At 46.4% G+C, this 57,671-nt stretch carries 45 protein-coding genes, 2 pseudogenes and 1 riboswitch (1 of these 48 running past the window's edge); of the genes and pseudogenes, 27 read left to right on the forward strand and 20 right to left on the reverse strand.

Translation table 11 applies throughout. The features are described 5' to 3' along the window. The 4 genes and pseudogenes from IQ263_RS09710 to IQ263_RS09725 all read right to left on the reverse strand — a co-directional run. Positions 1 to 832: pseudogene (locus IQ263_RS09710) on the reverse strand (hypothetical protein); the annotation flags it as partial. Between the two features lie 270 nt (positions 833 to 1,102). Next, positions 1,103 to 3,844 carry a DEAD/DEAH box helicase gene (locus tag IQ263_RS09715; RefSeq protein ID WP_194067239.1) on the reverse strand — a complete coding sequence of 914 codons (2,742 nt, stop codon included), beginning with the start codon at positions 3,842 to 3,844 and terminating at the stop codon, positions 1,103 to 1,105. Positions 3,845 to 4,306: 462 nt separating this feature from the next. Then, entirely contained in the window at positions 4,307 to 6,373 is a 2,067-nt protein-coding gene (locus tag IQ263_RS09720; protein ID WP_194067240.1) for a phosphodiester glycosidase family protein, read from the reverse strand. 318 nt (positions 6,374 to 6,691) lie between these two features. Continuing rightward, a complete protein-coding gene (locus IQ263_RS09725; protein WP_194067241.1) occupies positions 6,692 to 12,166 on the reverse strand; it encodes a trifunctional serine/threonine-protein kinase/ATP-binding protein/sensor histidine kinase in 5,475 nt (1,824 codons plus the stop codon). A 673-nt stretch (positions 12,167 to 12,839) separates the two neighbouring features. On the opposite strand from IQ263_RS09725, the gene IQ263_RS09730 reads away from it, so the two are divergent. Both IQ263_RS09730 and IQ263_RS28390 read left to right on the forward strand, forming a co-directional pair. Further along, the gene (locus IQ263_RS09730) at positions 12,840 to 13,106 is read left to right on the forward strand and encodes a hypothetical protein (RefSeq protein ID WP_194067242.1); all 267 of its coding nucleotides are present in this window, start codon (positions 12,840 to 12,842) and stop codon (positions 13,104 to 13,106) included. A 181-nt stretch (positions 13,107 to 13,287) separates the two neighbouring features. Then, positions 13,288 to 18,363, forward strand: coding sequence for a glutamate synthase-related protein (locus tag IQ263_RS28390; protein ID WP_228049929.1), 5,076 nt, complete (start codon positions 13,288 to 13,290; stop codon positions 18,361 to 18,363). Between the two features lie 675 nt (positions 18,364 to 19,038). Here the strand turns inward: IQ263_RS28390 and IQ263_RS09745 are convergent. Continuing rightward, positions 19,039 to 19,542 carry a helix-turn-helix domain-containing protein gene (locus tag IQ263_RS09745; protein ID WP_339384829.1) on the reverse strand — a complete coding sequence of 168 codons (504 nt, stop codon included), beginning with the start codon at positions 19,540 to 19,542 and terminating at the stop codon, positions 19,039 to 19,041. 561 nt (positions 19,543 to 20,103) lie between these two features. Between IQ263_RS09745 and IQ263_RS09750 the strand changes: the two genes are divergently transcribed. Further along, positions 20,104 to 20,565, forward strand: a complete 462-nt coding sequence (locus IQ263_RS09750; RefSeq protein WP_194067243.1) for a VOC family protein — start codon at positions 20,104 to 20,106, stop codon at positions 20,563 to 20,565. A gap of 26 nt (positions 20,566 to 20,591) precedes the next feature. On the opposite strand, the gene IQ263_RS09755 is transcribed toward IQ263_RS09750, so the two are convergent. Then, the gene (locus IQ263_RS09755; RefSeq protein WP_194067244.1) at positions 20,592 to 23,213 is read right to left on the reverse strand and encodes a PAS domain S-box protein; all 2,622 of its coding nucleotides are present in this window, start codon (positions 23,211 to 23,213) and stop codon (positions 20,592 to 20,594) included. A gap of 144 nt (positions 23,214 to 23,357) precedes the next feature. On the opposite strand from IQ263_RS09755, the gene IQ263_RS09760 reads away from it, so the two are divergent. Beyond that, positions 23,358 to 23,573, forward strand: a complete 216-nt coding sequence (locus IQ263_RS09760; protein ID WP_194067245.1) for a hypothetical protein — start codon at positions 23,358 to 23,360, stop codon at positions 23,571 to 23,573. Between the two features lie 870 nt (positions 23,574 to 24,443). Here the strand turns inward: IQ263_RS09760 and IQ263_RS09765 are convergent. Both IQ263_RS09765 and IQ263_RS28395 read right to left on the reverse strand, forming a co-directional pair. After that, positions 24,444 to 26,594 (reverse strand): sensor histidine kinase, encoded by a 2,151-nt coding sequence (locus tag IQ263_RS09765; RefSeq protein ID WP_194067246.1) that lies wholly within the window; start codon positions 26,592 to 26,594, stop codon positions 24,444 to 24,446. A gap of 145 nt (positions 26,595 to 26,739) precedes the next feature. After that, a pseudogene (locus tag IQ263_RS28395) lies at positions 26,740 to 27,088 on the reverse strand (slr1659 superfamily regulator). A gap of 15 nt (positions 27,089 to 27,103) precedes the next feature. Here IQ263_RS28395 and IQ263_RS28400 point away from each other — a divergent pair. The 3 genes from IQ263_RS28400 to clpX all read left to right on the forward strand — a co-directional run bounded on the left by IQ263_RS28400 (position 27,104) and on the right by clpX (position 29,628). Continuing rightward, the gene (locus IQ263_RS28400) at positions 27,104 to 27,316 is read left to right on the forward strand and encodes a hypothetical protein (RefSeq protein ID WP_228042206.1); all 213 of its coding nucleotides are present in this window, start codon (positions 27,104 to 27,106) and stop codon (positions 27,314 to 27,316) included. A gap of 108 nt (positions 27,317 to 27,424) precedes the next feature. Then, complete coding sequence (gene cynS / locus IQ263_RS09775; protein ID WP_194009919.1) at positions 27,425 to 27,868, forward strand: cyanase; 444 nt, start codon at positions 27,425 to 27,427, stop codon at positions 27,866 to 27,868. A gap of 380 nt (positions 27,869 to 28,248) precedes the next feature. Then, positions 28,249 to 29,628: an ATP-dependent protease ATP-binding subunit ClpX gene (clpX, locus tag IQ263_RS09780; RefSeq protein WP_194067248.1), complete on the forward strand. Its 1,380-nt coding sequence runs from the start codon at positions 28,249 to 28,251 to the stop codon at positions 29,626 to 29,628. Positions 29,629 to 29,805: 177 nt separating this feature from the next. Here the strand turns inward: clpX and IQ263_RS09785 are convergent, their stop codons facing one another. Beyond that, positions 29,806 to 30,582, reverse strand: a complete 777-nt coding sequence (locus IQ263_RS09785; protein WP_194067249.1) for a pentapeptide repeat-containing protein — start codon at positions 30,580 to 30,582, stop codon at positions 29,806 to 29,808. Positions 30,583 to 30,741: 159 nt separating this feature from the next. Here IQ263_RS09785 and IQ263_RS09790 point away from each other — a divergent pair, with 159 nt between their 5' ends. Together IQ263_RS09790 and IQ263_RS09795 are read left to right on the forward strand one after the other, a co-directional pair. Further along, positions 30,742 to 31,179 (forward strand): hypothetical protein, encoded by a 438-nt coding sequence (locus IQ263_RS09790; RefSeq protein WP_194067250.1) that lies wholly within the window; start codon positions 30,742 to 30,744, stop codon positions 31,177 to 31,179. 51 nt (positions 31,180 to 31,230) lie between these two features. Then, positions 31,231 to 32,166, forward strand: coding sequence for a hypothetical protein (locus IQ263_RS09795; protein WP_194067251.1), 936 nt, complete (start codon positions 31,231 to 31,233; stop codon positions 32,164 to 32,166). Positions 32,167 to 32,342: 176 nt separating this feature from the next. On the opposite strand, the gene IQ263_RS09800 is transcribed toward IQ263_RS09795, so the two are convergent. Beyond that, on the reverse strand, positions 32,343 to 32,969 hold the full coding sequence (locus IQ263_RS09800; protein ID WP_194067252.1) for a Uma2 family endonuclease: 627 nt from the start codon (positions 32,967 to 32,969) through the stop codon (positions 32,343 to 32,345). Positions 32,970 to 33,138: 169 nt separating this feature from the next. Continuing rightward, positions 33,139 to 33,285: riboswitch (cobalamin riboswitch) on the forward strand. A gap of 22 nt (positions 33,286 to 33,307) precedes the next feature. On the opposite strand from IQ263_RS09800, the gene IQ263_RS09805 reads away from it, so the two are divergent. The 3 genes from IQ263_RS09805 (at position 33,308) to IQ263_RS09815 (ending at position 35,929) form a co-directional block, all read left to right on the forward strand. Then, positions 33,308 to 33,718 carry a DUF1636 domain-containing protein gene (locus tag IQ263_RS09805; protein ID WP_333195296.1) on the forward strand — a complete coding sequence of 137 codons (411 nt, stop codon included), beginning with the start codon at positions 33,308 to 33,310 and terminating at the stop codon, positions 33,716 to 33,718. A gap of 188 nt (positions 33,719 to 33,906) precedes the next feature. Then, positions 33,907 to 34,941, forward strand: coding sequence for a cobalamin biosynthesis protein CobW (gene cobW / locus IQ263_RS09810; RefSeq protein WP_194067253.1), 1,035 nt, complete (start codon positions 33,907 to 33,909; stop codon positions 34,939 to 34,941). Positions 34,942 to 35,248: 307 nt separating this feature from the next. Further along, a complete protein-coding gene (locus IQ263_RS09815) occupies positions 35,249 to 35,929 on the forward strand; it encodes a CADD family putative folate metabolism protein (RefSeq protein ID WP_194067254.1) in 681 nt (226 codons plus the stop codon). 324 nt (positions 35,930 to 36,253) lie between these two features. Here the strand turns inward: IQ263_RS09815 and IQ263_RS09820 are convergent, their stop codons facing one another. Together IQ263_RS09820 and IQ263_RS09825 are read right to left on the reverse strand one after the other, a co-directional pair. After that, positions 36,254 to 37,090, reverse strand: a complete 837-nt coding sequence (locus tag IQ263_RS09820) for a metal ABC transporter permease (protein WP_194067255.1) — start codon at positions 37,088 to 37,090, stop codon at positions 36,254 to 36,256. Positions 37,091 to 37,217: 127 nt separating this feature from the next. Beyond that, positions 37,218 to 37,937, reverse strand: coding sequence for a metal ABC transporter ATP-binding protein (locus IQ263_RS09825; RefSeq protein WP_194067256.1), 720 nt, complete (start codon positions 37,935 to 37,937; stop codon positions 37,218 to 37,220). An 89-nt stretch (positions 37,938 to 38,026) separates the two neighbouring features. Between IQ263_RS09825 and IQ263_RS09830 the strand changes: the two genes are divergently transcribed. Continuing rightward, entirely contained in the window at positions 38,027 to 39,049 is a 1,023-nt protein-coding gene (locus IQ263_RS09830; RefSeq protein ID WP_194067257.1) for a metal ABC transporter solute-binding protein, Zn/Mn family, read from the forward strand. Between the two features lie 336 nt (positions 39,050 to 39,385). On the opposite strand, the gene IQ263_RS09835 is transcribed toward IQ263_RS09830, so the two are convergent. Both IQ263_RS09835 and IQ263_RS09840 read right to left on the reverse strand, forming a co-directional pair. Next, entirely contained in the window at positions 39,386 to 39,649 is a 264-nt protein-coding gene (locus tag IQ263_RS09835) for a DUF7219 family protein (protein ID WP_194067258.1), read from the reverse strand. Between the two features lie 272 nt (positions 39,650 to 39,921). Then, positions 39,922 to 40,089 carry a metallothionein gene (locus tag IQ263_RS09840; RefSeq protein WP_194067259.1) on the reverse strand — a complete coding sequence of 56 codons (168 nt, stop codon included), beginning with the start codon at positions 40,087 to 40,089 and terminating at the stop codon, positions 39,922 to 39,924. Between the two features lie 146 nt (positions 40,090 to 40,235). Here IQ263_RS09840 and IQ263_RS09845 point away from each other — a divergent pair, with 146 nt between their 5' ends. Beyond that, on the forward strand, positions 40,236 to 40,646 hold the full coding sequence (locus IQ263_RS09845; RefSeq protein ID WP_194011987.1) for an ArsR/SmtB family transcription factor: 411 nt from the start codon (positions 40,236 to 40,238) through the stop codon (positions 40,644 to 40,646). 487 nt (positions 40,647 to 41,133) lie between these two features. Here the strand turns inward: IQ263_RS09845 and IQ263_RS09850 are convergent, their stop codons facing one another. From IQ263_RS09850 to IQ263_RS09865, 4 genes are all read right to left on the reverse strand, one after another. Beyond that, positions 41,134 to 41,334 (reverse strand): heavy-metal-associated domain-containing protein, encoded by a 201-nt coding sequence (locus tag IQ263_RS09850; protein ID WP_194067260.1) that lies wholly within the window; start codon positions 41,332 to 41,334, stop codon positions 41,134 to 41,136. 190 nt (positions 41,335 to 41,524) lie between these two features. After that, the gene (locus tag IQ263_RS09855) at positions 41,525 to 42,289 is read right to left on the reverse strand and encodes a sulfotransferase domain-containing protein (RefSeq protein ID WP_194067261.1); all 765 of its coding nucleotides are present in this window, start codon (positions 42,287 to 42,289) and stop codon (positions 41,525 to 41,527) included. A 22-nt stretch (positions 42,290 to 42,311) separates the two neighbouring features. After that, the gene (locus IQ263_RS09860) at positions 42,312 to 42,569 is read right to left on the reverse strand and encodes a hypothetical protein (protein ID WP_194067262.1); all 258 of its coding nucleotides are present in this window, start codon (positions 42,567 to 42,569) and stop codon (positions 42,312 to 42,314) included. A gap of 52 nt (positions 42,570 to 42,621) precedes the next feature. Beyond that, complete coding sequence (locus IQ263_RS09865) at positions 42,622 to 42,828, reverse strand: hypothetical protein (protein WP_194067263.1); 207 nt, start codon at positions 42,826 to 42,828, stop codon at positions 42,622 to 42,624. 32 nt (positions 42,829 to 42,860) lie between these two features. Here IQ263_RS09865 and hpsA point away from each other — a divergent pair, with 32 nt between their 5' ends. The 12 genes from hpsA (at position 42,861) to IQ263_RS09925 (ending at position 54,143) form a co-directional block, all read left to right on the forward strand. Continuing rightward, entirely contained in the window at positions 42,861 to 47,771 is a 4,911-nt protein-coding gene (hpsA, locus tag IQ263_RS09870; RefSeq protein WP_194067264.1) for a hormogonium polysaccharide biosynthesis protein HpsA, read from the forward strand. 32 nt (positions 47,772 to 47,803) lie between these two features. Continuing rightward, entirely contained in the window at positions 47,804 to 48,415 is a 612-nt protein-coding gene (hpsB, locus tag IQ263_RS09875) for a hormogonium polysaccharide secretion pseudopilin HpsB (RefSeq protein WP_194067265.1), read from the forward strand. 65 nt (positions 48,416 to 48,480) lie between these two features. Next, on the forward strand, positions 48,481 to 49,578 hold the full coding sequence (hpsC, locus tag IQ263_RS09880) for a hormogonium polysaccharide secretion pseudopilin HpsC (RefSeq protein ID WP_194067266.1): 1,098 nt from the start codon (positions 48,481 to 48,483) through the stop codon (positions 49,576 to 49,578). A gap of 3 nt (positions 49,579 to 49,581) precedes the next feature. Beyond that, complete coding sequence (locus IQ263_RS09885; protein ID WP_228049930.1) at positions 49,582 to 50,253, forward strand: pilus assembly FimT family protein; 672 nt, start codon at positions 49,582 to 49,584, stop codon at positions 50,251 to 50,253. 59 nt (positions 50,254 to 50,312) lie between these two features. Next, positions 50,313 to 51,380, forward strand: a complete 1,068-nt coding sequence (locus IQ263_RS09890) for an SGNH/GDSL hydrolase family protein (protein ID WP_194067267.1) — start codon at positions 50,313 to 50,315, stop codon at positions 51,378 to 51,380. A gap of 365 nt (positions 51,381 to 51,745) precedes the next feature. After that, positions 51,746 to 52,387: a prepilin-type N-terminal cleavage/methylation domain-containing protein gene (locus tag IQ263_RS09895; RefSeq protein WP_194067268.1), complete on the forward strand. Its 642-nt coding sequence runs from the start codon at positions 51,746 to 51,748 to the stop codon at positions 52,385 to 52,387. Positions 52,388 to 52,655: 268 nt separating this feature from the next. Beyond that, a complete protein-coding gene (locus IQ263_RS09900; protein WP_194067269.1) occupies positions 52,656 to 52,961 on the forward strand; it encodes a hypothetical protein in 306 nt (101 codons plus the stop codon). Beyond that, positions 52,933 to 53,124 carry a hypothetical protein gene (locus IQ263_RS09905; RefSeq protein WP_194067270.1) on the forward strand — a complete coding sequence of 64 codons (192 nt, stop codon included), beginning with the start codon at positions 52,933 to 52,935 and terminating at the stop codon, positions 53,122 to 53,124. Before IQ263_RS09900 ends, IQ263_RS09905 begins: the two co-directional genes overlap by 29 nt. Next, positions 53,096 to 53,284, forward strand: coding sequence for a hypothetical protein (locus IQ263_RS09910; protein ID WP_194067271.1), 189 nt, complete (start codon positions 53,096 to 53,098; stop codon positions 53,282 to 53,284). The genes IQ263_RS09905 and IQ263_RS09910 overlap by 29 nt, the downstream gene beginning before the upstream one ends. Before the next feature lie 49 nt (positions 53,285 to 53,333). Further along, on the forward strand, positions 53,334 to 53,654 hold the full coding sequence (locus tag IQ263_RS09915) for a hypothetical protein (RefSeq protein WP_194067272.1): 321 nt from the start codon (positions 53,334 to 53,336) through the stop codon (positions 53,652 to 53,654). Beyond that, positions 53,651 to 53,980, forward strand: a complete 330-nt coding sequence (locus IQ263_RS09920) for a hypothetical protein (RefSeq protein WP_194067273.1) — start codon at positions 53,651 to 53,653, stop codon at positions 53,978 to 53,980. The genes IQ263_RS09915 and IQ263_RS09920 overlap by 4 nt, the downstream gene beginning before the upstream one ends. Further along, positions 53,955 to 54,143, forward strand: coding sequence for a hypothetical protein (locus tag IQ263_RS09925; protein WP_194067274.1), 189 nt, complete (start codon positions 53,955 to 53,957; stop codon positions 54,141 to 54,143). Before IQ263_RS09920 ends, IQ263_RS09925 begins: the two co-directional genes overlap by 26 nt. 152 nt (positions 54,144 to 54,295) lie before the next feature. On the opposite strand, the gene IQ263_RS09930 is transcribed toward IQ263_RS09925, so the two are convergent. Beyond that, positions 54,296 to 56,173 (reverse strand): peptidoglycan D,D-transpeptidase FtsI family protein, encoded by a 1,878-nt coding sequence (locus IQ263_RS09930; protein WP_194067275.1) that lies wholly within the window; start codon positions 56,171 to 56,173, stop codon positions 54,296 to 54,298. A gap of 264 nt (positions 56,174 to 56,437) precedes the next feature. Continuing rightward, complete coding sequence (locus tag IQ263_RS09935; RefSeq protein ID WP_194067276.1) at positions 56,438 to 57,019, reverse strand: hypothetical protein; 582 nt, start codon at positions 57,017 to 57,019, stop codon at positions 56,438 to 56,440. Positions 57,020 to 57,398: 379 nt separating this feature from the next. Between IQ263_RS09935 and IQ263_RS09940 the strand changes: the two genes are divergently transcribed. Continuing rightward, on the forward strand, positions 57,399 to 57,671 hold the 5' end (the start) of the coding sequence (locus IQ263_RS09940) for an RNA-guided endonuclease InsQ/TnpB family protein (protein WP_228049931.1). Its footprint extends 960 nt past the window's final position; 273 of the gene's 1,233 nt are visible here — the first part of the coding sequence; the start codon lies at positions 57,399 to 57,401; the stop codon falls past the right edge of the window.

Genomic DNA, 57,671 nt, shown 5'->3' on the forward strand with positions numbered 1-57,671 from the left:
TTGTATAAGAGACAGGGGGGGGAGAAGGAAGTGGGAGGGCAGCGGCTGTTGGCGCTGTTGGGGCGGAACTGGTTGTGCCTCCCCAGCGGGCGATCGAGGCCTGCAGCCAAGCTTTGTCTAAATTTGACGAACCGTCGGTACCCCAGCGCCAACCGAGATAGGTAGCGCGATCGGTGGCGATCGCCGCCGAGGAACCGGAACTATTTTTCCAAGTCGCGACTGTTTGACTGTTGGCGTCGGCGGGAATCAGGACACCGCCTAGAACTGAGGCGTTTTGTTGTTGGGCCGGCATCCAATTGCTAGAAGTATTGCAGGCGATATCCCGACAGCGCGCGCGCGGTTCTGGTACCGCCCGCTGGGTTAACGGAAAAGCCCAATAGGCCCCAAGGAGCGATCGTAAAGATTGGCGCACCAAAGCCGGGGAACTGCGCCCTACAGGGCCAGAAGCAATCAAACGGCCTCCCTGGGATGCCCAAGCTTCTAAAACTTTAATTTGCGCCGGGGTCAAAGTTTCTATGTTGGGCAAAAACAGGACGTTAACGCCTGCTAAATCCGCCGTACTTTTGATTTCTTCGAGATTAATTGGTTTGTAAGCAATGCCGCTTTCCCAGAGGCGCGTGGTAATTTTCACCCAGTCAGGAGAATTTTCGGAACTGCGAACAACGCCCAGAACTACTTCGGCGAAACTGGGTGAGGGAAATAGAATGAATGTATTTAGTAATGTACTCGCTAGGGTTCCAATCAAGACTCTTTGCAAGAAGGTGAAAAGGCGATTCTTTTGAGCCTGAGAGCTATTTTCAGGCGTTTGATCGGTTTTTTTGAGCTGTTGCATTGACACGAGAATTACCCACCACACCGCTTAATAAAATTTCAATAACAATTTAGATCGATCGATCCGCACCATACAATTTTTTCTTCTGTCGTGCAACGTGCGATCGCGAAAATAGACGATCGCCCGCTGAGGATGAGAGCGCATTCGATCGCAAATTTTATCCGATACTCAGATTGGGTGCGATCGAACCTTCACTACTGAATTGCAGTTTCATTTACCGGGAATCCAGCGGTATGAATGCGGACTAAAGTCCTCACGCTCGAACCTTTATTACTGAATTGCAGTTTCATTTACCGGGAATCGATCGATCAACTGCATCGCCCGACAAGCATTCCTCCGCAAAGAATCCGAAACGTGAGGAACATGAGGAATCTGAGACAAGAAATCCAAAGTCCGGCGCAAAATTCGCACCACATCTCCTTCATCCAAACTCGTATGACTAATCAGTTCCAGCCATTCCACACCCAGAGCCCACTGTTCCACCAAAGTCACTAAATCCCGTTCCAGCCAAATCGGGATCGCAGCTTCGTGGCGGTACTGCACTTGAAACAACCGGCGGCGCAGGCCTTTTTGCAGATTGTCCAAAGGTGCCAAAACTTCCGGCGACAGCGAGTAATGAGTCCAACTGTCGGGCCTGGAAACTTCTGTAACCAAGGCCGCGCAAGCAGCAGCGAGGTGGTGGGGGTCGAGTTCGTCAAACTCTGAAGACATCAGGGACAAACCCAGCCACAGTTCGTTATCGCCGCGAATGGCGGCACAGGCTTGGCCCAAAACTGTGGGTACTAATCTGTCGGAGGAGTCGTCTCGGTTTCCATCTGCCGAAATTACTCTTTCCAAACAGCCGAAGTTTAGCAAGATGTCAATTAAGTTGAGAAATTGCTCCCAATAGCGAGCTCGCTGCTTTTCTAAGTCTTGTTCGCTTTTGCGGATTTCTTTTTTCAATTCTTCCCGGCGGCGCTGGCGTTTGAGCAAAGTACCGGGATTCCCCCATTCTAGAACTGGGTGAATTTCTAGTCGATCTTCTAGGGCTGCGATTTTCTGCAGTTGCTCGATCGCCTCTGGGCTCGGTTCCGGTGCGGGCAATTCTGGGATCGATCGGGCAATTGCCACGGTTTCTTCGGTTCCCAAGCGACACTGGCCGAGTCTCAGAGTCAGTTCTGCCGGGGGGGTCAAGGTATCTGCGACAGTCAAGCGAGGTAGTTGGGCGTGGAGGGTGGCGACATCGCTAATGGCGACGATGTACCAGCGGTTGTCTTTACCCAAGCACACCAAGTTTGGTGCTTGGCCCGAACCTGCGATTTTGGCAACTAAGATGGCGGGTACGGGGGTTGCGTGCGATCGTTTGGCTGTCGGAACGTGCTTGCCTTTGAGACTCAGAACCGTGCCGAGCACTGCAAAAGACACGGCTACGGACATCTCCTTAATGCGCGCTTCTTCTGCTTGCTGCAATAAAATTTTGAGCAAACGTTTGTCTTCTTTGAGTCTTCCCTGCAATTTTTCGTAATCGGCGAGTTGTTTTTCTAGGTAAGAGACATTACCTCCGGCCGCCAGGGATTTGTCGATCGCCACTAATTCTGTTTCCAGTCGGTCTAATTCTGCTTGCTGCGGCTGCAAGTACAAGGTAGACAGGTATTGACCGAAACTGCGCTCTACTAACTCTTGAGCTTCATCGATCGTGTGAGTTTGCAGCAAATTCAGCACCATGCCGTAGCTGGGCGTAAACTGACTGGCGAGGGGGTCGGCTTTGGCTGTTGCCAAATAAGAGGCTTCTTTTGCACCTTCAAAGCGCGTCTGAACTGCGACAACGTGCCCCAGTTCGTCCATCCCGCGGCGACCGGCCCGACCGGCCATTTGCAGGAATTCTGAAGCGTTTAGCAGTCGGTGTCCCTTGTCGGTGCGCTTGGACAAGGTGGAAATGACTGTGGTGCGGGCGGGCATATTAATGCCGGCTGCGAGGGTTTCGGTGGCAAATACGACTTTAATCAAACCTCTGCCAAAGAGTTCTTCTACTAAGCCTTTCCAAGCGGGTAAAATGCCTGCGTGGTGGGCTGCGATGCCTTTTAAAAGTGCTTCTTTTTGACCGAAGCGTTCTGCTTCTGGGTTTCGCTGTAAAAAATCGTCAATGATGCGTTTGAGTTCGGCTGTTTCGGCTTCGTTAACCAGGGATAAATTTCCGACTTCTGCGACTGCTTGGTCGCACCCGCGACGGCTGAAGATGAAGTAGATTGCTGGTAGCATATCTCGATCGTCCAACCGGCACAAAACATCGGTCAAACTGGGAGTGGGAATGCTGCCTCTTTCTGCTTTTTGCTGCTTCTTTTTGGGGACTAACCGCGGATTAGCTCTTTTGCCGGTTTCGTCTAGCAGGGGAAATATGCCTTTTTGATTGGCAAAGTGGAATTGCAGGGGTACTGGTCGAAAGTCTGAGTAGACTAGCTCTGTGGGCCCGTGAACTTTGTTAATCCAGTCTGTGAGTTGGTCGCTATTGGCGACGGTGGCTGAGAGGGCGAGCAGTTGAATTTCGCCGGAACAGTAAATGATCGATTCTTCCCAGACTGTACCGCGCTGGCGATCGTTCATGTAGTGACATTCGTCGAGCACTACGGTTTCGACTCCGGTGAGGGAAGCGCCGACTGCTCCGATCGGCGTACCGTAGAGCATATTCCGAAATATTTCCGTAGTCATCACCAAAATCGGCGCATCTCGATTGACGGAGATGTCGCCCGTGAGCAAACCTACGCTGTCGTCTCCAAATTGCCTGCGGAAGTCGCGCAGCTTTTGGTTGGAGAGAGCTTTTAGGGGAGTGGTGTAGAACACGCGCCGCCCCCGGAAAAGTGCTTGATGGATGGCGTATTCGCCGATTAACGTTTTCCCCGAGCCTGTGGGAGCGCACACCACAACGGATTTACCTGCATCGAGGGCGGCGATCGCCTCTCTCTGAAAGTTATCTAGCTCGAATGGAAATATGGTCTTCAGATCCAGCTCTGGGCGGTTCTGGGAATTATCTGGCACAAGGATTATTCTGAGGTTGCAGGGTAATTATGCTTAAATCTTGCTGAAAGCAAGGCAGCAGAGGACTGTATTGATTTTAAACCTTTGTCAGCCGATCGGAACTCGGAGGAAGTAAGGGAGTGGGTGATTCGGGCTTTTATACTTAGTGCCTCAAAAATCTAGTATAGCGATCGAACCAGGTTTGCAGTCTGGACTGCTGTTTTTTTTTCGATCGTGTCCGATCGATTAACCGCACGCACGCGCAGGTTAATCGATCGGACTTCAGTCCGCACTACTAACCATGTTTGTTATGGTAATCTACCGGACACGATCTAACCTGATATTTCTTGACCTACCTTTACCCCACACGATCGCCGATAAATTCCAAATTTTGGGGAGATTTTTCCTAGAAGGGCGGGTTTATTTAGATTGTCATTAAGCTGCCTAAATTAGGGTTAACCCTCCCCTACAATATCAGTCAATTTATGGTTGAATGAAAATACCGATCGCATTATGGACTCTCGCAGCAGTAGACGGCGGGCGATCGAGCAAACTCCCTCCCAAATACAAACTCGTCGAACTTCCCCCATCCAAATTTAAAGCCTCCACAGCACCCATTTGCTGCAATATCTGCGCCAGTTCCGCAAAATTTGGGCCCGCCCCGCCCGCGCGATTGTGCACCGCTACAATCAGCAAATTCCCCGCAGCAGTTCGCCCGATCGCACTCCGAATCGCCGTCTGTCGAACATAGGCATCGCTAAACCCTTCCGCCTTAGCATCCAAAACAACTCGACTGTTTTTTACCAACACCGGCCCGCCGCCTAGAATGTAAGGAAAACGGTTAAAATCTGCCGGAATTGTGTTAGTTTCCAAACGCAATAAAGTACCAGCAGTTAATTGAGAAGCAGGGGAAAAATTGGAACGCCAAGCCAAAACATAACCGTTTGCTGGAATCGGGAAATTTGTTGTTCCCTGGGTGCCTCCGGGAGATTGGCTGACAACTCTATCGCCCGCCACTGTCACAACTATTTCATTATCAGAAAACGGAGTATAAGTTTTTCCCCAATCAAGATTGTAGCGACCGATTCCTGATGTCACGTAGGCACTATTTAACTGTGAAACAGACAAACGTTGATTTGCAGGAGTTATCAAAGTTTCTTGCAAAGTCAAACGATCGATCGCAAATTCGCCCCGATCGTTCCAAGCGATCGCCCCCCGATTCAAAATTGGCCCGGAAAGCCATTTATTTTCCCGCCGAATCGCGCCTAAAGCTAATCGATTGATCCGATTGAAAAATCCGGCATTAATTGCAGCCGCAGTTCCCGAAAGTTCTGCTGTTTGCAATAGAGGTGCAGTACCTAGATCTGTCGGCGGATTGCTCAAAAGCGGTCTAATTTTGACACCGGATTGGCGGGGATTAATTTCTAACCCAACTACGGGAAAACGAGCGGTTCCTAAATTTTGATATTGCTGCCGCCACCGCACGCCCGGAGCCCAAAGAATGTTTTTTTCTACTAGGGAATCCGGGCGAATGTCGATAACTAATCGATTGGGATTTCCTAAACTGAAAACTTGCGGCCGCCAACCTAATGGAATTTGTACCTTGACTTTGGTTTGATTCCCCGCAGGTTCGATTTTTAACGATCGCACTTGTTTGCTGGTTGCAAAAGCGCGATCGATCAAAGTGCGATCGATCTTGGCATCGATCGCGATCGACCATTCTTGAGTAGCGATCGGTGCAGAGGGCGCTAGCGGCTGCGAGAGCGCGGGTTTAGTCGGGTCGTCTGGTGTTTCGAGGTTTCGGGCTGGGGGCGCGGTCTGCTGCGGTATAGCGGGCTTTGTGGGGTCGTCGGGAGTGTCTCGCGGTGGGGTTGTTGGGGACGGGCTCGGTGTATCGACGAAGTTGACTTGCCACGGGGCGGGGCGATCGAGATCGATCGCTGTGCGATCGCCCCATTCTCTCGCTGCTTGCCGAATGCCGGTAATATTCGCAGTTGGAGAAGTAATTTTTAGAACATTGCCCTCTGCAGATATCTGCCAGCCTGCAAGTTTAGCCAAATCTGTAACATCTAAGTAACGATACGGGCCTGTTGCCCTGGCTGTCAAACTTTTAGCATCGGTGAAAGATACCGAAAACCACTGCACCGGTTGTTTGGTACTGTCGGCGGTGTTGAGCAAATCCACTCCCGCACTCTGCATCAAGCCCACATCAGCAATCCAAGTTCGGAAATTTGCCGAAGTGCTGTTTGTTGGCTGCACAGTCCAAGCTAAGGGCAGAATCCGGCCGTTGAGAGACACTTGGCGGCCTTGTTTAATTCTGGCAACTGGCGGTATAGATTGAGTCAAATTGACCTCCGTGAATTCACGATTCAGGAAGAAGGAAGAGGGCAATAAATTTTGTAATGGATTGGAGGAAAAATTAGAAGTTCTCCCACTCGAAGCCTCTTGCGCTCTTCCGGGTTGATTCCAAAGCAAAGACTGGGCGATCGCCAGTACAGGTAATATCGAGACTGACAATATTGAACGCCCATAAGACAAATTACATTTCATATCAAATCCTCTCTTCATCGGAATAGTAAATTCACTGTTGACTGTTGACTGTTGACTGTTGACTGTTAACCGTTAACATCATAAAGAGTGCAACCGGAATTCATATCACAACTTACAACTCACAATTTAAATCCTAAACGAATATAGCAATCCTAAATCATTTGTGAATTTCTTACTCCCTCTCCTTAGCAAGGGGTGGGGTGGGGTAAAAAGTTTAAGACTCATTTAAGATTGCTATAGGTATCTAGAAACCCGGAATATCCCTATGTTTCTTCTTACTAAACGGCGCTAATTGCGTTAAACTCTAGCACGAACTGCTCATACCGGAATAGAAATCACAAACTCCGAACCCTGCCCCAATGAGGAATTAACGAGTAATATACCTCCATGTTTTTCCACAACAATTTGGTGGGCGATCGACAATCCCAATCCAGTTCCTTGACCCACAGCCTTAGTTGTAAATAAATGGTTAAAGATGTTTTCCTTGACTTCCTTTGACATCCCCACTCCATTATCCTTAATCCGAATCAAAACCTGATTTTTATCTTCGCTCAGAACAGTTTGAACCGTCATTTGATTAGGTAAGGCTTTAATTTCATTAAAACTGCGCCCCTTATTTGACTCCTCCAGAGCATCAATGGCATTGGCCAGCACATTCATAAATACCTGGTTCAACTGTCCGGGAAAGCATTTTACTAGGGGCAAGTTACCATACTCTTTCACAACTTCAATAGCCGGGCGGAACTCGCTCGCTTTTAAACGGTGCTTAAGAATCAAGAGAGTGCTGTCGAGTCCGTCGTGAATGTTGAAAGGAACCGGGCGATCGCTATCCGCCCTCGAAAACGTTCTCAAACTCGTACTGATATTACGAATGCGATCGACTCCCTCATTCATTGAGCTAATCAATTTCGGCAAATCTTCTCGCAAATACTCCAAGTCCATCTCCTCAATTTCTGCTTCAATTTCCACTCCCGGAGCCGGAAATTTTTCTTGATACAAATCAATCAAATTGAATAAATCCCCCACGTATTCTTGGGCGGGTTGCAAATTGCCGGCGATAAAGCCTACGGGATTGTTAATTTCGTGGGCTACCCCTGCGACTAAATTTCCGAGAGCAGACATCTTCTCACCCTGCACCAATTGCAGTTGCATCTGTTTGAGATCGTGAAGATAAAGCTCTAGTTTTTGGGCATATTCCTGGGATTGCTGATACAATTGGGCGTTCTGTAAGGAAATTGCAGCTTGGGAGCAGAGGATGTTGAGGAGGGTGACGCGATCGCGCGTGAATACTCCTGTTGCTAGATTATTTTCTAGATACAAAATCCCCATCATCTTACCTTGATAAAGGATGGGAGTGCAGAGGATACTCTTAGATTGCTGTTGGATAATATGGGGGTCAGATGCAAATCTTGGTTGAGTGCTACCATTATCGAAAACTAGGGTTTCTTTTGTACGTTTAACGTAGTTGATTAGGGTTAGAGGAATTACTTCGCTCTCCTCAACCGGAATAGATTGCAGAAGGCAGTCTTGACGGTTTGTGCAGTGGACGTTTATCTTCCAGTTTCCCTCTTCATTCAAAATTAATGCTCCGGTTTGTGCTCCGGCATTCTTCACCACCACTTGCATCAGGGTAGTGAGCAATTGATCGAGTTGAATTTCGCTAGATAGAGCTTGAGAAGCCTTGATAACTGTCGGCAAATCTACTAACCCCCAACTGCTCGTGCTACCGATAAGTGTTTTATTCGTGTTAGATAGGGATGATTCACTATTGCTGGATGTATGAATTGTTTCGCTTGGATACTGGCGACTTCGCTCCTGTTGCAGGATCGGAGCAAGCAATTGGGGATAGCGCTGTTCTAGATAATCAATCTTTGCTTTGGCTCCCCACTTTGCATAGGCATAGTAAGCATCAATTAAATAGGGTTTTGCGAGTTTTTCTTTCCCCCATTCCAAGTAGAATTTAGCTGCGAGTTCGTTAGCTAGTGCTTCTTCGTTGATGTACTCGTTTTCTTGGGCAAGGGCGATCGCCTTGTCATACATCTCAATTGCTGCGATTTTTTCACCTAAAACCCGATGCCGTTCTGCCTCCACTAGATAGAATTTGTGCAGATAATTCATTGGGGCATGATGCGCCCATTTTTGCATTTTTTCTTGATTAGCTTGTACTCTGTCGAGAATGCCCTGTTGCTCTGACTGTGAAGCATCGGCATATACTGCCAACTGCACTAAAGAATCGTAAAAATAGAACAGAGGAACAAAGGGCAATCCTACCAGTACGTCTAAATACTTCTCTGCTATAGCAGTATTCTCAATCGCTTCTGAGTAATTTTCAAACCAGTAACTCAGTAAAAGTTTGTTCCAATATATGTAGGCAACTCCCACTTTGTCCTTCGCTTGCTGGTGGAGTGGCAACCCGATCTGCTCATCCCAGACTTCACCCTTTAGAAGACAGGGATTTTCACTTTTACCGAGCATATTTAAGGTAGCCTGCCAATAGATTTCTAGATAATTAAGGGCTGTTTCTTGCTTGATTTTATGAATAGCATCTTTATTTCTTGCTATCTCTCTTTCAACGACAGCCAATTCTTTGCCGCTAAAGTAAGCAAAATAGGAAGACGCTAATAGACCATAGCTCCCATATTCTAAATCTCCCGTCTCCATTCCGGTAGAGTAAGCTGACACCAAAGGTTCTAAGGTTTCTCTCAGATGCTCTTTCCAATGCCGGATCAATACATTTACTATGACAACTGTCTTGGCTTTGATTTCTTGAGCATTTAACTTTGACACAAGATTTAAAGCCAATTGACCGAACTGATAACCTGAATCAATATCTCCCACAACTCCGCAAAGCAGAAGACCATAATTGGCATAAGCAAAGGGAGATACGGAAGCATTACCATATTGGACGGATAAATTTACTTGTTTGCATACCGTCAAAGGCAGCAGTTCTGGCGCAGCAATGTATGCAGCAGCAAAGATACTTGATAAAAGTCTCATGGCTGCTAATTTATAGGGCTCGGACATTTGAGGCAGGTCAATTAAATCCTCAATTCGCCAATCCTTCACCATTGCCGCAGTGTCGGAGAGTGCTTGTCCAATGTCTGACGGAGTTGGCTGTTGCGGAAACTCCACCCCCAACAGCTTTAGAACTTGTAGCCCCGTATTAACTGCTTCTAACAGCCTGTTCTGCCCCATGTAAGCTTGCATCTGGACTTCATACACTTTAATTTTGTCCAGCAGCGAGGTAGCGCGATCTTGGACTAGATCGACGAGTTTCTGCATTCCTTCAATATGACCGCTCAAAAAAGCTGCTTCTGCTCCTTCTGAGTACAGTAATAATGTCAGTTCGTATTGATTGTGCCAGCTATTTGCTCTCAGTAATTCCCTACCAATTTTGAAGTATTCAACCGCACCCGAATAGGCAGTAGCAGCTTTAGCTTTCTTTCCAGCGACCAGATTCAATCGTGCTAATTGCTCCCGTTCTGCCTCTTGGGTAATTAGCTCAAATCCCACATTTAAGTGGTTGACAATATCAAATATTCTTTCTTCTTGTTCAACTTCTGGCGTATTGTTTAATAACAGTTGACCGATTTTTAAGTGAGTCGATCGCTTTTGGTCATCGGGAATCAGGGAATAGGCTGCTTGTTGAACGCGATCGTGTAAAAACTTGTATTTGGGTAATTGGTCGTGGGTAATTGATAATTGGTCAAATTCCTTCCCGTTCCCGATTACTAATTCGCTATTCCCCTCTGCTTGATAAAACTTGTAAACCTCGCTAACAGGTAAAATTAGTCCTTCTTGTAGTGCCTTCCATAGAGCTGTTGCGGTTTCTACTGGCGAATTTTCATCAACAATTGCTAAGGTCGCCAAATCGAACTGATTGCCAATACAAGCAGCTAACTTTAAAACGAACTGTGTCCTGGTTGGCAACTTTCGCAACTGAAGTGCCATGAATTCTACTACATCATCTGTTAGTGCCAAGGTTCGCACTATGGCAATATCGCACTGCCAATACCGAGCTGCAAAATTAAATTCAATTAGCCCATCTTCATGCAAAGATTTGAGGAATTGTGTGCTGAAGAATGGATTGCCTAGAGTTTTCTGATAAACGAGTTCTGTCAAAGGCAGAGCCAACGCTGTAGAACAAGCTAGAGTATCGGCAACTAAACAATTTACGTCGGCTCGATCGAGGGGAGCTAAGGTAATAGTATTCACCTTGGCTTCAGTTTTTTGAATATCTGCTAACGTCAGCATCAATGGATGCGCTGGAAATACTTCGTTATCGCGATAAGCTCCTATTAATAAGAGATAGCGGTGCTCGGTAGCACTCATCAGCAGTTGAATTAATTTTAACGATGCTGAGTCTGCCCATTGCAAATCGTCCAAGAAAATCACTAAAGGATGTTCTTTTGTTGTGAATAATTGAATGAATTTTTCAAACAACAAATTAAAGCGATTTTGACCGGCACTGCCAGAAAGTTCGGGGACTGGCGCTTGTTGTCCGATAATCCGTTCTAGTTCGGGAATTACTTCAACGATTACCTGAGCGCTATCGCCCAAAGCTGCCAAAATCTCCGATTTCCATTGTTCAACTTTAGCATCTGTTTCCGATAGCATTTGTCCCATTAAATCGCGAAAAGCTTGGACAAATGCACTAAAGGGTAGGGTGCGTTGGAATTGGTCGAATTTACCTTTTATAAAGTAGCCTCGTTGTCTGACAATTGGTTTGTGCACTTCGTTGACGACGGCGGTTTTGCCAATGCCGGAGAAACCGGCAACCAGGATCATTTCGGTGCTGCCGCCGCTCACGCGCTCGAAGGCGGATAGCAGGGAGAATACTTCGCTTTCTCTACCATATAATTTTTCGGGGATGATGAAGCGATCGCACAAATCTCGTTGCCCTATACTAAAGTTAGTCAGCTCCCCTGTCTCTTGCCACTGAGATAAACAAGTTTCCAAATCGTACTTTAGTCCGATCGCACTTTGATAGCGAGCTTCAGCATTCTTCGCCATCAGTTTGCTAACAATCTCAGACAGCACCAATGGAACGTTCTGGTTGACTATTGAGGCTGGGATAGGCTGCTTGGCAAGGTGACAGTGTACCAAATCCATTGGATCGTCTGTTTGGAATGGTAACTTTCCTGTTAGTAATTCGTAGAATGTGACTCCTAGCGAGTAGAAATCTGTGCGGTAATCAATGCCCCGATTCATCCGCCCAGTTTGTTCTGGAGATATGTAGGGTAAAGTGCCTTCGAGGACGTTGGGATTGTGAATTTCTTGGGTTTCGCGAGGTAGCAGTGAGGCGATGCTGAAGTCAATCAGCTTGATTTCTTTGCTGGTGGGGTTAATTAGAATGTTGGCGGGTTTGAGGTCTTTATGGATGACGTGGTGGCGATAAAGTCCATCAAGCGAGTTGGCAATTTGAATCGCAATCGGAAGAAACTCGTTAACGGGTAAGCCTTCTACAGGTTCCTTGCTAGCTGCTGCTAGACTAGCGAGGTAGCTACTTAAGGAAATTCCCCCAAAGTCTTCCATCACCAGAGCATAGTGGTTATGGTAAGTCTCCAGACTATATGCCTTAACACTGCCAGGAATCTCTAAGTTTTTAGCAATGATGTACTGGTTGCGGAAGTGAACGAGTTCATTGAAGCGGGGAAAGTCATTTCGCAGCATTTTGATCGCGACGGGCTGCCCATTGGAACACCGAAAGCCACGATAAACTAGAGTGCGATTTCCTGCGTATATTTGCTCATTAATGTGATATCCGAGAAAAAGATTTGTGATATTAGTCATACCTACGTATTCCTACTGCTTTTGTTAAGCCTGAAGCTTCTTAGATTTAATATCTAATATTGTGGCTCTATCTGGCGCGATATTCATTGAATTACATTTTTCTTAACATATTTGCGACAGCAAATTATGAAATAATGATTTTCCAAGCGAGACTTGAATGTTTTATGTGATATTTGTTTATCATGTAGTTGCAGGCAATTAAAAACAACTTAGACAACGCTGATTTGACGAGATCAATTCAGAGAATAGGAGCTTAATAACTTAGTTAATATGCATGGTATAATTAGGGGAGGATTCTTGAAACTTTCGTCCCTAAAGAGATTGAGATTGTTGATTCAAAAAGGCGGCGCTGGCTTGACCAGATACTCCACAAGATGTCAGAAATCCTGGAAATAGCTTTCATTGATGAGTAACAAAAGTTTGTGGGTAAAAAAATACAAATTAGATTTATGGACAACTGCCAACCTTTTTCGGCAAGACATCTTAGCCTAGGTTCTGAGCGATCGCTGACAAGACTTGCGCGCAAACTCTGACTTTGATGGGTGAAATTGTATCAATTTTTTGATAGACTTAATGTTAGCGACCTGAAAGTTGACTCCAAAATAAGACAGATTTCACCAGTTGTGAACCACGCTGCTAGATTGCACCTACCGACTGAGCGGGCAGGTGGCTTTTGTGTCTGCGGGCGCTGACGAAAGCAACTCAACAGCGCAGTCAGCAAAATAACGCTAAAGTTACTATCTACCTGATTCCGCTGCAAGGCTACCCTTGCGGACTCAGGGAAAAAACACCCAAAAAACCCGCGCTAGCGCAGCTATCCGGTAGGGAATTGCCTGCAATGTCTGTAGTTGCATGCAGGGCGGCGATCGCCCAAAGAATCACTGCTTTTTCACAGCAGGGTATTCTAGGAGACATCTCCGAGGCGATGCGAGCGACATAATTTAAAATTGGCAAACAGGGTTTCAGTCCTCAGTGCAGGCAGCATCGACGTAAATTTTGATCAAATCAGCTTGCTATGTGCTGTTTTAAGGTTTACTAAGATCCCACCACTCGGCAGCATTCTCTCTCCGAGCTATAAAAACAAATCAACCACACAATCACCGAAATAACTTTCAATCAACATGGGTAATACGATCGATCCAAACAGAAACGTGCATCAGACTCAGCGAGGAACTCCATTCGCCGGCCAAAGCTGGTTAGTGGAAGAAAGAGATGCCTGCGGTGTGGGTTTTATTGCCAACCAAAACGGTGCAGCTACTCACTCCTTAATTCAAAAAGCTCTGCCAGCCTTAACTTGTCTGGAACACCGCGGCGGTTGCAGCGCCGACTCTGATTCCGGCGACGGTGCGGGTTTGATGACCGCGATTCCTTGGGAATTGCTGGATACTTGGTTTGCCGAACAGGGAATTGTGCCTCCCGCACGGGAAAACTGCGGCGTGGGAATGCTGTTTTTGTCTCAAGATAAATTTCAAGCGACTATAGCGCGGCAGGTGGTTGAGGAAATTTTGATGCAGCGCGGGCTGATACTTTTGGGATGGCGCAAAGTTCCCATTGTACCCTCGGTTTTGGGCCCGCAAGCGCTAGAAAATCAGCCTCAAATCGAACAAGTAATTGTCAGTTCACCGGACTTAACCGGAGACGAACTCGATCGGCAGTTATTTTTGACCCGCCGCACGATCGGACACGCCCTATCAAATCGCCCCAACTTCACCCGCCGAGAATTTTATACTTGCTCTTTCTCTTGCCGCACGATCGTCTATAAAGGCATGGTGCGATCGGCTGTACTGGCAGAATTTTACCCAGACCTGAAAAATCCCGCTTATAAAAGCTCCTTCGCCGTCTATCACCGCCGCTTCAGCACCAACACCATGCCCCGCTGGCACCTCGCCCAACCCATGCGCTTGCTGGGACACAACGGCGAAATTAACACGCTCTTGGGCAATATTACCTGGATGAAGGCGCGACAAGCCAATTTATCTCACCCGAATTGGAGTCAAGCTGATATCGACACGTTTAACCCAATCGTCAATCCCGAAAGTAGCGATTCGGCCAACTTGGACAACGTGATGGAATTGTTGGTGCACTCCGGCCGTACCCCCCTAGAATCCCTGACAATTCTGGTGCCGGAAGCTTACAAAAATCAGCCGGATTTGGCTCCCTATCCCGAAATTGTAGATTTTTACGAATATTACAGCGGCATTCAAGAACCTTGGGACGGCCCGGCCTTGCTGGTATTCAGCGACGGCAAACAAGTAGGTGCTACGCTCGATCGCAACGGTTTGCGTCCGGCCCGCTACTGCATTACTAAAGACGGTTTGGTAATTGTCGCCTCCGAAGCCGGAGTTGTCGATATTCCCGAAGCAGATATTGTCGAAAAAGGCCGTTTGGGGCCAGGACAAATGATTGCAGTTGACCTGCAAACCCACGAAATTCTCAAAAATTGGCAGCTAAAACAGCGCATTGCTAAGCGCCACCCCTACGGCGAATGGCTGAAACAAAACCGCGAAACCTTGGAACCGCAGCCTTTTGCGGAAACGGCAACCCTGGAACCGCAAACACTCTTAGCAACCCAAACTGCTTTTGGCTACACCGCCGAAGATTTGGATATGGTGATTGTGGAGATGGCGAGTTCTGGGAAGGAACCGACTTTCTGCATGGGCGATGACGCTCCTTTGGCCGTACTCTCAGAAAAGCCTCAGTTGCTGTACAACTATTTCAAACAGCGGTTCGCTCAAGTGACAAATCCGCCGATCGACCCCCTGCGCGAAGGGATGGTGATGTCACTCACAATGAATGTGGGCTTGCGGGGCAATTTATTGCAAACAATCCCGGAAAATGCCAAGCTGCTAAAAATTGATTCCCCGGTACTCAACGACGCTGAACTGTGTTTCTTGAAAGACCAACAGTCTTTCCCCGCGACAGAATTGTCCACTCTTTACAAAATCGCTGCAGGGCCCGGAGGTTTGAAAAATGCAGTGGAGCAACTTTGTCAAGAGGCGGCTGAAGCGGTGCGCGAGGGTTCGAGAATTCTGATTTTGAGCGATCGAGCATCGAAGGAAAAAGGCGCATCTGCTGTGGGTGTGAGTGCTGAATGTACTTATATTCCGCCGTTGCTGGCAGTTGGTGCGGTTCACCACCACTTAATTAGCGTTGGGCTGCGGATGCAAACTTCGCTAGTTGTCGATACCGCCCAATGTTGGAGCACTCACCACTTCGCTTGTTTGATGGGTTACGGTGCGGTGGCTATTTGCCCTTACTTGGCGTTGGAAAGCGTGCGCGGTTGGTGGTTTGACACCAAAACTCAAAACTTGATGCAGCACGGCAAAGTTCCCAAAATTACCGTCACTGAAGCTCAAGCTAGATACCGCACAGCGGTGGAAAATGGCTTGCTGAAGATTTTGTCGAAAATGGGGATTTCGCTGCTGTCTAGCTATCAGGGGGCGCAAATCTTTGAGGCGATCGGCATTGGCGGTGATTTGCTCGATTTGGGCTTCAAAGGCACGGTTTCCCGCATCGGCGGTTTGAGTGTGGCGGAACTGGCTAACGAGGTGATGTCTTTCCACAGTCAGGCTTTCCCGGAATTGATTCTGAAAAAGCTGGAAAATTACGGCTTTGTGCAGTACCGCCGGGGCGGCGAATATCACATGAACAGCCCGGAAATGGCTAAGGCTTTGCACAGGGCTGTGACTACTTTTAAGGCTCAGACCAACAGTAATGGCAACGGGGCTGCCTCAAAAATGACACCAATTGGTGACAAAAATCCTGAAACTGCCACCGAAGCAAAAATGACACCAATTGGTGACAAAAATCCTGAAACTGCCACCGAAGCAAAAATGACACCAATTGGTGACAAAAATGCCGAAGCAAAAATGACACCAATTGGTGACAAAAATCCTGAAACTGCCACCGAAGCAAAAATGACACCAATTGGTGACAAAAATGCCGAAGCAAAAATGACACCAATTGGTGACAAAAATCCTGAAACTGCCACCGAAGCAAAAATGACACCAATTGGTGACAAAAATGCCGAAGCAAAAATGACACCAATTGGTGACAAAAATTCGGAAACTGCCACCGAAGCAAAAATGACACCAATTGGTGACAAAAATCCTGAAACCGCCTACGACCATTACGAGGTTTACAAGCAACAGCTAGAAAACCGCCCGGTAACGGCTTTGCGGGATTTGCTGGATTTTGTGAGCGATCGCCCTGCCATTCCCATTGAAGAAGTAGAATCTGTAGCAGATATTGCCCGTCGCTTCGCCACCGGCGGAATGTCCCTCGGCGCTTTGTCCCCGGAAGCCCACGAAACACTGGCCATTGCGATGAACCGCATCGGCGGCAAATCTAACTCCGGCGAAGGTGGCGAAGATCCGATTCGATACAATGTGCTGAACGATGTGAGCGCGGCGGGTTTCTCACAAACCCTACCTCACTTAAAAGGTTTGCAAAACGGCGATACAGCCTGTTCGTCAATCAAACAGGTAGCTTCCGGGCGTTTCGGTGTAACTCCCGAGTACCTGATGAGCGCCCAACAAATCGAAATTAAAGTCGCACAAGGTGCGAAACCGGGTGAAGGCGGTCAATTACCAGGGCCGAAAGTGAGCGAGTACATTGCCTATTTACGCCGATCAAAACCAGGTGTCACTTTGATTTCGCCTCCTCCTCACCACGACATTTATTCGATCGAGGATTTGGCGCAGTTAATTTTTGACTTGCACCAAATCAATCCAAAAGCTGGAGTTTCGGTGAAGTTGGTGTCGGAAGTCGGCATCGGGACTGTAGCCGCTGGTGTGGCGAAGGCAAATGCTGATGTGATTCAAATTTCCGGTCACGATGGCGGTACCGGTGCGTCTCCACTTAGTTCGATCAAGCACGCGGGTTCTCCGTGGGAACTCGGTTTGACTGAAGTTCACCGGGTGTTGATGGAAAACAAGTTGCGCGATCGAGTTTTGCTGCGGGTTGACGGTGGCTTTAAAACGGGCTGGGACGTGATTGTCGGCGCTTTGATGGGCGGCGAAGAGTACGGTTTCGGCACGGTGGCAATGATTGCTGAAGGCTGTATTATGGCTCGCGTTTGCCACATGAATAGTTGTCCCGTGGGCGTAACAACTCAACAGGAACATTTGCGGAAACGGTTCCCTGGAACGCCGGAGCACGTGGTTAATTTCTTCTATTTCGTAGCACAAGAAGTGCGGAGTTTGTTGGCGAAATTAGGTTATAAGTCGATCGCAGATATTATCGGCCGCGCGGATTTGCTGACAATGCGCGAAGGGGTGCAACTAACTAAAACTCAAGCGATTAATTTGGATTGTTTGATGAAGTTACCGGATACTAAGGGCGATCGATCTTTCTTGATTCACGGCGATGTACACACCAACGGGCCAGTGTTGGATGACGATTTGCTCGCGGATGCTGAAATTCAAAGCGCGATCGCCAATCAAACCAGTGTTAGCAAGAGTGTAAAATTGGTGAATACCGATCGCACTGTGGGAGCACGTTTATCAGGTGCGATCGCCAAGCAATACGGTGACACCGGCTTTAGCGGTGAGATCGTCCTCAACTGCACGGGTAGCGCGGGCCAAAGCTTCGGCGCGTTCAATTTGCCGGGAATGACGCTGGTGCTGTCAGGCCAAGCTAACGACTATGTTGGTAAGGGGATGCACGGTGGCGAAATTGCGATCGCACCGCCGGCTGGTGCGACGTATGATGCTTCGGAAAATGCGATCGTCGGTAACACTTGTTTGTACGGCGCAACGGGGGGAACTCTGTTGGCTGCGGGTAAAGCGGGCGAACGGTTTGCGGTGCGTAACTCGATGGCGAAAGCAGTCATTGAGGGTGCCGGCGATCACTGCTGCGAGTACATGACTGGCGGCGTTATTGTCGTGTTAGGAAAAGTCGGCCGCAACGTCGGCGCTGGAATGACTGGCGGTTTGGGTTATTTCCTCGATGAAGATGGGACTTTCCCGGCTCACGTCAACGGGGAGATTGTGAAGATGCAGCGGGTTTCTACGGCTGCTGGGGAGGCGCAATTGAAGGAGTTGATTGAGATGCAGCGCGATCGAACCGGCAGCAAAAAAGCCGCGAAGATTCTCGCAAATTGGTCGGAATATTTACCTAAATTCTGGCAAGTTGTGCCGCCGAGTGAAGCAAATTCACCCGAAGCTTCGGAACAAAAGATTGCTGTGGAAGTGTAATTTTGCAGTTGCTTAAATAGATGAGGGGCGACGCGAGTTGCCCCTTTTTTTGGATTCCTCCTTACTTACTATAGCAATCCTAAATCATTTTCTAGGTATAGGTGTACTGATAGATTTTGGGGAAATCAAATTTATGTTCCTTTTTGAAAAACTCAAACAACAATTTAATTATCTTAAAAGACTTACATAAATACCAATACTTTCGTAAAAAAAAAATTAGCTTGTAACCAAATATCTTCAACCGGATTCAGTTCGGGAGCATTGGGAGCAAATAAAATACCAGTGATGGACTAATCATCAGGTTATTTCTCACGATTAACTTCTGAACAATAATCTCTAAATTCTCCATATCTATGATAAATAGCTATATCCCAAATCAAGATAATTTTCCGCAATGAGTATTTATTTGGTAAGTCTTTTTTTTATGAATTCAACTGTTGATTTTAAATCCCCCGATTTATAAACTTTAACATGGAATTTTTGGGTTTGATAATGAGCGTGCACCAAAATAAGTTTGTCTATTTTTTTGATTGGTAATTGGGACTTCAATTCTTAGATAGGAGCGACCCCAAGCTTAGCCATTAATATCGCCATGAAGTAGATGACATTCATCTAAAAAAAAATACTATTATTTCTCTAAATTCTATGCCAAACTTGTTTTTGGCTCAAATATTGTTAATTTATTCCCTCTTTTTTTACCAGTTCGGGTTCAGATTTGGGATGGATTTTCTGAGTTTTTTTCCAGACGATCTTCGCCAGAGATAAAAGTTCATAATAGCTCTGTTTAGATTTATGGCTGACACCAAATTCTCGCTCTAAATAAGTAACTCCCTCATCAAAATCCCAATATTCTTTATTCTTTAGCCCTTCGATTACTTCAGTTTTGTGTAGAGATGTTAAAGCTCCTTTTGACCCTTTATGCCCTAGTCTGATTCCTGCGATGCCTTTGGTTTTAAATTGTTTTTTCCAATAACCAATAAAAATTTTACTTACACGCCATATTTTGCTAATTTCATGGTAGAGCTTACCTTTGATAGCCATCCTTACAGCTATTGCTCGCTTGAGTTCTCTGACAGTTCGATCGCTTTTAATGAAAGATTCTAACGCCGCTCTTTCTTTTTCTATATCTTTCTGTGGCAGTTGTAAGTTATTAATCTTTTTATTGTCACAATCAATTATTGCATATAATTATAGCGGTTCTCACAAAAGTGAGGTATGCCCTAGGCCCACGGAAGCCACGGAGGCCTATCCCGAATAGTACCTCATATGAGAGAAAAGAAAAGCTATATATCATAATAAGTGTAGATAATGATTTAGGATTGCTATAGTCTTAAACATTATCAGCGCCCAAACGAACCAAAGTCTTTTGATGTAAGGGTTTTAGGCTTATTCAGCAAGCCCTATTTACTCGCTACCCCTTGACAGATCAAGACAGTATCTACAAAATGCTAATAACTAATGACCAATGACTACCCTTCGACTTCGCGAGCGGCTAAAATGACCACCCTTCGACTTGCTTCGGCTCCCTTCGGCTTCGCTCTTCGGGCAAGACGCTGGCTCACAAGTCGCTCTTCGGGCAAGATGACTGATGACTGATATCAAATCCTCTCTTCATCGGAATGATTCAGATATATATTCTCGGACTCTGTGTACTCTGTGTTCTAGCGCCGGTTAAATCACCTGACGATCCAACCGGAAACGATATGATGACTTCTTCTATAACATTCGCAATTGACAACCATGCAAACTAACGAAAACACCGTCAAAATTGCCCTCGCGCCGGGGACTTTGCGCCGCGTTCACCATATCGCTTTAAACGTGCGGGACATGAAAGCTTCCCGCTACTTTTACGGTACAATTCTCGGTTTGCACGAACTCACAGGTGCAGAAATTCCCGCAAGTTTAACAGAAATGGTAGCAGCGGGTAAAGTGGCTAATTTCATCACCCCAGACGGGACTGTAATTGACTTATTTTGGCAGCCAGATTTGGAACCGCCAAACCCAAACCCGGAGAAAGCTTTTACTCGCGCCAACCACTTGGCTTTTGATATCGATCGCGATTTGTTCGATCGCGCGATCGAAGTGCTAAAATCTAATCAAATTGCGATCGACAGCGGCCCCGTCACGCGCGCTACAGGACGCGGCATTTACTTTTACGATCCCGACGGATTTATCATCGAAATCCGCTGCGATGCAGATTAAACGGTCGCTATCTGGTTTGCGGTGCGCTATCCACGCCCTACATTTACTAGATTTAAAGTTGTGTCACTTCCCTCTTTGCTAACAGGTTGCTTCGGCCAAGTAAATCTAAAAATTGCTCCTTCACCTTCCGCAGATTCCAGCGAAATAGTGCCACCTTGGCCTTCCACAATCTTCTTCACCAGCGACAAACCAATGCCAGTATTTTCAACTTTATCGCGAGCTTCCAAGGTCTGAAAAATCACAAAAACTTTATCGTGATATTGAGCAGCAATCCCCGGCCCGTTATCGGCTACTGAAAATTCATAAAAATCATCTAACTCTGTAACGGATATATTTACATGACCTGATTCAGCTCGATTGTGCTTGATAGCGTTGCTAATTAAATTAGCAAAAACCTGCTGCAACAGCAATTTTTCGGCGACAAAAGTTGGCATTCCCGGTTCAACTTTTACCTCAAATCCCGCCGGCGGTGCCAAGGAATCAATAATTTCTGCTAATAAAATCTCAACTTTTACGGTTTCTGAAGGTACTTGAATGCGCCCGACGCGGGAATATTGCAGCAGTCCCTCAATCAATCCTTCCATCCTGTGAACTCTGCCGCGCAGCAGGTTCATTTGGTGCAGAGTATCCTCTGTCATGGACTCGCTGAGGTCTTCTTCTATCCAACTGCTGAGATTGGCGATCGCCCTGAGCGGCGCTTTCAAATCGTGAGAAACCACATAAGCAAACTGGTCTAATTCTTGATTCCGCTTTCTCAAAACACTCGTCATTTGAGCCAGCGACTGCGCCGTCCAACTCAACTCTCTAGCGCGCAACTTAAGAGATTCCTCAGCTTGTTTGCGTTCCCTAATATCCTCTATCACACACATCAAAAATTGACTGCCATTTTGTTCTCGCAGCAGCGAAACCGTCAAGTTTGTCCACACCAACTCTCTGTCTGGGCGGACAAAGCGCTTTTCTACACAGTAATTATCAATTTCTCCTGCTAACAATTGGCGCAAAAATCCTAATTCCTTTGCTAAATCTTCCGGAAAAGTAATCTTTTGAAATTTTTTCTCCATCAATTCTTGGCGACTGTAGCCCAAAATTTCGCAAAGTTTTTGGTTGACCAACATAAATTTGCCTTCTACACTGGTTTGGGCCATGCCGACTGCCGCTTGTTCAAAAGTATGACGAAACCGGAGGGCACTTTCAGCCAAGGCAATTTCTGAACGTTTGCGATCGCTAATATCGTTGCTGATTTCCAAAATTGCCACCGGTTGATCTTGCTCGTCGTGCTGCAAAGTCCACCTGCTGGCCACCGTTATTTTTGTGCCGTCTTGCTTGGTTCGCACCATTTCTCCTTGCCAAGAACCATGCTCAAAAAGCATTTTTTGGATTTGCTCAAAAGGCTGCTTCCATTCAGTTTGCAAAAGATCGTGAATATTTTTGCCTGTTGCTTCCGACTTCCGCCATCCGTAGAGAAACTTCGCCCCCAAATTCCAATAATAAATCTCCCCTTTCAAGTCTAGTACCGCGATCGTATCGTTCGCCAAATCCAGCATTTGCGATTGCTTGCGGAGAGTTTCTTCAGTTTGTTTTCTTCCTCTGATATCGCGGCAAATCGCAATAAACAAGTGTTGATTTTTCAGACGCATTTCGCTGATAGCCAACTCCATCGGAAACTTAATTCCGTCGCTGCGAAGTCCCATTGTTTCTTGCTGGTAAGTTGTCAGCTTAGCATTAGGATTTAATGTGAAATATTCGATCGAATAATCTCCGGCGCTGCAGTGCGGTTGCGGTTGAGCTATCAGCCGGCGGAGGTTCGAGCCAATTGCGCGATCGGCACTTTTGCCAAAAATCTTTTCGGCTGCCGTATTAAAAGACTCAATATTTCCCCGTTCATCCAAAGTAATGATCGCGTCAGCCGCATTATCTACCACAGCTTGAATGCGAGTTTTGCTTTCTTCTAAGCCAGCTTCCCGCTTCTTCAATTCCTTCTCTAAACTATCAAATAAATACCAGCAAGCCACGGCACCCAAACAGCCGACAAGCAAACCACCTATTTGCAGGAAATTAGTTAAATCTCTCAACTCCCGTATTTGCCGCTCTTGAGCGTTCTGGTAAGCTTTGTTTGCTTCACCAAACGTATCAATTTTGTCGCGCAGCTTATCCATCTTCAATTTGCCTATACCGAACACCTGATTTATTTCTGGCGACGGCACTCTTGTTGCCGAACTGTCGAGCTGCTTTAAAGTGTTTTGCAAGAAATTGATGTGTTGTTCGGTAATTTTTTTAATTTCTGCAAATTCCTGAGCTTGCGGTTGATTTTTCCCCACCATCAACTTGAGTTTAGCTAACAGCGGAGGCAATTTTTTTTTTGCTTCTAAATATGGTTCTAGAAATTCGGGGCGCTTCGTTAACCCGTAACCGCGAATTCCGGTTTCTGCATCCACCATCGCTGTTAACAAGCGGTTAGCTTCCTGAAGTATTTCCTTATTAGTATTTGCTTGATTTCTGAGCTGTATGGCACTCTCGCGGAGTCCTGAAATTGCGATTAGCGAGGCAAACATACCAATCAGGGGGATAGCAACGATGACTGTTCCCCGCTGGCGAATTGGTCGGTTTGTCCATATCAGTTGGACTAAGCGATCGAGCAAATACTTCACGGATCTTCAAGGAGAAAGTTTGCTGGCAGTATATCGCTTTTTGGCAATTTATGCTATTGATTAAGTTGGTTTTTTTGTTGGGCGCGAGGCCGGGCGTAACCGTGGAAACTAGATCCGGCCCGGCGCGATGGCTATCTGCTGAGAGTGACAACAGATTTTTTAGCCAGCTTTTTGAACGGAGGCAATGAGAAGGAAAGGCGTTTGTTCGGCAACGATATTGTAGGCGAAACAGGAATTGTTGTTTCTGCTTTACCTGCGTTTTCGCTTTCGGCTTTTGCTTTCCAACTAGAGTCTGTTGCGGAAGGGTTCTCAACTGTTGCGATTACAGTAGTCCACCTGCCTGTAGCGGGATCGCGATGACAAGTGAAAGGATTTGTGTTTAGCGGTTGACTGCAAGGTTTAATCGACATATAGATGCACTCCTTTGATTCTGATAACTTGCGCGCTGTTGAAGGCGGCATTGCTATGAAGCCTGTAGAGGCTGCTGTTGGAAGGCCCTTCGGATTCGGTAAAAGACACCTATGGTGTTTCTGCCTCCTTAAGCCTGTGAGAATTCCTGATTTCCTGTTAACTTTTGCCTTCTAGTGGTTAGCGACCCTAGCATTATTTTTATCAAATTGTCTTTCTACAAGCAATCCCCCCTCAATCTGATTGAGGTGCGACTTTTGAATAATGCAGCGAGGCGCTAGATCCGGGCGACGGCACAAGTCTAGGATAATAAGATATTCTAAGCTGGGAACAAATATTATTGTGTGATGAGCAACAGAGGTCGATCGCGATCGGTGTCACAATTAACAGATTATGATCCTTAGGGATAGGTCTTTAGGAATAGCTCATATAGCCTGTCTCAAAAAGCTCAGGATTTTAGATTTTAGATTTTAGAGTGATGCCTCATTTTTGTGAGAACTGCTATAGCCTTTCGAACTCTCATAGAAGGTACTATGCGGTATAGGGCATAGGGCCTAGGGCACAGGGCATACCTCACGTTTTTGAGAAAGGCTATACATTAAGTGCGATCGATGACCACAACAAAAACGGTTCGTAGTGCGGACTTTATTGATTGCATTCAATCCACCGGACATGATATTATTAGGAGTTTGTCATTGAGAATCGGTTGACTAATGACTAATGACCAATGACTAATGACCAATGACCAATGACCAATGACCAATGACCAATGACCAATAACCAATAACCAATAACCAATAACCAATAACCAATAACTAATAACTAATGACTAATCTCAACTTGTGCCTTTAATTTAACAGTAAAAGTAGAGCCGACATCCAACTGACTATCAAGACTAATATCGCCGCCCATCATCTGACAAAACAAGCGGCTAATCGTCAATCCCAAACCGGTGCCGCCGTACTTGCGAGTAGTCGAAGCATCGCCTTGCACAAAAGGTTGAAACAAACTCTGCTGCTGCCCGACCGACATTCCAATGCCGGTATCAGATACCTGTAAATAAACCCAATTGCTGCCGCCTGCTGGTTCCCTAGTCGCGCTCAGCAGCACCGTCCCGCCTTCGGTAAACTTCAAGGCATTCGAGAGCAAATTGAAGAGAATTTGCCGGACTTTAGTTAAATCTGCGTACATAATTCCCAAATTCGGAGAGTAAGAAACCTGCAATTGATTGTGATTTTTTTCCACTAAAGGGTGCAAAGTTGCAACGACTTCTTCTATTAAATTGCCGATATCAAATTCTTCTAAATAAAGCTCCATCCGACCTGCTTCTATCTTAGACAGATCGAGAATGTCGTTGATTAAAGTCAGCAAGTGTTTGCCTGCGTTACGAATTTTTTGGGTATCGGGAATGATGTTTTTTAGTCCTGATTCGAGTGCTTCTTCTTGTAGCATTTCGCTGTAACCGATAATGGCGTTGAGCGGTGTTCGCAACTCGTGGCTCATATTGGCTAAAAAAGTGCTTTTAGCTCTGGAAGCTGCTTCAGCTTTGTGTAAGGCTTCTTGCAAGGCTATTTCGGCTCTTTTGCGCTCGGCAATTTCGATGCGGAGCAGTTTGTTGGCGGCGGTGAGTTGAGCGGTGCGCTGATCGACGGTCATTTCTAGCTGGGCTTTGGCTTTGGAAAGTGCTTCCTGAGCGCGCTGGCGTTCAAATCCTTCGATCGCCAGCGCGACCAAATTTGCTAAAGAATCGGCGAAGGTGCGTTCCTCCAGAGCCCACTGGCGGGGCGCGCCGTGTTCCAAGGAGAGGATGCCTACGATCTGACCGCCGAGCCTGATTGCTACATTTAATATAGATGAGTTTGGTTTGTTGGGATTCGGTAGCGCGGGGGAGTGTTGGGCTACCGGAGATGAGTGGCACAAATTTGTGGCGATCGAGTTTGAAGTGTTGGGCGCAGTTTTTAATGCTTTGTCCTCAGCTAAGTTTTCGCCCGGTGTGTCGCCTTCGACATCATCTAAGATTGATGAAAGTTGTAAATCGCTTGTCGCCGATAGGGGCTGGCGGCTCAAATGATTCTCGCTGGTGCGATCGTACAGGTCGAGACAAACTAATCTGAGGTTGGAGATTTTAAATTTAGAATGATTGACCAAATCTGGGTTTTCTTCTCGGGCGGCGGTTTCTGGATCGAGTGATTCTGTTTGGCTGCGGGCGATCGCTCGGTTGATAAAATTTAGCTGGGGTTCGATCGAATAGCGACTGCCAAATCTGAGATGGTTGTAAAGCCAGACGCTGACTTTTTCCACCTCCAAAGTACGGGCTGCAGCCTCGGTAATTTCGCGAATTCCCACATTCAGCGCACCGCTGTTGAAAGTCCTCTGCCGGCCTAGCTGCAACAAAGCCAGACTCTGGCGGCGGAGACGCTTTTCGCTCTCTTTGAGGGTTTGTTCTGCTTCCTTGCGCTGGGTGAGGTCGTACAAGGCGCACAATGCTGTCTGTTGACCGTTAAACAGCAGGGACTCAACGGAGATTGTGGCCCAGAAGGGAGTACCGTCTGACTTTTTGCAGTGGAGTTCGTAGTTTTGGAGGTATCCGTTTTTGGCGAGGGCTTCTAGTACCTTTGGGCGATCGTCCGGGTTTAAATAAAAGTCTGGGGTGCTGCAGCCGATCAATTTTTCTAGGGGTATGTTCAGCAGAGAAGCCAGTTGAGAATTCGCATACATAATTAAGCCGTCACCGAGGCGAGAAACCAATACCGGAACGGGAGTTGCTGAGGCGATCGCCCGAAACTGCTCTTCGCTCGATCGCAGCGCCACATCAGCTTTAGAGAGCAAGTGAGCGTCCATCGTGTCCGAATGTTCGGTAGTAGTCTCCAGCAAAATTTCTAGGTCAGCTTTTTCGCGCTTCAAGTTTTCAAGTTCCGCACTCAGCCGCTGAACGTCCAAAAGTAGCTGTTCTCTCGATGGTTCTTCCTGCATGGCAATTGACAATTGGTATTTTTTAGTTGGGTCGGAAGTTTTTTAAGGTTCGGGGCTAGCTTAACTATGACTTACGAGCCTTCACTTGAGTCTCCCGATCTCGGTTCTCGGACTTGGGGTGGGACTCACATAGAGCTTGGGCGATTTAGTATTTTAATTGTAAGTGCAAGGAAGGGATCGGCCGCTGTAAATTTTTCAGGATTTTTCCCCGCCAGGGTATTTGTTTAGAGCCTTTTAGGGTTATTTGAATATTTTTTTGCTGGCGCACTTCGATCGCAAATTTTGAGAGGATGTTAATTCCCGAACTATTTAAGAATTCTGGCTTTCGTAAGTCTAAAGCAATCGTGTTTGGCGAGGAGTCAGCAACGAACTCGAGCAGCACGGGCGATCGGCGCGTATTCTTGGGCCTGTTTGAGCCGGAACGAGCCGCAGCAGGTGATTGTTTGGGCAGCGCGATCGTACTCAATGCTATAATCTTTAACCTGAATCTCCATACTCAGTTGCCCGTTGTGAACGGTCAAGAAGTTGTGGCTGCGGTAGCCAGCCACCCGTGCGTCAGGCTGGAGCGATCGAATTTCTGCCTAAATGTTGCCCAATGCCTTGGTTGGTGTAATTTGCACTGCATCTACTGCCAACTCTACCATTGTGGCAGGGCATTTATGAGTTATTTTGCGATCGATCTGTTGCAAGTTGTGGAAGTTGACGAGACCAGCTTTTGCTGAAATTCCGAGTTATCAATTCAGTTTGTTTTTTCGCTTTGCTATTGACAAAATCCCCAAAATGTGAGAGAAATTTCACATCTAGCACCTCAGTGAGTTGGAGAATATTTAATGGCAATTTCTGAAATTACAGAAAAGCTTTTGGCTGCTAAAAAAGCTAAGGGAATTAGTTTGGCCCAATTGGAAAAACTTTTGGATCGCGACGAAGTTTGGATTGCTGCGGTTATTTACCGTCAAGCTACGGCATCGATCGATGAAGCAGAGAAAATTGCCTCAGCCTTGGGACTGTCGGGCGAGATGGCTGCGCTGCTGACCGAACCTCCGTTAAAAGGTTCTTTGGATGCTGCTGTTCCGGTAGACCCGTTGATTTATCGCTTCTATGAAATCATGCAGGTGTACGGAATGCCGCTCAAAGCAGTAATCCACGAAAAATTTGGTGACGGGATTATGAGCGCGATCGACTTTACTATGGATGTCGAGAAAGAAGCAGACCCAAAAGGCGATCGAGTAAAAATAATTATGTCAGGCAAATTTTTGCCCTACAAAAAATGGTAAGCCCGTGCCGCTTTGCCCGAAAGTGAAAATTTAAAATTTAAAATATGGTCGCAGGGCTGACGACTAATGACCGTGCCTCAAAAGTGCTAACTTAGAAATAGAGACCGCGAAGCTTGACCAGGCAAAAATTGAGACAAGCCCCTGACTTAACTCGTGTATATCCCCAAGTTTTAGACCAAGGTTCAACTTCAAAAATTTATTTGTGGAGTAAATCTCAAATCTCAAATCTCAAACTCGTACCCTCGCGAAGCCGAAGTATCTCAAATCGACAGACTGGCTTGGGTGTTCTTTCGGGAAATTTTTCTAGGGCAAAGATATCGCTCCCGCCGCAACTTCCCCAGTCAAAACAAGCAACCGCAACCGTAAAGTAAGAGGCAAATATGTCAAAGTATGACTCCAATCTCAGATGCTCCTTTTGCGGCAAGTCGCAGGAGTACGTCCGCAAGTTAATAGCTGGGCCCGGCGTGTACATTTGCGATGAATGCGTGGAACTGTGCAATGAAATTTTAGAGGAAGAATTTTTTGACTCTAGCAAAACAATTGGTCAACAGATTCCTCAATCAGAGGTGCGAGAGTCTCAGGGACAAGGAACGCGACGCCCGAGTCGATCGAACAAATCTAAAATTGTCTTAGCCCAAATTCCCAAACCCACAGACATTAAACAGCATTTAGACAACCACGTCATCGGCCAGCACTCAGCCAAAAAAGTCCTTTCTGTCGCAGTTTACAACCATTACAAGCGCTTGAGCGCCGACCAAGCCAAAGACAGCGGCAAATCTTCCCCCGACGGCGATGTCGAACTGCAAAAATCCAACATCCTGCTAGTCGGGCCCACAGGTTGCGGTAAAACTTTGTTAGCGCAGAGTTTGGCGCAAATGCTCGAAGTTCCTTTTGCGGTAGCCGACGCAACGACGCTGACAGAAGCTGGATATGTCGGCGACGATGTAGAAAATATCTTGCTGCGACTGTTGCAAATGTCGGATTTTGATGTCGAATCAGCACAGCGCGGGATTATTTATATTGACGAAATTGACAAGATTGCTCGCAAAAGCGAAAACACTTCGATTACCAGAGATGTATCGGGAGAAGGAGTGCAGCAAGCGCTGCTGAAAATGTTGGAAGGAACGGTGGTTAATGTTCCCCCGCAAGGCGGCCGCAAACATCCTTACCAAGATTTTATTCAAGTTGACACGAGCAAGATTCTATTTATTTGCGGCGGTGCTTTTGTCGGTTTGGAAAAAATAGTCGATCAGCGTTTGGGTAAAAAATCCTTGGGCTTTATTCAGCCAAATGAAAGTGACAGCAACTCGACAATGGCTGCGAAGGATAAGCGGGCTGTTGATATTTTGCAACAGGTACAGCCGGACGATTTAGTTAAGTTTGGTTTGATTCCTGAGTTTGTCGGGCGGATTCCGGTGGTGACGGTGATTTCGCCGCTGGATGAAGCGGCTTTGATGCAGATTTTGACCGAGCCCCGGAATGCGCTGGTGAAGCAGTATCAAAAGCTGTTGAAGATGGACAGTGTGGAGTTGGAATTTGAGCCGGATGCGCTGCGGGCGATCGCCCAGGAGGCCTACCGCCGCAAAACCGGCGCGAGAGCTCTCCGCAGCATTTTAGAGGAGTTAATGCTGGATGTGATGTACGAGTTGCCTTCTCGCAAGGATGTTGCCAACTGTACGATTACCAAGGAAATGGTCGAGAAGCGATCGACTGCGGAATTGCTGTGGCATCCCGCATGGCGGAAGCACGAAACTGCATAATTTGAAGGGTGGGCAATGCCCACCTTGTTTTTTAAGGTAATATAAATCATACCAAATCAATTAGCATCGGAATTATCGATCTCTTTCTTCTCTTCCTCTGCGTTCTCTGTGGCCTCTGCGGTTAAATCATTCCGATGCAACAATTGATATCACTCGACGATTGAAATCGCTTCATACTTATTTCTGACTCAATATTTCCAAAAACTCCTGCACAACTAAATCGGGTTGTTGGCTGCATCGGGTAGAATCGTAATGCTTGATAAGACTGATGCCGGAATCTATTAAAAGCCCGCACATTTCATCTTCTGTTGCGTTTCGATCGGATGATTCGCTGTCAATTTTCAGCATTCCTAGCTTGTTTTGGTGAAATATCAGAAAGTCAGCTTCTTGGTTTTGTCTCCCTTCCGGTGTGGCGAGTCGGAGTTGGGAGTTGGGGATGAAGAGTGTGGAAGTGCGATCGAGAATTTCGGCTATTTTCACTTGTGCGTCGCAGTGAAAACAAAAACCGTTCCAGTCAATTTCTTTATTTGAGTTAGATAATTCAGTTTCATTATTAGAAGTTATTTTATCTAAATCAGCTTGAACATAATCAGCTTCATTCAAGTTTGCGAATAATCTAGCCCCGCTGAGATTTGCACCGCTGAGATTTGCACCGCTGAGGTTAACTTCGATGGTCAGATTGCGCTGTAAATTCACTTGACTTCGCCGTAGATATCGCTTTAATACAGATTTAAGATTATCTTTTTTAACTTTTTCGTCTAGTGCTTTTGAAAGTAGTTTCCACAGTTTAGCACCAGCATCTTTGATATAATCGTATTCATAGCCTGCGGTTTTAGCAATTTCTATATAAGACTGCCCTTCCCAGGATTGACGAAACACTATTTCTTGAACTTTGTTGAGGCGATCGTAGTTGAGGGCTGTTTCTGCGATCGTGATGGCTTCGTCAACAGTCATGTGTGAAAGTCCCTTACTAGCGGAGCGTTAAGGTAGGCTTAGTATAGATTGTACCGCAACAGGGAGCTAATCTTACTTTTTTATTACTATTTTATTACTTTTTATTACTGTTGAAGCTGCTATTAAGTCGTTATAGTTTAAAAAACTAAGGAATTTTATATGGAACCTGTAACATTGACAGCCGGGGCGATCGCAACTTTGGTATTAATCAAAGCCACGGAGACAGCTACAGAGAAGGCTACTGAACAGCTAGGCAAGCTAGTTGTTGAAAAAGGCCATAATTTGCTATCATTGCTTAAAAGGGAGTCGCCAAGTACAGCAACGGCTATAGAACTATCTCAACAGCAGCCCTTAGATTATAGAAAAGCTGTTCTTGAGTTAGAAGCAGCCACGAACCCGGAAGTCGCTAAAGCAGTCGAGGAAGTAGATACAGCAGTAGGTAAAGATGCAAAACTGGCCTCAGCCGTTAAAGCTTTGACGAATGCACTTCAATCTCAGCCACCAAGTGTCCAGAATTATGGGAAGATAGCAGAGGAAATCAAAGAAATTAAAGCTCTTATTCAGGGGAATGTTTATGGTGACATTAACATCGTCTGACCAAAGTCGCCCAATGGTGGGAAAAAAATTAATAAGCTAGGTAATGGTGCAATGAGGGAATCGGGTCTATTTGCTTTATTTGGTTTTCTGGGAGTAATTATTATACCAATACTAATAGTAGGCTTGCAATATCGTTATTATCCTCCAACAGAAACACCACGACTTCCTCCTCCTACGCAAAATGAGGGGACTAAAAACGAAGTTATAACCTCAACTCCAGCGGCAGATTCATTACCGCCAGTTTCGTCACCGCTCACTCCACCTAAAACACCTGATATTGACAAAAAACCTTTCGTAGAACCCAAAATATCCAGAAATCCAAATATTGGCATTTTAAAAGAAAGTCGCATTTTTAGCGATCGGCTCACATCCAAAAACCCCGAAAGAACTTACTTTTTCACTATAGATAAGTCAAGCAATGTCAGTCTTTACTTAGATCAAGTAACTAACCAAGTTGGAATGTGGCTTTATGTTGACACAAATGGTAATAAAATTATAGATTCTGGAGAGCAGATAGATAGTACCTCGGCTTATAGTAATTCTACCGGAACAATTAGTAGAACTTTAGGGCCAGACAACTATATTGCTACTGTTAAATTTCAAGGTAGCAATACTGACTATAACTTTCAAATTGTTAACGATACAAATGATGCAACTAATGTTAAATCATTGCAAGAACGTAAGACTTTTACTGATACTCTTTCTTTGACTCGTAAAAATCGCCAAAAATATTACTTATTTAGTTTGGAAAGTACCAGTAGTGTCAATATAATTTTAGATCAAGTAACTAACCAAGTTGGAATCTGGCTATATGTTGATACAAATGGTAATGGAGTTATAGATCCTGGAGAACAGATAGATAGTGCTTCGGCTTATATCAATTCAGCCGGAACAATTCAGAAAAACTTAGGTAAGGATGACTATATTCTTCAGGTTCGAGAAACAGGAGGGAACACAAAATATACTTTAACTATGACTTCTCAATAGTTAATAAAAAATTGTCCCTATGATTATTTCTTAGTGTCCGAAAACTTTCCTAAAAATTATCAAATTTCATAATGCTTCCGGGATTTTACTTGTTCTCCCAGTCTCGCGTTGCGCGGACTTTGTTTGTGTAGACGCGATTTCCAATCGCCCCGAAATTAGTGGTTTTAATATCACCCTCACTCCTCAGATTTAGACTCAGATTCAAAATCCACGCGGTCGTAAATATCACCCAACCGCATCTCAAACTCCACACAACTCAATTGTAATACCGTATCAGCACCATCATACTCAGACAAAATCCACTTATTATCATCCGTCTTGCAAAAATGTTCAACGTGCATCTCGTATTGATCGATCAAAACATACTCTCGAAAACTAGGAATAGAACGGAAAAGCTTAAACTTGCCGCCCCTGTCATAATCCTCCGTCGATGGCGATAAAACCTCAGCCACCATCACCGCATTAGTAATCGTATCTTTCCTGCCCTCAGCAAACTCCAATTTCCCCGCCACCAACATTACATCAGGATAAGTATAAACCCGCTTCGACGGTATCCACAAACGCAAATCGTTGATAAATACTCGATACGGTTGTCCTTTCGTAGCAAAATTTAGTGTACCGCTCAAATTAAGAGCTATTTGATTGTGATTTGGTGTTCCGCCTGTCATAGGGATTATCCTGCCATCCTGATATTCACTTCTAAATTCTGCGGCTTCTTCCAGTTTTAAATACTCTTCAGGAGAGTAATAAGTATGTACTTTTTCCTCAACTACTTGTTCGCGGATTTCTGTTAATGCGGTCATCGTATATCCTCGGACGATCGTACTTACAATTATACAGGAATTTAATCCTTAAAAAATTGGAATGTCAGGACTAAAATCCTTGCTAAGAACGGGGTTGATTTATGTGTGTAGATATTAAAACTTGCTTTTACCAAGATAACTTTTTTGGAAAAGGGCGCCAAGTGCGGTATGATGTGAAATTGCGATCGGTTCTAGCGGGGAGCAGCCGCTAGAGGAAACGGGGAAAGTTCGGTGCAAGTCCGGCGCTGTCCCGCAACTGTAATGAAACCCTTGTGGTTTATAAAGTCAGAATGCCCGCCGATATCTAACTCACTTTTGAACGCATCTGCGACGTACGGATGATGGATGGAATTAATGCGGCTGTACGCACAAAGCACAGTCTGTTTGTTTGTACTGCTTGCGCTAGTATTTGGAAAGACGGCAAGCGCGAAGGCAAAAGCGGCGGCCAACAATTTATGGAAGATTTATCGAAACTTGCTAAAGATTGGGAGTTTTGCGATCGATTTGAGATTCAAGAGGTTGAGTGCATGAGTGCTTGCAGCCACTCTTGTGCGGTGTCTTTTGCTGCTGTGGGAAAGTACACTTATCTATTTGGTGATTTGCCTGCAAATGAGCCGGAAAGCATCGAGGCTGTACTGGAATGCGCGGGTCAATACTATGCTAAAGCGGATGGTTTGTTGCCTTGGTCAGAGCGTCCTCAAGCTCTGAAAAAAGGCGTTTTGGCTAAAATTCCGCCGCTGCCTAATTAGAAATAAAATGAGGCGATAAGTTCTCGTTTTTACTCAAAGTCTAGATCCCCCTAAATCGCCCTTAAGAAGGGAGACTTTGAGTGTTTCGAGTTCCTTCCTGTTTAAAACAGACTTTGAACTCTCTTCCCCCTTTTTTAAGGAGAGTGAGGGGAGGTTTGGATCGTAATTCTCAACCTAAAAATAATTCAATGCACAAAATTCCTGTTACGGTGATCACTGGTTTTCTCGGTAGCGGCAAAACTACCTTAATTCGCCATTTGTTGCAAAACAATCAAGGCCGCCGCATTGCTGTTCTGGTTAATGAATTTGGCGAAATCGGAATTGACGGAGAGTTGCTGCGCGATTGCCAAGTTTGCGATGAAGAAGAAACTGTCAGCAGCAATATTGTTGAACTGACAAATGGTTGTCTTTGTTGCACTGTTCAAGAGGAATTCTTGCCGACTATGCAAGAGTTGTTGAAGCGCAAAGATCAGATTGATTGTATTTTAATTGAGACTTCTGGCCTCGCACTTCCTAAGCCTTTGATTCAAGCTTTTCGCTGGCCGGAAATTCGCACGGGTGCTACTGTAGATGGTGTGGTTGCTGTTGTTGATTGCGAAGCTATTGCTAGCGGTAATTTTGTCGGTGATATCGATGCTTTGATGGCGCAGCGGCTGGCTGATGATAGTTTGGATCACGAAACTCCGATCGAGGAATTGTTTGAAGACCAGTTGGCCTGTGCTGATATGGTACTGTTAACGAAGGTCGATCGCGTGGATGCGGAAACTCAACAGAAAGTTCAAACCTGGTTGCAGCAAGAGTTGCGCCCGAGTGTAAAAATTGTTGTGTCTAAGGGTGGCGAAATTAACCCTGATGTGCTGTTGGGATTTAATGCGGCGGTTGAGGATGATTTGGAGTCCCGCCCGAGTCACCACGACACGGAGGAGGAACACGAGCACGATGATGATATTAACTCGACTTTCTTTATTGCCGATCGCGAATTTGAACCGCAAGCTTTGGTGAAAAAGCTGAAAGCCTTGATGCAGCAGGAAGAAATCTATCGGATTAAGGGGTTTGTGGCGGTTCCCAAGAAGCCGATGCGGATGGTGTTGCAAGGTGTGGGCGATCGTATAGAATATTTTTACGATCGCCCTTGGCAACCTTCCGAAGTCCGTCAAACCAAATTAGTGCTGATCGGAAGAGAGTTGGAGCGCGATCGAATTGCAGCTATAATTAGCAGTTAATTATCCGAAATTATTAGTCATACCGCGTGCGCTCGGCCCCACTACAAACGGTTCGCAGTGCGGATTTCAGTCCGCTTTAGGCTGTGGACACTGACAGAAGCACGCGCTAACAACTTCGATGGCGGTTAATAATAATCGCCCGCGATATCAGCATCAACAACGATTCGATCCAAACACAAACAATTGAAAATTTAGTCTTGACAAAATGCTAGATTACGATAACATTTTAGTCAAGGACTGAATTCCTCACTACTAACCCATTTTATCGCAGGTTTGCTGCACTATCCTTAAAGGGCGATCGACAATTATGAACAAACAGCAATTTCTCGAACAACTCAACAGCATTCTCGACCAAAACCACCTGCTGAAACACCCATTCTACCAAATGTGGAACGAAGGCAAACTAGACATCGCCATGCTGCAAGAATATGCACAAGAATACTACCTGCAAGTCCACAACTTCCCCACCTACGTCAGCGCTACCCACGCCGCCTGCGACGACATCAAAATTCGTCAAATGCTCCTCGAAAACCTGATAGAAGAAGAGAGAGGCGCAGCAAATCACCCCGAACTGTGGCTGCGCTTTGCCGAAGGTTTGGGTTTAGACAGAAATGCAGTTCTCGAACGCGAACACTTAGAAAAAACCACCGAATCCGTCCGCATTCTCAAAGACTTAGCCCGCAGTGAATCTCCCGCCAAAGGTTTAGCAGCCCTTTACGCTTACGAAGCACAAATCCCCGAAGTTTCCACAACCAAAATCGCTGGTTTAAAGGAATTTTACGGCATCAATTCACAAGCAGCTTTATCTTTCTTTCAAGTTCACGAAAAAGCCGACGAGTTCCACTCCGAAGCCACTCGCGAAGCTTTGTTACAGGTTTGTGAAACTGAAGAAGCACAACAGGAAGCACTTTTAGCTGCTGAGAAAGCAACTTCTGCTCTTAATTTACTGCTGGATGGGGTTTATGAAACCTATTGTCAAGCTAAGTAAGCTTCAGTTGACTGTTGACAGTTGACAGTTGCTTTCTGGTAAAAAACGCATATTTGCAGGGCGGGTTGAAAAGCATTGGTGTCAACTTACTGTCAAACGTAGTAATAACTTTCTTGTTTGACGACTGGCCCAGATCTCCCCTTAGCTTGCCCCCTACTCGACCCCTACTCCCCTTAAAAAGGGGGGAACCGGAAAATATCAAAGTTCTCCTTCAAAAGGAGAGAACCGGATAGGATCAAAGTCCCCCTTCTTAAGGGGGATTTAGGGGGATCTAGACTCAGCTAGCAGCGAGATTTATCAAAATGTTTACACTGAATAGGACTATTATCCTCTCTTTCTTGTCAAAATTCCTTGACTGGGACTGAACAGCAAAGCTACTAAAAATAACCCAAACACAACTAATACAATTGCCGCACCAGACGGCATATTCAAATAATAGCTAAAATACATTCCAGCCACGCTAGCTACAATTCCAATAAGCGCTCCCAATCCCATCATTAAATGTAACTCTTTTACCAACAAATACGCCGTAATTCCCGGCCCGATTAATAGCGAAATTACTAACAGCGCCCCCACAGTTTGCAAACTCGCCACAATTGTCAGCGTAATTGCCGAAATCATTCCCAGGTAAATCCAGTTTACCGGCAAACCTGACGCTTGCGCTCCCAAAGGGTCAAAAGTATAGAATAGCAGTTCTTTGTAAAAGATTTTAACCGCCGCCAAAATTATCAAAGTTATGATAAAAGTCTGCTGTACGTCAGCGGGTGCAACTGACAAGATATTCCCGAACAAAAACCCGTCTAAGTCTAATTTGGTTGTCCGCAATAGGCTAATCAGCGTGACGCTAATTGCTAGAAATGTAGACAATATTAATGCCATAATTGCATCAATTTTTATGCGCGATTGCGATTGAATCCACGCCATGATTACCGCGCTGATAATTCCTGAGATAAATGCGCCGATGGAAATATTGAAGCCCAAGGAAAATGCAACGGGCAATCCTGCTAATACTGAATGGGCAATCATGTCTACCATCATTCCCATTTGTTGTACAATTAAGTAGGAGCCGACTACGGCGCAGAGTATTCCTAGCAAAATGCCGACGGCGATCGCATTTCGCATGAACTCGAATTTGAGCGGCTCAATTAGTATGTTTAACATTTATAGAAGAAGGAAGTTCGGCAACGGATTTAACGGATGATGGAAGATGATTGAACCGCGAAGACGCTTTAGGCGAAGCCGCGCGTCAGCGCTAGGACACGAAGGAAGAAGGAACTTCCCCTTTGTCTCACGCTGCAACTAAGCTGAAATCGTATCCATAGGCTTTTTGAATATTGGTTGCGGTGAGGACTTCCCGGCTGGTTCCAGCGGCAATTAATCGTTTGTTGAGTAACAATAAATTATCGTATTGTTTTAAGGTTTCTCCTAAATCGTGGCTGATTACTAGCAAGGTTTTATTTTCGGCTTTGAGTTCGGCAAAAATATCGAAAATAATTTCTTCTGTTGCTTTGTCGATCGCATTAAATGGTTCGTCGAAGAAGAATAAATCGGCTTGTTGGGCGATCGCCCTTGCTAAGAAAATCCGCTGCTGCTGTCCCCCGGAGAGTTCGCCAATTTGCCGCGATCGCAAATCCCACATTCCCACCCGCAGCAAAGCAGTTTTCACCAATTCCTGCGACTGCTTCGAGAAACTGCGAAACCAACCAGTCTGGACAGTCCGCGCCATCATCACCGCATTTTGCACAGTAATCGGATAATCCCAGTCAATTTGCGATCGCTGCGGCACATAAGCCACCCGCGACAACTGTTCCTTCAACAACCGCCCCTGATATTTTACCAAACCCCGACAGGTCGGGATCAATCCCAGCATCGCTTTCACCATCGTGCTTTTCCCCGCGCCGTTGGGGCCGAACACCCCCGTTAATTGTCCGGGTTCTAACTGGAAATTCACGCTGTTGAGGGCCGAAATTCCTCGATAATTCACAGCCAAATCTTGCACTTCTAACATAATTCCAGATTTTGAGAACGATTCTTGTTCGTAGCTACTAGAATAGGATAACTCTAAAAGTAATAACGATTATCATTCCAGAGGTAAAAATGTTACAAAGATTGACCGGAAAAACCCCCAGATTCTGCGGTGCGGCGGTTTTGGCAATGGGTTTCGGGCTGGTTGGGTGCAGTTTGGGCCCCCAAGCCAGCAATTCCACGCCCCAAAGTAAGGGCTCCAACTTGCCGAAAGTCGTCGCCACCACTGGCGTTATCTGCGATATAACGAAGGAAATAGCCCAAAGTTCGATCGACACCACCTGTCTAATTAAGCCCGGAGAAGACCCCCACGCCTACCAAACCAAGCCAGAAGACCGCAAAGCCATTGAAACGGGCAATTTGCTTTTATACGGTGGCTACAACCACGAACCAAGCATCATTAAATTAATTAAATCCAGCAGCAATCTCGCACCCAAAATCGCCGTACACGAACTCGCCGTTCCCAAACCGCTAATGGGCGAACACGAACACGAACCGGGGGAAGAAAAAGCAGAACAAAAATCCCCAGCCACCGACGAAAAAGTCCCCGACCCTCACGTTTGGCACAATCCTCAAAATGGCATCCGCATGGTAGCAATAATTCGCGACGAATTGATCAAAGTTTCCCCAAAAAATGCTCAACTTTACACCACAAATGCCGCCAAACTAACAAATGATTTAATAAAAATAGATACTTGGATTAAAGCACAAATTGCGACAATTCCGGCCAACCAACGCAAATTAGTCACAACTCACGATGCACTGAGTTACTATGCCAATGCTTACGGCTTAGAAATTGCTGGAGCTTTGCAAGGAGTGACCACAGAAGAACAGCCCGCAGCAGCAAGAATCGCGGAATTATCATCAGAAATTAAGACTGCAGGAGTGCCAACAATTTTTGTAGAAACCACAACTAATCCCAAGTTAATGGAGACTGTAGCGAGGGAAGCCCATGTCAAAATTTCCGACAAAGAACTTTATAGCGACGAGTTAGGAGGCCCCGGCACCGGTGCTGATACCTACGAAGGAATGCTAAAAACTAATACTTGTGCAATTACTTCTGGACTCGGCGGCAATTGTACTTTGCTCCCCTAGGGCGTGCATCGCGCACCACAAACTTGCTGAGCAAGCAATTACATTTACTGTCATTGCGAGGTTGGTGAAACACAGGGAAGCAATCGCAGAATTTATCGATATATAGCCTTTCTGTGCTCTGGTATGAGGTACTATGCGGCATAGGGCATAGGCCTCCGTGGGCATACCTCACAATGCTTGATAACCGCTATAGCTTAAAATTGTTGGTGTGCAGTGCAAGCCCTACGGTTAAGCTACGTGCGCCCGAAAGCTCCCTACATTTGCTGAGTGCACAGCAAAACGCAGCTATCGCAATCGCAGGGGTTTTCGATTGCACTTGCTGCATCTGCGGTGAATTTAAGGCGAGTTTTCCTCATCATCGCTAGTGGGGGGGTTTTGGCCAATTCCCAATTGCTTCTTAGAGGATTTTAAGTTTTTCCAAAGAGCCTTAATATCTTTATAAGCTTTCTCCGCGCTAATCTTTCCTCCTGTTTCCAGCGAGCAAATATAAGTTATTTTCTGAGCAAACTCCTGCAAGTTGGCATTAAATGCCAAGTTTTCTGGCGTAAAATCACCGTAGTAGCGATTGCGAGGATGTAAAAAATCTTCCCGCTCTTTCATAGGCCCCTCCTAATTCAAATTTTGGTTCTGTCTCTGCTATTAATAGCAGTCTTTGCACTTAGTATCGCGACGCTAACTTACTCTTATTGTATTCCGCTGGCAACAATTTTGCTTTTTCGCTTTGTACTTAGCCGGTCAAGGGAATTTTAACCTTTAATTACCCGTATTTTAACCTTAAGTTAACCTAAAAGCACAAAAATTGGGAAATGCGCTGTTCGCATCTCCCTTGAGATATATTTTACGGTTAGTGAACCTATTCTGAACCGAAATATTTATTTGTGGCACTCGCAGCCTGTGTGGCCGCAGCCCTTGCCGTTAGGATGCCCGTCAGCACAAGCACTGCAACAATAGTGCTTGCCGCTTTTTTCGACGGCTTCTGTGAGGGTGACAACGCACAAACAAGAAGGACAGGCGCATTTCATTTGGTTGACGGTGGTCATTTTACTTTCTCTTGGTGGGTTTGTTTCGCTCTACTAATATGTGAACATATATTCAGATTTATGTCAAGGAAAGGTCAAAGTTTTGTAACAAAAGGTAAGCGAATAGCGCTAATATGAAAATGAGAATTAAAACCAGCCGGGGAAAGATGTCACCGAAGTCTGCTGTTAACGGAGCGATCGCTCAGCCCGATCGAAAAAATGATACACCAATGTGCGATCGCCCGCATATAGTTGACAACGTCCGGGCTGGAGAAATGCAAACACAGGTGCTCAACACGGCAAAAGCTCAGCGCATGGCAGAGTTTTTCAGTCTTTTGGGAGATGCGAACCGGCTGCGGCTGGTGTCGGTGTTGGCAAATCAAGAATTGTGCGTGTGCGACTTGGCGGCGGCTTTGAGTATGAGCGAATCAGCGGTATCGCACCAGTTGCGGGCGTTGCGGGCGTTGCGGTTGGTAAGTTATCGCAAAGTTGGGAGACAAGTTTTTTATAGTTTACTCGATCGCCACGTTTTAGAACTGTATCGAGCAGTCGCCGAACATTTGGACGAAGAATCTTAATTAGTCAGTAGTCAGTAGTCAGTAGTCAGTAGTCAGTAGTCAGTAGTCAGTAGTCAGTAGTCATTAGTCATTAGTCAGTAGTCAGTAGTCAGTAGTCAGTAGTCAGTAGTCATTAGTCAGTAGTCAGTAGTCAGTAGTCATTAGTCAGTAGTCATTAGTCATTAGTCAGTAGTCAGTAGTCAGTAGTCAGTAGTCAGTAGTCAGTAGTCAGTAGTCATTAGTCAGTAGTCAGTAGTCAGTAGTCATTAGTCATTAGTCATTAGTCATTAGTCAGTAGTCAGTAGTCAGTAGTCAGTAGTCAGTAGTCAGTAGTCATTAGTCAGTAGTCATTAGGAATTCTTGTCGGGGCGGATTTTGTAGGGACGAGTTCACAGATATCTTTGATGCACATCGAAAATACTTATAAACTCGCCCTCCCCAACCAAAGATTTATCTAAGCGATTATGTTTAAAACGGCCCCGACTAGAAACCAGGGCTGATCCCGATCTTATGCTTCGACAACAGTGTGACCGCAAGCAACTACAGCCTGTTTAATAGACTCTTCCGAGGCTTTGGCATCCACGGTGACAGTCTTGGCTGCTATATCTACATCGATTTTAGCATCGGATTCAACTGTTTTGATGGCTTCGGTAATAGTGGTTCCGCAGCCGGCACAGACGATGGAGGGAACATGAAGTTTGAGTGGCATAATTAAACCAGATATTGTAGATTGCAGGATTTATTCTGCTTTTATTTTAACCTGATTTCGGTGGGCTTTCATAATATTTGTTGAAAGTTTAGCTGCGGGTAGAGAGTCAGGCATTACTTTTTGCTGTCTCAGCAGTGGGCTTTCGGTGCAATTCCGGCTGGGGTTGAAAACCCCGGTCGGATTGATGATTTTAGTCCCAGCCGAAGTCTCGATCGCACAATTGAGCTAATCTCTGATTGTGCGATCGATAATACGCCTTCAATTGCTCGTATACTTTCTCGTCCACGGGCGAATATTGGGTAGCATTGTGTTTTTGGTAGGCTTTGAGTTGGTGCGGCGGCAAGCCTAGAAATTCTAACACGCTGTTGTACGTGACTGCGGGATTGGTATATAAATCTTCGCTTTTGAGGATTAAAAGTTGTTCTTTAGGAAATAGTTTCATCCAAGCAGGGAGTTGGTCGGCGTAGATGCCGCGGCTTAAATAAGAGTGGTGTTGGTGTTCGTAACTAAAGTAAGTTGGGTCGGCTAGGAGTTTTTCTAGTTCGCCTTTTAGTCTTTCGGGTTCTAGGGCGATCGCCTCTTCAAAAGATAGCGATTCGTATTGAATTTTGATATAGTAATAGTAGTGGGAAATTGCGCGGTCTACAGGGTTTCTCAGCAATACTATTAATTTGACTTCTGGACATAAGTCGTAAATTCGCTGGGGAACGTGGGGGTGAAAAATGTAATAGGGGCTGGCTTCTCCGGTGATTTTGTGTCCGCGTTCTGCTGCTGTGGGAAATTGGGAGTAATACCATTCTGGGCCTTTGTCGAATTGGAGGTCGAAATAATGTATTTCTTTGACGGCGGCGGGGGCGATTTGGGGATGTTGGGTGAGACCGGCGTAGAGGGATGTTGTGCCGCCTTTTTGAGCGCCAATGATGATGAAATGTGGGGGATTTGGGGTTGGTTTCACAGTTGTTGAATTTTTGTAGTTCTTAATAATCGATCGCCATTTTAATACCCAGCGTAAAAAATTGTTGCTGCCCTAGGGTCGATCGACCTCCTAGGGACTGGCCACCGCGCCCGAAGCCTGTCAACTTAACTCGAAAATTAACCCGAAAAACCGCAAACCGTCGGGGAATTAATTCCCTGCCGGACTTGCCGGACTGCGGATTTGACGAAGTTGTTAATAAACCGTATTTTATCAAATGCGCCCCAGCGATGAATTGGAAACGATCGCGATCGCACTTCAACAGCGATCGAAATCACTTTAGGGCTGAACGCTGACAATAGGATAGAACTAGACTAGAGTGGAGTTACCCAGCCCAAATCCTTGCGGAGCAAATCTTTGGGAAAAAAATATATTGCCTGCGAGTTCGATCGCCCGTTTGTCGCTTTTATTTTTTCGCTAAAGTGCACATTTTGTAAATTTCTGCAAGGGTTGATATGGATGTTGTGGAAATTGGGAACAATAAAGGTGGGATCGTACTGTTGAGCAGTATCTACCGGCAATACCATCTCTGAAATTATTCAGGAAGGCGTCAATGTTTAAAAGCAAATTATCCAAAGTTATCGTAGTGCTGTTGCGGCGGATTGCTGGTGTTACCAGATCCGGGGCGAAACGGCTGATGAGAGCAATGCTGCAAGCCCTCATGGCTATGAGCCGCCGGGCAAAACTGCCGGTGGCTGGTTTTGTGTTGCCGACGGTGACGATGGTGTTGCTGGTAGTGATCTTGTTGACGGTGGCGATTACTCTGCGATCGTTCGATCGGGCAAATACGGCCCGTAACGTGCGCGTGAACCAGCAGGTGCTGGCGGCCGCGACTCCCGCGATCGATCGGGCAAAAGCCAAAATTGAATATATGCTGCTGGAAGACCCGCAAAGGCCGACGGCAACCCCATCCGATGATGAAATGTACCGGATTATGTCGTCGGCTTCTGGGCAGGATCTTTATACATTCGGGGGTGAAGAGCGACTGACAGTTAAGTACGATCTCGACGGGAATGGTACACCCGCTCCCTTTGACCCTGCGAACCTAAATGCCCTCACAGACGAACAGATCAATACTGCTTGGAGATATCGCGTCGATACCGATAAAGACGGCATAGAGGATACTTATACAATCTACGGGATATTCTTTCGCTCTCCAACACGTGACCGTGACAACAATTTCACAAGAGCGAGAAAGCCGTTAGAAGCAAGAACACCTCCAATGTCGATCGGCTCGCTCAAAAAAGGGTGCGAGGCGGCGGCTGGTACTAGCGCTAGTTTGGTCGGAGACTCTGGTTGGTACAAAATAGATGGCAGGCTCAAAAAAAGCTTTTTTGTTTACACGGTCAATGTGCCGATAGCGGGACAATTCAAAGGCACTCCCAGCGTTTCCGCTCTAGAATACCAGCAAGACCAAAGCCGCATTCCCCTTAGCAATAATGCGGTGGTGTATGAAGATGATTTGGAAATATCTCCCGGCCCCTCGTTAAATCTCAACGGGCGGATGATGACAAATAGTAATCTGGTCGTGACGGTTACTAGGTCATCAGGAGAAAAATTAGAGTTATATCAAGTTAGCAGCAAAGATTCCTGTTTCTACGAAGAAGAAAACAGCAAAATAATTGTTGGCGGCAATGTAGTTAACGGGTGGTCGGGAAGTAATGACTTAAAAGTTCCTGTCCAAGTACACCTGTTCAAAAAAGGTGATAGTTCAGATTATCCAAAAATAAACCTAACCATTAGTGACCAGAATCGATCTACAAGCAATAACCCTTTAGACGTAATCTATAACAACCAAGCTTTCGCCGATCGCATCGCGGCATTAGTAAGTGAACGGATCGGACCAGTCGGGAGTGAAACCAGTCCCCTTACCGATCCAATTTCAGTCCAAAACGCCCAACTAACAATCGCAGGCTCTCCCGGACAAACACGGAAACAAGCGCTGGAAGAGTATTTTAAGCTGAGAACTAGGAAAGTTCCCTTTGCTGAAATAAAAATTGATGAGAAGGGAACTAAAGGCGAGACTACGACTTTGGAGGTTAATTCAGGGGAGGGTCTACGACCCCTAACTAAATGGGCCAAGCCAGAAGATGCCACAACCAAGTTAAGTCTCAAAGACACTCAACTAGAAGCAAAAAACCCTGAGCCTCCACCTGAAGAAGAAACATACATCGGCGATCGAGTAGTGGCGGGTAACAACTTGCCTTCCCTACTTTGGGACAACACCAAAAACCAATTTGTCAGCGCGTCGCAACCATTAGGAAAGTGGACTGATACCAATACTATTGCCCGCACACGATCGTCCCAGGTGACTAAGTTCTCTGACGTCGGGGCCACAGACCGCAACGGTTTTTGGGAAAAAGCATCAGCCCAAATACCTAAAACTCCCCTTGACGGTATAGGTGGTCTGCGGATAATTACCAGTGCAGGAGTGTACGATCGCACAACTTCTTTTCTGCCACCGCCTAGCTGGATAAAGAGTGATGGTACTCGGGTAAGCGGACCCGCAAAGATCGGCGATCCGTTGACTTCCAGCAATACTTACGACGACCCAGAAACTACGGGGGCGGGGGCTGTAGAGCAATACCCCGTCGTCTGGCCGGACTCCATGCCGATGTCACCGCTGGGACCGGGATCGAAAGTATATGACAATGTTGCAGGCAAATGGATTAACTGGCGAACAGCGACAATGCCTAGTGTTCCACCCGAAGTAGTCGCAGACGAAAACGGTAATGGGCTAACACCGGCAGCAACTCCGTCAGCCATTGACCCCAGCACGCCCCAGTTTGCCAAAGGCGATTTGCGGATGCGAGCATCGGCAGTTTATCACTATGCAAACAGCGGCTACAAGCAAGGTGACACTCCTAAACAAACCCCATTTGCCTGCGTCAGCAGTTACTACGACCCCAGTACGGCACTGACAGCGAGAAATATAACTGCAGTGGCTGATGTCAGTGGAGATCTAGCACTTCCTGCAGCAACCCGCCCTACAAGTACAAAAATCGGCTCTCACAACGGCATAGTTTACAACTTCCCAGGACGACCAACGCTTGCAGGACCTCTCCCAGTCACTAACGGCTTGTTGACCGGTGGCGACCCAATTTATACCGCGCAAGCCAACTACGTCTTCCCTGACGGTAGGTTTGCCAACAAGCCTTTGAGAGAGGCGCTGCTAAAAGCTGAAGCCGATCGCAATTTGGCGCACTTAGCAGCGATCGACTCTACGGCTTGCGCTTTGAATATTTTGAAGACGCCTGGTGCTAGCACTGCAATTCCTGCTGGGGCTATTCAAGAAGTAGCATTTTTGAATGGTAGAGAAATCAAGGCAATAGACGCGGACAATACCACCACAACGGTAAATGAAGAGTTTACGCTCAGCAGTCCCTTGCCTGTTACTACTCCACCCACTGCCCCCGCTGCAATATTGAGAGGGAATTACAACCTGCCGCTCGAAGAACGGCAGCCCCTAGAAGTTCGAGCAACCCAGTTGAATATACAGGCTCTGCGGCAGAAAGAATTTACTGGAACTAACGGGCCAGCGCCGGCAAAAGAGTATTTACTGCCAAACAGCGGGATTATTTATGCCAGTCGGGATGACGCGCTGCCCGATCGAAGTGCTCGAAGTGCTGATGAAAATAGCGATAAATTAGTCAGTCCCACAGATTCTCTGCTCGACCCCACCCGCAAGCCCAACGGAATTTTACTCATCAACGGTCAATCGCTATTCCGCGACATAGCAGGCCCGGTAAGGCCAACTACTGTGGCAGACGTGGTTAGGGAAAAAGGTCTGACTTTGGTATCAAATTTGCCAGTTTATATCAAAGGAGAATTTAACAAACACAACCAACAAGAGTTCAAAAACGACACGATACCACTAGATTGGAGTAAGTTTTACTCAAAAAATAATGAGCGTGGCGCTCTCAATCCTAATTTTGCTTGTCGTGCAGGCGACCCCAGACTTAAGGATTGTACCACTGGTGATAATTGGCGTCCCGCCACGGTACTAGCAGATGCTATAACCCTGCTCTCAAAAGACTACCGCTTTGGCTTCCGCAACGAAGGGGATTTTGATCTCAGAAATAATGCGGGCGCTGCTGCTGTAAAACCTAGGAGAGAACAAGGTTTTTATCACAACAATTTTGTTACTAACGGTCTCACTAGCGGAGCATTCTTAAGTGACGGCAAATTGTTCTCTGGTACGGGTACAGCACTCATAGATTCTGCCTATGCAACTCCCCAGTTGAATAGTTCTTACTTCAACAACTTTGTCACCCCTGTTCAACGGCGCGGAAATTTCCCAGAGTATTTGATGGAAACTTGCATAAAACTGCCGGTTTCTGAATGTACCGAGGCCGACTGGTTCGTCGATCCGTTTACGCCGGTCTCCGCCACACAGACAGGGCGAAAAGTTTCTGATGTAATTGGCTCGACACCCACATACAATCCAACTACCCGTTCAAGTACCTATAAAGCTGGCACAACAGCCGATCCTCCGATTCCAGAATTACAGCGATTCCCCCGTCGCGTTGCATTCCCAAGAACTGCTGGCAATTTGGATGGAGGGGAAACTCCACGACCTTACGGCATTGATGGCACAACAGTCAGTTCTACTACTCCTGCGACATCAAAAGCTAATTCTCTGTGGTTCGCCACAACAGCAACAGCAACTGATACTTCTGTAAATTACGATAAGGATCGATTACCGTTTGTGGTCAACAGAAATTTGAAGGAGTGGAATGGTAAAGATTTGCCAGCTTTATTAGCAACTGCCACCTACCAGCCGCTGCTGATGCCAGTCTTACAGCTCCAAACGGTGGGACCGGCGATAGGCAAGCCAGATCTACCCGATGGTGGTACGGTAGTCAAAAAAACTGGGTGGCTACCGAGAGCTGAATCGACAAGTTTCCATCTGATCGTAGGATCGGGGGACAGTCCTTCCCGAGCTCTGGATGCTGCTAATACCACCGGTGAGTCCAACGGTGGTCTACAAAATTTGCCCCGCTTTTTGGAAAGCTGGCAAATCGATGATAAGGATAGTTCAACCGACATCAAGGGTTCTTTTGTCCAACTAAATCGTAGCGCCTACAGCACGGCTCCTTATCAGCCAATTCTGCCGACGACACCACTAAAAAGTTTGTTTGAGCGACCAACGACTCCACCAATTGCTTACACCGCTCCCGACAAAACATATAGAACTGATAATGTAGGAGGTCGCGTTCCCTATTTATTCCCACCACAACGGGATTGGGGTTTCGATGTAGGCTTGCTATCTCAGCCACCTGACTTGTTTAGCCAAAGATTTACCACTCCTCCCAAACAGACTCAGCCAAATGAGTATTTCCGGGAAGTAGGTCGCGATGACGAGTGGGTAAAAACTTTGATGTGTGCTGAAGTTGCATCCCCCCCTAGTACCAAGGCTGTAGATCCTCCTTTCAGACCAACTGATTGTCCTTTTCCCGCCTGAATTTCCGTCGCGCAATTACTGGAGTCCTACTTATGACTAAGCCCAAACAACAGCAAAATTTATCCCAGTCCCGAGACGGTGGCTACACGATTATCGAGTCATTGGTAGCGATGATTGTAGTATCGGTGCTGATGATCGCGATCGCCCCCGTGATGGCCTTCTCAGTAGCGACTCGCGTACAAGCGCGGCGCGTGGAACTGGCCACACAGGCGGCGAGGGCTTACATCGACGCTCTGAGGACGGGAGCGATTAAACCGACAGATGGGGAGTTTCCCGCAGCAGATCCTGCTGTTCCTCCTGCTATTCCTGCTGCTCCTGGATCTGTTGCCAATTTGTACTGCGTTGACTTGGATGAAAATCCTGGTTGTACTGGCAACAAAGATTTTCGTGTTCAGGGTGTGCGGCAATCATCTGTTGTAAGTGCTACTAATCTAGATGCGAAAAAAGTGGGCTACGGTTTGATTGTGCGGGTTTACAGAGCCGATGCTACTGGCACTTTGACACCTACAGGTCAATCTATAGTTGGAGCGGGACTTGGAAATCCCAAGGCACCCTTAGTAGTAATGAGTACAGAAATTCCTCCTGCCCCAGAAGGCGGGGCTTCATCCTATCGATCCATTTGTACTCGAACCGGGGGCTGTTAATAACACTCGCAGGAACTTCGATCAAATTAAAATCGCTCCCCCATTTGACAAAGGAAACAGTCAAAATGAAAATTTTACTCAGGTTGCTTCTCAAAAATCAGCACCCGCGAAACCGTTCCGGGCAAGCTCAAACAGACAAGGGTATGACTCTGGTTGAGCTATTGGTGGGAGCGATTATGGCATTTTTAATCATCACCCCCATGCTCGCCTTTGTAGTCGATATGTTGAATACCGACAGGAGGGAACAAGTAAAGTCAAATACTGAGCAAGACATTCAGGCCGCCGTTGATTTCATCGCCCAAGATTTGAGCCAAGCTATTTATATTTACGATAATAATCCCGCTACTGTCAGCACTGCCACCACTACCGCTACAGGTATCCCTGCACTTTTAGCGGGAAATTTTATCCCCCCCCCAGACGCAACTAAAGCTCCAATTTTAGTATTCTGGAAACGGCAACTGATTAAAAATGCGGTTCCTGTTAATGCCACGTTGACTCCTAAACCAAGTGATTGTAAACCAGGCGAACTAGCGGGTAAAGCAGGTGAGTGCAATGATACTTACGTACTATCATTAGTCGCTTACTACCAGTTGAAAGACCAGCAAAATACCTGGTGCCAGCCTTCAGGAGGCACCTGTCCTACCCGTATTGCTCGCTATGAAATTAGGGATGGAGTTAAAAACCCAAACCCAAGTTCCTCCGATCCCGCCAATCCTTATTACACTGTTGATCCAACAGAAGCCGCAGCACCAAATAAAGCTTTTAATAAAGAATTTGACATTAGCAAGCCAACAGAAAAAGTGACGATGGGAAGTACACAATTTATCAATCCTGAAGTATTAGTTAATTACATCGACCACAGCCCCAAGCAACTTGATGTTGCGGAGTGTAAAAATGCTCTCGGCACTCCCAAAATTCAAATAGGGTTAGCCGCACCGACAGATGTTCCAGAAGACACTCTAAAAGTAACCGACTCAGCCTCAACAACTATCACCAATAGCTTTTACGCTTGTGTTGATAATGCGAGAAACTTAGCCAGAGTAACTATCAGAGGAAATAGCCTCCGCCGCCTTCAAACCGATGCTGGTTATGATGCTAAGAAAGCGGCCTATTTCCCAACAGTAAGCGTGCAAGTACAAGGTCTAGGTGCGCGAGGAAAGTAACTGATGGCTGAAACACATTTCCGAATCGCCCTCAGCCGATCGCCCAAACAGGAGAAAACTATGAAAACCCCACCAATATTATTAAAATATTTGCATAACTTAACCGCCAAAGCCCGCCCAAATTTCCACAAAACTGCATCCAAAAAGAACGATGCAGGATTCACCCTTATAGAAGTGCTGATCATAGTCCTGATTTTAGGTATATTTGCTTCGATCGCCGCCCCAAGCTGGCTGGGATTCATCAACAGACAAAGAGTCCGCACAGTCAACGATCGAGTCTTCCAAACCCTGCGAAGCGCACAAAGCGATGCTAAGCGAACTAAGAGTGATCGAGTAATTACATTCCTTCCTACTGACCCGCCAACAGCGACAATTAACACAGTTCCAGCCCCAACCACTCCTCTACAAACAGTGACTTTCGACGCTGGAGGCGAAATTAAAGCCGGACAAGTTAAACTCACGCACAATGCAGTTAGCCTAACCCCTGCCAACTCGATTGTTTTTAACTACCAGGGAAATGTGAATGAACTTCCCCCGGATCCAGTAGATACAACTAATAAACGATTAGTAGTGACAGTTTCTGCTGTTAACGGCGGTGGTAAGCAATGTGCAATAGTCGAAACTCTCATAGGAGGGATGAGAACTGCTGAAGGGGCTGAGTGCACGACGCCCTAGTTTTTAATAAATTTCATCGTTCATGAGGATATGTCTAATACATGAGAATCGCTAATCATATGATCGATCTCCCTTTAGTAGCATTTATAATTTTTTTATTGGTAATTATTGTTGTCACAAAGAAACGCCTTAAAAATGACGAGTTCTACACATTAGTTATTAGCATACTACTATCTTTTCTATTAGCAGAAGGAGTTTGTAGATTGTTAAATATAGGCGATTCTAGGGTAGTTATATGGAAGGAGGAACTTGCTCAAGGAGAAATATATGCCTATAAACCCAACCGAAAGTTATTATATACTTACCCAGACAATCCTCGAAGATATTTTAACGAAAAGAATGAAGTATCAGGAACCATAAATGCCAAAGGATTTCGCGGCAAAGATCTAGAATTTGATAAACCTAATGGTATCACCAGGATAGCATTCCTCGGTGATTCTTTTACCCTTGGGATTGGTGTAAAAGATAACGATACCTTGCCAGTAAGTTTTGAACGCGCAATACAATCCAAACATCCTAAAACACAGGTTCTAAATTTTGGAATTTCAGGAACATCCACGAAAGAACAAATCAAGTTGCTTGAGGAATATGTAATAAAATTCCAACCAGACGTAGTAGTAATCGTAGTATTTTTGAATGATGCAGACAGAACAGGAACAGTTAACTTTATGTCTAGACCAAAGGTACTAGCTCAAGTTAGAAATAATTCGTTTTTTATCAACGCTTTGATCGGTAGCATTGAAAAACCTATTCTATATCAGCAGATGATTCGTCATTACCAAGATGGTTATTTAGAAAATAGCCCCGGTTGGCAAACAATGAAAACTGCGCTCAGGACAGGAAAAACGCTATCCGAAAAACAGAATTTTCAGCTTGTAGTTACAATATACCCGGTACTCTTTAAACTAGATAATAGTTATCCATTTACGCATATTCACAAAACAATAGAAGACTATTGTGCTTCTTTAAAAATTCCGTTTTTGGATTTATTTAATGGATTCGTTGGTCAAAATGATTCCAAGCTTTGGGTACACAAAACCGATCAACATCCCAATGAAGTAGCAAATAAAATTGCTGCCGAAGAATTATCAAAATTCTTTGATAGCAACAACTTGATTAAAAAGTAGTCAACCAAGTGCGCTCGAAGTATTGACGTCATTTCCATAGAGGCCTTGGTAAGGGGCGATCGCTATTTTAGCGCCTGCCCTAGATCGGCGGGGGGTTCAAAACCCCCGGCTGATAGCGTAAGTCCTCTCTAAGAGGACTTTAGAGGCGATAGGGGCGATACCAGGCTACCACCTTCTTCAGTCGGTTTCAACCGACTTCTGCTATGAGACGGGGGTTTAAACCCCCTGCGGGCGATCGGGTCGATGCCAATTATGTAAATTTTATTTAAGCGCCCTATACATTAACCAAACTCAAGAACTAAAATAAATAAAAAATAGCGCCTCCTAGCTATTTTTTTGAGCTAAATATCAAGGAGTGCATTGACGTGTCAATACATAAAACGCTCAAAGGCAGAACCGCTGCATCTGCCGCAGGTTTTACAATGATTGAAATGTTGATAATTATAGCAATAGTGGGGATATTTTGTGCGATCGTCACCCCCTCTTGGCTAATGTTCATCAACAACCACCGTTTGAATGTATCAGTCGATCGGGCTTATTGGGCAATGGAATTAGCCCAAAGCAACGCCAAACGCGACAAAATAGCATGGCAAACCAGCTTCAAAGAAGTAGTAGGAAAAAACGTACAAGTAGCAATCCACCCAGCCGATATTACCCCAGCCCAACTACCAGCCCACCAATGGAAAAACCTAGAACATCAAATTCAAATACATACAGCTATAAACGACAAAGGAGGATATGAGACAACACTGCTCAAAGTAGATGAAAACAACAAACCCACAGACAAGGGAACAATCCGGCGGGTCACGTTCAACTTCCGAGGTTGCGCCGTTTATAAGGGTAGCGACGAATGCGGCCAAACAAGCCTAGAAGCAAAAGGGAGACTAACACTATTCCATCCCGATTTAAAAAATAGCGAACGCTGCGTCATCGTCTCTACACTTTTAGGACATCAACGCATCTCCCAAAGACAACGCACAGCTCAAGACAAAAGATATTGCTACTGAGCTCTAGGGTGCGTCAGGGAAAACGATATTACCCACAGTCAGGAGACGGCAGTACCGTGTCCCTACAAATGGGGCGATCGATCATTTTGTGGTAGGGAAACGGCATTGCCGTGTCCTCCATCGCCCCACCGGGCGATCGTTATATTCGATCGCCCGATCGATTTTACCCATTACCCAAAATCAGGAGACGGCAGTGCCGTGTCCGTACAAATTGGGTGATAGTTACATTCCATCGGGCGATCTATGATTGTGAGGTAGGGAAACGGCATTGCCGTGTCCTCCATCGCCCCATCGGGCGATCGTTATATTCGATCGGGCGATCGGGCAATTCGATCATCCAATCCGGTTAATTTCACCCATTACCCAAAATCAGGAGACGGCAGTGCCGTGTCCCTACAAATGGGGCGATAGTTACATTCCATCGGGCGATCGATCATTTTGGGGTAGGGAAACGGCATTGCCGTGTCCTCCATCGCCCCACCGGGCGATCGTTATATTCGATGGGGCGATCGATTTTACCCATTACCCAAAATCAGGAGACGGCAGTGCCGTGTCCCTACAAATGGGGCGATAGTTACATTCCATCGGGCGATCGATCATTTTGGGGTAGGGAAACGGCATTGCCGTGTCCTCCATCGCCCCACCGGGCGATCGTTATATTCGATGGGGCGATCGATTTTACCCATTACCCAAAATCAGGAGACGGCAGTGCCGTGTCCCTACAAATGGGGCGATAGTTACATTCCATCGGGCGATCGATCATTTTGGGGTAGGGAAACGGCATTGCCGTGTCCTCCATCGCCCCACCGGGCGATCGTTATATTCGATGGGGCGATCGATTTTACCCATTACCCAAAATCAGGAGACGGCAGTGCCGTGTCCCTACAAATTGGGTGATAGTTACATTCCATCGGGCGATCAATAATTGTGGGGTAGGGAAACGGCATTGCCGTGTCCTCCATCGCCCCACCGGGCGATCGTTATATTCGATGGGGCGATCGGGCAATTCGATCGGGCGATCGGGTTAATTTCACCCATTACCCAAAATCAGGAGACGGCAGTGCCGTGTCCCTACAAATTGGGTGATAGTTACATTCCATCGGGCGATCGATCATTTTGGGGTAGGGAAACGGCATTGCCGTGTCCTCCATCGCCCCACCGGGCGATCGTTATATTCGATCGGGCAATTCGATCGGGCGATCGGGTTAATTTCACCCATTACCCAAAATCAGGAGACGGCAGTGCCGTGTCCCTACAAATTGGGTGATAGTTACATTCCATCGGGCGATCGATCATTTTGTGGTAGGGAAACGGCATTGCCGTGTCCTCCATCGCCCCATCGGGCGATCGTTATATTTGATCGCCAGATCGATTTTACCCATTACCCAAAATCAGGAGACGGCAGTGCCGTGTCCCTACAAATTGGGTGATAGTTACATTCCATCGGGCGATCGATCATTTTGGGGTAGGGAAACGGCATTGCCGTGTCCTCCATCGCCCCATCGGGCGATCGTTATATTCGATCGCCCGATCGATTTTACCCATTACCCAAAATCAGGAGACGGCAGTGCCGTGTCCCTACAAATTGGGTGATAGTTACATTCCATCGGGCGATCGATCATTTTGTGGTAGGGAAACGGCATTGCCGTGTCCTCCATCGCCCCACCGGGCGATGGTTATATTCGATCGGGCGATCGATTTTACCCATTACCCAAAATCAGGAGACGGCAGTGCCGTGTCCCTACAAATTGGGTGATAGTTACATTCCATCGGGTACGATTTTACCCGTTACCCGAAATCAGGACACGGCGCCGTGCCGTTTCCCTACAAATTGGGTGATGGTTACATTCGATCGCGCAATCAATTATTACCCGTTACCCGAAATCAGGACACGGCACTGCCGTTTCCCTACTTAGTCGGCGCAATCTTCTCAATATTAATCAGCGCCTCCATCACCGACTCCACAATCGGCGCCGCCACCACACCCCCCGAACCGCCCTTGGGCTCATCAATCACCGCCAGCACCACATACTTAGGAGCTTCCACAGGCATGATCCCCACAAAGCTAGTAATAATCGCCTTGTGAGAATAACCCCCCCCAGCATTAGCTTTTTGAGCCGTGCCCGTTTTCCCAGCAATCCGATAGCCGGGAATTTGTGCAGCTTTCCCCGTACCGCCATCCACCACAGTTTCCATCATTTCCAAAACCTGCTTAGTCGTTTCCGGCGAAAACACTTGCTTCGGAACAGCCCTCGGAAGCTTCCAAAAAGCTTGACCGTCGCGATCGAAAAGTCCCCGCACAACATGAGGAGTTACCAACTTACCACCGTTGGCCAAAGCTCCGTTAAGCTGCACCAACTGTATCGGAGTAATCGAAAAACCCTGACCAAAAGCAGTAGTAGCAACTTCCACCGGAGAATTAATAAATTGCTCTCGATTTTTAAGCTGACTCGTTACTTCAAAAGGCAAATCACTTCCTGCAGTTTGTCCCAGTCCAAGTTTTTCTAAAGCTTGATAGTAAAGAGAAGGTTTCATGCTTCTCATTACGTGCACCATCCCCACATTACTCGAATGTTTCAAAATATCTGTCACCGTAGAACGCCCGCGAGCGCCTGCTTGTTGGTAATCGGAATTTTGGATAGTCCAGCCATCAATATAAATCCGACCTTCGTCGTTAAATACAGTGTTAGGTTTGACCGCACCAGCTTCTAGGGCGATCGCCACATTAATCGCTTTAAAAGTCGAACCAGGCTCGTAAACATCAGTTACAGCCCAATTTTTATAGCGCGACAAATCGAAATTAAAATATTGATTTGGGTCATAGGTAGGTTCCGCTACCATTGACAACAATTCCCCGTTGCGGGCATCCATCACAATCACCGCCCCCCGCTTCGCCCCGTATTCCTTCATTTTGTCCTTGAGAGCAATCCGCGCCGCCCGCTGCAAGCGACTGTCGATCGTCAGTTGCAACTTCAAATCATCTAGCTGCACAAAACCAGCCGTCAGCCGATCGGGCACCCAATGTCCGTCGATCGACTTGCTAAATTGAATCGACGGCATCGATCGTTCCAGCAAATTCTGCTGACTGTACTCTACCCCAGCTTGTCCCTTCCGTTCCCCATCCACATAACCCAAAACATCCGCCGCCAACTCCTGCTGCGGGTAAAAACGCTGCTGCTGTCGCACCAACTCCAGCCCATCCACGGGAGTATGTTTAATTTGCATCCGCCCCACGCGATCGGCCACCTCTTGAGCCAGAGAATCGGCAATTGTAATACCCGTTTCGCCCAGATTAAACCGGCGCAGCAGTTCAGTTTCCGGCGTATTGCCCGGATTTCGTTCGATCGGCAGCATCGGAGCCAAGGTAGCGGCAACTTCAGCCTTTGTATGGTTGAACAGCTTCGGGTGAGCGTAGAGCGTGTACACCTGTCTGTCGATCGCCAAAACATTGCCCGCGCCGTCAACAATCGGGCGTCTCGGCACAAACGGCTTAGACTTGAGAGTTTGCTGCTGCTCGGCCTGTTTCCGCAGCGCCGGAGCCCGCGTCACCTGCAAATAAAACAAATTCACAGCCAACCCCAGCCCCCCCAGCATCAACACCGCCCACACAGCCCACAAGCGAAACTTGCTGCGTTTTAAACGCTCTAGGGGTGGCCGAGGCTGCCTGCTAGCAGTAGCAGAAACTCTAGGTTTGGCTGGTTGGCCCCACCAAGTGCCATCCCTCGACGCTTTTGGACGTTTAAAGTTCGGCGATCTGTAGCGGTCAAAACGGGGATCGTAGCTCATATAGCCTTTCTCAAAAAGGTGAGGAGTTGAGATTTTAGATTTTAGATTTTAGATTTTAGATTCTTCCACTTCACGAGGGAACAAGTTTGAGTAAAAAGCATTTTTTATTATAGTGCGAGCTTCCCCGCTCGCGTATTGTACTCGATCGGGGGAAGACGCTCATAGGAGAGCTCGAACTAGAAACCTGTTTTCTGGAAACGTTGCTATTGTGCTGTTTCAGGGGTGCTTCCTTTAACCGACACATCTGCAATGCCAAGATCGACCTCAATAGCCCAGTGGCGTTTCCTCGCCCGATCGATCCTTGATAGCCGGTTCTTCAGAATTTGGTGCCACCACACCGGGCGATCGGCGATCGGGAACCGGTTGCAAGAAAATCGTATCCGCAGGCTTCTGCGGCATCAAACCAGTTTCTGGGTTTTGGGCTTCCTTAGCAAGTTGGTGTTTCAACACTTCGCTAGCAGCAGTCAACTGCTGTTCGCGGAGTCGCAAAGTTTCCAGCTTTTGATACTCCTGACTCCACCGCTGCTCGCTGTAGACAGTCAAACCGTAGAGACTCAGAGCACCCCCTAAAAGCAGAAGCGCAACCGCTGACGAGGCGCGCTCCACCCGCAAAAGAGACCGGAGCCACATCGGCTGCCGCTGACGGTCGGGCATCACTTTCAGCACCGATGCTTCGGCGCGAGGCCGTGGCTGTGCCTCGGCGACCTCGTAGTTGGGCAATTGCGGCCCTGTCTTTGCCCGTCTAGCTCTAGCAATAGAAGTAACTTTGCTGTTGGGTTTCTCTGGGGCGGGCTTGTTGGTCGATCGAGAGCGGCGAGAATCCACGGATCTAATAGCAGCGGTCATAGAGTTCACCAATACGTAAAGTTGGTCAGTTTCAGCTTTATTAAGGCTAGGAGTTTTTTTTGTTGTCGATCGTGGGCGAGTGCCAATTGGCACAATCTCGAATCGATCTGTTATCGAAAAATTTGGTTTAAAACCTCCCCCTTGTTAGGGGAACTTTTAATTTATAACTTATTCAGTTTCAGTTTACCGCTGTCTCTTGCCGGAGGCAACAGCAAAAGCCTGTGGATCTTCAACTAGACAGCAGGAGTCGGGCCCTCTAACTGTACTCCGTTGAGTGCCGGGAGGAATGCGCGCGAGGCCTGACTGCCGAGCAAATCTTTGATTCCTGTTGCAATATTAGTTTTCACCAGATACGATAACACCAGAGTTTGTGAAGAAAATGTCCCAAGTGATAACCGCCAAGCTAAAACTCAAACTGACAGCCGAGCAAAAAGCTTTGGTGTCTCAGACTACTTTAGCCTACCGAGATGCCTTGAATTACACTTCACAAGTTGCTTTTGACGCAGGCAAAACCAGCAATGGTGCTAAGCTGCAAAAAGCGGTCTACAACGAATTGCGGGTGAGATTTGGGCTGGGAGCCCAAATGGCTTGCAACGTACCCAGACAAGTTTCTGGAACCTACAAAACTCTGTGGACTAAGGTAAAACAATCT

This window comes from Tychonema sp. LEGE 06208, assembly GCF_015207505.1.
Taxonomy (GTDB): Bacteria; Cyanobacteriota; Cyanobacteriia; order Cyanobacteriales; family Microcoleaceae; genus Microcoleus.

What these genes read in the sequence shown, in the direction of transcription:
- IQ263_RS09720 (WP_194067240.1), bottom strand. Translation starts at nt 6,373, where the DNA reads ATGAAATGTAATTTGTCTTATGGGCGTTCAATATTGTCAGTCTCGATA.
- IQ263_RS09725 (WP_194067241.1), bottom strand. Translation starts at nt 12,166, where the DNA reads ATGACTAATATCACAAATCTTTTTCTCGGATATCACATTAATGAGCAA.
- IQ263_RS28390 (WP_228049929.1), top strand. Translation starts at nt 13,288, where the DNA reads ATGGGTAATACGATCGATCCAAACAGAAACGTGCATCAGACTCAGCGA.
- IQ263_RS09750 (WP_194067243.1), top strand. Translation starts at nt 20,104, where the DNA reads ATGCAAACTAACGAAAACACCGTCAAAATTGCCCTCGCGCCGGGGACT.
- IQ263_RS09765 (WP_194067246.1), bottom strand. Translation starts at nt 26,594, where the DNA reads ATGCAGGAAGAACCATCGAGAGAACAGCTACTTTTGGACGTTCAGCGG.
- cynS (WP_194009919.1), top strand. Translation starts at nt 27,425, where the DNA reads ATGGCAATTTCTGAAATTACAGAAAAGCTTTTGGCTGCTAAAAAAGCT.
- clpX (WP_194067248.1), top strand. Translation starts at nt 28,249, where the DNA reads ATGTCAAAGTATGACTCCAATCTCAGATGCTCCTTTTGCGGCAAGTCG.
- IQ263_RS09785 (WP_194067249.1), bottom strand. Translation starts at nt 30,582, where the DNA reads ATGACTGTTGACGAAGCCATCACGATCGCAGAAACAGCCCTCAACTAC.
- IQ263_RS09790 (WP_194067250.1), top strand. Translation starts at nt 30,742, where the DNA reads ATGGAACCTGTAACATTGACAGCCGGGGCGATCGCAACTTTGGTATTA.
- IQ263_RS09795 (WP_194067251.1), top strand. Translation starts at nt 31,231, where the DNA reads ATGAGGGAATCGGGTCTATTTGCTTTATTTGGTTTTCTGGGAGTAATT.
- IQ263_RS09800 (WP_194067252.1), bottom strand. Translation starts at nt 32,969, where the DNA reads ATGACCGCATTAACAGAAATCCGCGAACAAGTAGTTGAGGAAAAAGTA.
- IQ263_RS09805 (WP_333195296.1), top strand. Translation starts at nt 33,308, where the DNA reads ATGATGGATGGAATTAATGCGGCTGTACGCACAAAGCACAGTCTGTTT.
- cobW (WP_194067253.1), top strand. Translation starts at nt 33,907, where the DNA reads ATGCACAAAATTCCTGTTACGGTGATCACTGGTTTTCTCGGTAGCGGC.
- IQ263_RS09815 (WP_194067254.1), top strand. Translation starts at nt 35,249, where the DNA reads ATGAACAAACAGCAATTTCTCGAACAACTCAACAGCATTCTCGACCAA.
- IQ263_RS09820 (WP_194067255.1), bottom strand. Translation starts at nt 37,090, where the DNA reads ATGTTAAACATACTAATTGAGCCGCTCAAATTCGAGTTCATGCGAAAT.
- IQ263_RS09825 (WP_194067256.1), bottom strand. Translation starts at nt 37,937, where the DNA reads ATGTTAGAAGTGCAAGATTTGGCTGTGAATTATCGAGGAATTTCGGCC.
- IQ263_RS09830 (WP_194067257.1), top strand. Translation starts at nt 38,027, where the DNA reads ATGTTACAAAGATTGACCGGAAAAACCCCCAGATTCTGCGGTGCGGCG.
- IQ263_RS09835 (WP_194067258.1), bottom strand. Translation starts at nt 39,649, where the DNA reads ATGAAAGAGCGGGAAGATTTTTTACATCCTCGCAATCGCTACTACGGT.
- IQ263_RS09840 (WP_194067259.1), bottom strand. Translation starts at nt 40,089, where the DNA reads ATGACCACCGTCAACCAAATGAAATGCGCCTGTCCTTCTTGTTTGTGC.
- IQ263_RS09845 (WP_194011987.1), top strand. Translation starts at nt 40,236, where the DNA reads ATGTCACCGAAGTCTGCTGTTAACGGAGCGATCGCTCAGCCCGATCGA.
- IQ263_RS09850 (WP_194067260.1), bottom strand. Translation starts at nt 41,334, where the DNA reads ATGCCACTCAAACTTCATGTTCCCTCCATCGTCTGTGCCGGCTGCGGA.
- hpsA (WP_194067264.1), top strand. Translation starts at nt 42,861, where the DNA reads ATGTTTAAAAGCAAATTATCCAAAGTTATCGTAGTGCTGTTGCGGCGG.
- hpsB (WP_194067265.1), top strand. Translation starts at nt 47,804, where the DNA reads ATGACTAAGCCCAAACAACAGCAAAATTTATCCCAGTCCCGAGACGGT.
- hpsC (WP_194067266.1), top strand. Translation starts at nt 48,481, where the DNA reads ATGAAAATTTTACTCAGGTTGCTTCTCAAAAATCAGCACCCGCGAAAC.
- IQ263_RS09885 (WP_228049930.1), top strand. Translation starts at nt 49,582, where the DNA reads ATGGCTGAAACACATTTCCGAATCGCCCTCAGCCGATCGCCCAAACAG.
- IQ263_RS09890 (WP_194067267.1), top strand. Translation starts at nt 50,313, where the DNA reads ATGATCGATCTCCCTTTAGTAGCATTTATAATTTTTTTATTGGTAATT.
- IQ263_RS09930 (WP_194067275.1), bottom strand. Translation starts at nt 56,173, where the DNA reads ATGAGCTACGATCCCCGTTTTGACCGCTACAGATCGCCGAACTTTAAA.
- IQ263_RS09935 (WP_194067276.1), bottom strand. Translation starts at nt 57,019, where the DNA reads ATGACCGCTGCTATTAGATCCGTGGATTCTCGCCGCTCTCGATCGACC.